The organism is Streptomyces sp. NPDC045431, from assembly GCF_040646655.1.
Classification (GTDB): domain Bacteria; phylum Actinomycetota; class Actinomycetes; order Streptomycetales; family Streptomycetaceae; genus Streptomyces.
In genome coordinates this window covers 1-57671 of record NZ_JBEZAQ010000004.1, presented here as the reverse complement: position 1 = coordinate 57671, position 57671 = coordinate 1, and the positions used below count along the sequence as shown (strand labels likewise).

Here is a 57671-nt window from a genome sequence, read left to right as displayed (position 1 = left end):
AACCGCTGGCGCGAGACGTACCCCCTCGGCTACGACCAGCCCGAGGACGGCACCCTCGCCCCGCAGCAGGTCATCCAGCGCATCGGCCAGCTCGCCCCGGAGGGCACCATCTACGCGGCCGGCGTCGGCCAGCACCAGATGTGGGCCGCCCACTTCATCGACTACGAGAAGCCGGCCACCTGGCTGAACTCCGGCGGCGCCGGAACCATGGGCTACGCCGTCCCGGCCGCCATGGGCGCCAAGGCCGGCATGCCGGACCGCACCGTCTGGGCCATCGACGGCGACGGCTGCTTCCAGATGACCAACCAGGAGCTGGTCACCTGCGCGCTGAACAACATCCCGATCAAGGTCGCCATCATCAACAACGGCGCCCTCGGGATGGTCCGCCAGTGGCAGACCCTGTTCTACAACCAGCGCTACTCCAACACCGTGCTGCACTCCGGCCCGGAGGCCACCGGCAAGGAGCCCAGCGCCGGCACCCGCATCCCGGACTTCGTGAAGCTGTCCGAGGCCATGGGCTGCGTGGCACTGCGCTGCGAGCGCCCGGAGGACCTGGACAAGGTCATCGCCGAGGCCAACGCCATCAACGACCGCCCGGTCGTCATCGACTTCATCGTCCACGAGGACGCCCAGGTCTGGCCCATGGTCGCCGCCGGCACCTCCAACGACGAGGTCATGGCCGCCCGTGGTGTCCGCCCCGACTTCGGCGACAGCGAAGACGACTGAGAGAGAGCTGAGTCAAGAAACATGTCCAAGCACACGCTCTCCGTCCTGGTGGAGAACACCCCCGGCATCCTCGCCCGGATCGCCGCCCTGTTCTCACGCCGCGGCTTCAACATCGACTCGCTCGCCGTCGGTGTCACCGAGCACCCCGACATCTCCCGCATCACCATCGTGGTCAATGTCGAGGACCTGCCGCTGGAGCAGGTGACCAAGCAGCTGAACAAGCTGGTCAACGTCCTGAAGATCGTCGAACTCGAGCCCAGCGCCGCGATCCAGCGCGAGCTCGTCCTGGTGAAGGTCCGCGCCGACAACGAGACCCGCTCCCAGATCGTCGAGATCGTCCAGCTGTTCCGCGCCAAGACCGTGGACGTCTCCCCCGAGGCGGTCACCATCGAGGCCACCGGTTCGAGTGACAAGCTCGACGCCATGCTGAAGATGCTGGAGCAGTTCGGCATCAAGGAGCTGGTCCAGTCCGGCACGATCGCCATAGGGCGTGGTGCCCGGTCCATCACGGACCGCAGCCTGCGGGCCCTGGACCGTTCCGCGTAACCCTGGTTTCTCGCGTAGCGAGACCCCTCAACTTTCACATCCCTCCCCGCCGTACGGTGGGACGCACCATCAGCACACCAAGGAGAAACCCAGTGGCCGAGCTGTTCTACGACGACGACGCCGACCTGTCCATCATCCAGGGCCGCAAGGTCGCGGTGATCGGATACGGCAGCCAGGGCCACGCCCACGCGCTGTCGCTCCGTGACTCGGGTGTCGACGTCCGCGTCGGTCTGCACGAGGGCTCGAAGTCCAAGGCCAAGGCCGAGGAGCAGGGCCTGCGCGTGGTCACGCCGGCCGAGGCCGCCGCCGAGGCCGACGTCATCATGATCCTGATCCCGGACCCGATCCAGGCCCAGGTCTACGAGGAGTCCGTCAAGGACAACCTCAAGGACGGCGACGCCCTGTTCTTCGCCCACGGCTTCAACGTCCGCTTCGGCTTCATCAAGCCCCCGGCCGGCGTCGACGTCGCGCTCGTCGCCCCGAAGGGCCCGGGCCACCTGGTCCGCCGCCAGTACGAGGAGGGCCGCGGCGTCCCGGCGATCGCCGCCGTCGAGCAGGACGCCACCGGCAACGCCTTCGCGCTCGCCCTGTCGTACGCCAAGGCCATCGGCGGCACCCGCGCGGGCGTCATCAAGACGACGTTCACCGAGGAGACCGAGACCGACCTCTTCGGCGAGCAGGCCGTGCTGTGCGGCGGCGCCAGCGCCCTGGTGAAGGCGGGCTTCGAGACCCTGGTCGAGGCCGGCTACCAGCCGGAGATCGCCTACTTCGAGTGCCTCCACGAGCTGAAGCTGATCGTGGACCTGATGTACGAGGGCGGCCTGGAGAAGATGCGCTGGTCGGTCTCCGAGACCGCCGAGTGGGGCGACTACGTCACCGGCCCCCGCATCGTCACCGACGCCACCAAGGCCGAGATGAAGAAGGTCCTCGCCGAGATCCAGGACGGCACGTTCGCCAAGAACTGGATGGACGAGTACCACGGCGGTCTGAAGAAGTACAACGAGTACAAGACCCAGGACTCGCAGCACCTGCTGGAGACCACCGGCAAGGAGCTGCGCAAGCTCATGAGCTGGGTCGACAACGAGGAGGCGTAAGCCTCTTGGCGGCGGGTCCGGAGGGGAGCTCCGGACCCGCCGCCTTCGTGTCGGCCGGTGTCAGCCGGCGTCCGTCAGGGTTGGACGCCGAGGCCAACCACGGATGGGTGATCCTTCCGCAGTGGCGGAAAAGAAACCCCTCATCCGCACTACACTTCTGAACAACAACGCGTCAGGCCCACAGCGTCGTGCGTCTTCCACGCGGCATGCCCCCTCCACCGCCTGCGGCCGTCGGGACGGCCTCCGCACTGGACTTGTGAGGACTCACGTGAGCTCGCACCCCACGAAAAAGCCGGTTGTACTCATCGCTGAAGAGCTGTCGCCCGCCACTGTCGACGCGCTGGGACCGGACTTCGACATCCGGCACTGCAACGGCGCCGACCGGGCCGAACTGCTCCCCGCCATCGCGGACGTGGACGCGATCCTGGTGCGCTCCGCGACCAAGGTCGACTCCGAGGCCATCGCCGCCGCCAAGCGGCTGAAGGTCATCGCCCGCGCCGGCGTCGGCCTCGACAACGTCGACGTCTCCGCCGCCACCAAGGCCGGCGTCATGGTCGTCAACGCGCCGACCTCCAACATCGTCACCGCCGCCGAGCTCGCGTGCGGCCTGCTCATCGCCACCGCGCGGAACATCCCGCAGGCCAACACCGCCCTCAAGAACGGCGAGTGGAAGCGCAGCAAGTACACCGGCGTCGAGCTCAGCGAGAAGACCCTCGGCGTCGTCGGCCTCGGCCGCATCGGCGTCCTGGTCGCCCAGCGCATGTCGGCCTTCGGCATGAAGATCGTCGCGTACGACCCCTACGTCCAGCCCGCGCGCGCCGCGCAGATGGGCGTCAAGCTGCTCTCCCTGGACGAGCTGCTGGAGGTCTCCGACTTCATCACCGTCCACCTGCCGAAGACCCCCGAGACGCTCGGCCTCATCGGCGACGAGGCGCTGCACAAGGTCAAGCCGGCCGTCCGCATCGTCAACGCCGCGCGCGGCGGGATCGTCGACGAGGCGGCGCTGTACGCGGCGCTCAAGGAGGGCCGCGTCGCGGGCGCGGGCCTCGACGTGTACGCGAAGGAGCCGTGCACCGACTCCCCGCTGTTCGAGCTCGACCAGGTCGTGTGCACCCCGCACCTCGGCGCGTCGACGGACGAGGCGCAGGAGAAGGCCGGTATCGCGGTCGCCCGCTCGGTGCGGCTCGCGCTCGCCGGTGAGCTGGTGCCGGACGCGGTCAACGTTCAGGGCGGTGTCATCGCCGAGGACGTCAAGCCGGGCCTGCCGCTCGCCGAGCACCTCGGCCGGATCTTCACCGCGCTGGCGGGCGAGGTCGCCGTACGGCTGGACGTCGAGGTCTACGGCGAGATCACCCAGCACGACGTCAAGGTGCTGGAGCTCTCCGCGCTCAAGGGCGTCTTCGAGGACGTCGTCGACGAGACCGTCTCGTACGTCAACGCCCCGCTGTTCGCGCAGGAGCGCGGCGTCGAGGTCCGCCTCACCACCAGCTCCGAGTCGCCCGACCACCGCAACGTGGTCACCGTGCGCGGCACGCTGTCGGACGGCGAGGAGGTCGCGGTCTCCGGCACCCTGGCCGGCCCGAAGCACCTGCAGAAGATCGTCGCCGTCGGGGACTACGACGTGGACCTCGCGCTCGCCGACCACATGGTCGTCCTGCGCTACGAGGACCGTCCCGGTGTCGTCGGCACCGTGGGCCGCATCCTCGGCGAGGCCGGGCTCAACATCGCCGGCATGCAGGTCGCCCGCGCGGCCGAGGGCGGCGAGGCCCTCGCGGTCCTCACCGTCGACGACACGGTGCCGCAGCAGGTCCTGACCGAGGTCGCGGAGGAGATCGGCGCCACGTCGGCCCGCTCGGTGAACCTGGCCTGACCGTCCCACGCTCGTCCTGAGACCGGCCCGGTGCGTTCAGCGCACCGGGCCGGACTCGTCGATGAGCCGCGCCACTCGTCCATGCGCACGCGATGGGCGAACGGGCCATCGGTGTCACCCGGGAGGGGGGAAACCCGTGGGCAGGGCATTGCGCCGGGCGGCGGCCTCGCCGCCGCGTGAGGTCGTGGTCCACGTGGTGCGGACCCACTGCACGGTGATCGGCCCGGTCACAGCCGGGCCTCCTTGAGCGCCATGTGGAGCAGCAGCCGGTCCTCGCCGTCGTCGAGGTCGAGGCCGGTCAGCTGCTCCACGCGGGAGAGGCGGTAGTAGAGCGTCTGCCGGTGGATGCCCAGGGCCGCCGCCGTACGGCCCGCCTGGCCCGCGCAGTCGAGGAACACCTCGGCGGTGCGGGCCAGTTCCGTGTGCGCGGGGGTGAGCAGGGCACGGACCGCCGGGTCGTGGGGCGCGTCCGCCGGGAGGGCCGTGAGGAGCCGGTACGGCCCGATCGACGCCCATGGGGCCAGCGGCCCGAGCCGGGGCTGGGCCATGGCCGCGCGGGCGGCGGACGCCGCCTCCCGCCACGCCTCCGCGAGGTCGCCCAGCCCGCGCCGCGGGTCGGCCACCCCCGCGACGGCGGCGGTCGCGCCGCGGGTCGCCCACGCGGCCGTGGGCGTGGCGGCCGCCGGGGCCGGCGTGCCGCCGGCCGCGTCCCGGAGGCGGTCGGCCGCGGTGAGCGCGGGGGCCGGGGAGTCGGCGGAGCGGAGCCGGATCAGGGCGGCGAGGCAGCGGGGGCCGGTGGCCGGCGGCTGCGGGGCCTCCCGGCCCGGCCACGGCAGCGTGCACAGGGCCGCCGCGCCCGGTGCGACGCGTACCGACGGGGTGTCCGCGTCCGGCCACGGGGCCACGCACACCAGGGCGTGCAGGCCCTCCGCGTCCGGGCCCAGGGCCGTGCGCAGCGCCGCCAGCGCCATGTCGTACTGCCAGCCCCGCTCGGCCGTGAGCACCGCGCGCAGCTCGCGCGAGAGGTCGGCGCCCGCGCGCTCCTCGTCCGCGAGCAGCGCGCCGATCCGGGAGGCCACCTCCATGGCCGCCGTCAGCCGTTCGGGCGAAGGCCCCGGGGCGGCGTCGAGGAGCCAGACGTACCCGAGGACGACACCCCGATGGCGTACCGGCAGGCAGATCCGGCCCCGGTAGACGCCCGCGTCGGGGGCGGCGGGGATACGGACGGGGCCGGTCGCCCGGGTGATGCCGAAGCCCTCGAACCAGGCGCGCACCGCGGGCGTCGACTTCCGGGTCAGGATCGACCGCGTCCGCACCGGGTCCATCGCGGCGTCGTCGTCGCTGTCGTGCGCGCCGAAGGCGATGAGCCCGAAATCCCGGTTCTCCAGCGTCGCGGGGGCGCCCAGCAGCGCCGAGATCTCGTCGACCAGGTCCTGGTAATCCGCCTTCACTCGGGCATTCTGTCACTCTCCTCTCCCGGCTTCAGACAGATGTATGAGAGGTGGGGCACGGATGCGTGACAGCTGTCGATGGCAGCGAGTGCGCGCGATCCTTAGGTTTCACGGTGGTTCTCCGTGCTGTTCCGGATCTGTACCGGAATGGCCTCCTTCTCTCCGTGTTCCGTGGAGGTGCCCCGTGCTGGGTCCCGTGATCCTTGCCGCGTCGCGCAGTGACAAGATGCGCCGCTTCGTCTCTGCCGCCCCGGGCACCAAGCAGGTCGTCGCCCGCTTCATCGCGGGGGAGAGGGTCGACCAGATCGTCCCGATCGTCCGTGAGATGGCGGACAAGGGCCTGGAGGTCACCCTGGACGTGGTCGGCGAGGACATCACCACGCGCGACCAGGCGCACGCCGCCCGCGACGCCTACATGGAGCTGATCGAGCACCTGGAGGAGCTCGGGCTGGGCGAGAAGGCCGAGATGTCGGTGAAGCTGTCGATGTTCGGCCAGTCCCTGGAGGGCGGCCACGAACTGGCGCTCGCCAACGTCCGCCGCGTCGTCGAGGCCGCCGCCTCCATCGGCACCACGGTCACCCTCGACGCGGAGGACCACACCACCCTCGACTCGATGTTCGCCATCCACGAGGAGCTGCGGAAGGACTTCCCGCAGACGGGCTGCGTCATCCAGGCGTACCTCTTCCGTACCGAGGAGGACGCCCGCCGCCTCGCCGCGAACGGCAGCCGCGTACGGATCGTGAAGGGTGCCTACAAGGAGCCCGCCTCGGTCGCGTACCAGGACAAGCACGAGATCGACAAGGCGTACGTCCGAATCCTGAAGATCCTGATGGAGGGCGACGGCTACCCGATGATCGGGTCCCACGACCCGCGGCTCATCGCCGTCGGCCAGGAGCTCGCGCGCCGCGCCGGGCGCAAACTGGACGAGTACGAGTTCCAGATGCTGTACGGGATCCGCAGCGACGAGCACGTGCGGCTCGCCGCCGAGGGGCACCGGATGCGCGTCTACACCGCGTACGGAACCGACTGGTACGGGTACTTCATGCGCCGCCTCGCGGAGAAGCCGGCCAACCTGCTGTTCTTCGTCCGCTCGATGATCACCAAGAACTGAAGAATCAGAAGGAGATTCGGAACTCATGGACGCTGTGACCCAGGTCCCCGCTCCGGTCAACGAGCCGGTCCACACCTACGCCCCCGGCTCGGCCGAGCGCACCCGCCTCGAGGCCAAGCTCAAGGAGCTCGCCGAGAACCCGATCGACCTGCCGATGACCATCGGCGGCGTCAAGCGGATGGGCGGCGGTGAGCGCGTGAACGTCGTGCAGCCGCACGCCCACGCCAAGGTCCTCGGCACCTTCGCGGGCGCCACGCAGGCGGACGCCCAGGACGCGATCGACGCGGCCCTCGCCGCCGCCCCGGCGTGGCGCGCGATGTCCTTCGACGACCGCGCGGCGATCATCCTGCGCGCCGCCGAGCTGCTGGCCGGCCCGTGGCGCGAGACCATGGCCGCCTCGACCATGCTCGGTCAGTCGAAGACCGCCCAGCAGGCCGAGATCGACACGCCGTGCGAGCTCGTCGACTTCTGGCGCTTCAACGTCAAGTACGCCCGCGACCTGCTCGCCGAGCAGCCGCCGGCCAACTCCCCGGGTGTGTGGAACCGCCTCGACCACCGCCCGCTGGAGGGCTTCGTCTACGCGATCACGCCGTTCAACTTCACGGCCATCGCGGGCAACCTCCCCACCGCCCCGGCGCTCATGGGCAACGTGGTCGTCTGGAAGCCGTCCCCGACGCAGACCCACGCCGCCGTGCTGCTCATGGAGCTGCTGGAGGAGGCCGGACTCCCCAAGGGCGTCATCAACCTGGTGACGGGCGACGGCATCGCCGTCTCCGAGGTGGCCCTGAACCACCCGATGCTCGCCGGCATCCACTTCACCGGTTCGACCAAGACCTTCCAGCACCTGTGGAAGACGGTCGGCAACAACATCGAGAAGTACCGCTCCTACCCGCGCATCGTCGGCGAGACGGGCGGCAAGGACTTCGTCGTCGCGCACCCGAGCGCCGACCGCGCCGTGCTGAAGACCGCGCTGACCCGCGGCGCCTTCGAGTTCCAGGGCCAGAAGTGCTCGGCGACCTCCCGCGCGTACATCCCGGCCTCGATCTGGAACTCCGGCTTCAAGGAGGAGTTCGCCACCGAGGTCGACGGCATCAAGATGGGTGACGTCACCGACCTGACGAACTTCATCGGCGCCGTCATCGACGAGCGGGCCTTCGCCAAGAACAAGGCGGCCATCGACCGCGCCAAGGCCGACCCGTCCTGCACGATCGTCGCGGGCGGCACGTACGACGACTCGGTGGGCTACTTCGTCCGCCCGACCGTCATCGCGTGCACCGACCCCGAGAACGAGGTCTTCACGACCGAGTACTTCGGCCCGATCCTCGCGGTGTACGTGTACGAGGACGACCAGTACGACGCGATGCTGGAGCAGATGGAGTCGGTGTCGGCGTACGCCCTGACGGGCTCCGTGATCGCCAACGACCGCGCCGCCGCCGCGTACACGATGGAGAAGCTGCGGTACGCCGCGGGCAACTTCTACATCAACGACAAGTCGACCGGCGCCGTCGTCGGCCAGCAGCCCTTCGGCGGCGGCCGCGCCTCCGGCACGAACGACAAGGCGGGCGCCCCGCAGAACCTGATGCGCTGGACGCTGACCCGCGCCATCAAGGAGACGCTGGTCCCGCCGACGGACTACACGTACCCGCACATGGGCTGAGGTCCGCCCCGCCCCTCGCAGGGGCCCCGAACGCCGCCCCCGTCCCGGCCCCCACGCCGGACGGGGGCGGCTCGCTGCGCGGCCGCGCGCGCACTCTTGTGCTCATGTGATGCACATGTCAAATTCCCGAGTACCCCACCCGTCATTCACGACGAAGGAGACCCGGGATGAGACGACGCACCATCCGTGCGCGCATCGCCCTGTCCGCCGCACTCGTCTTAGGCTCGCTCGGCTTCGGCGCCACCCCCGCCGGAGCCGCGACCCCCGTCGACGTCCACACCGTCGACGTCCACGCCGTCGACTCCGCCGTCGAGCGCCGGCTCGGCGCCGACAGCGCGGGTACGTACGTCGAGGGCGGCCGGCTGATCGCCACCGTCACCTCCGAAGCCGCCGCCGAGCGGGCCCGCGCCGCCGGGGCCGTGCCGCGGCTGGTGGAGCGCGGCGCCGCCGAACTCGACGCCGCCATGGCCGCCCTGGAGGCCCGGGCGAAGATCCCCGGCACCTCATGGGGCCTGGACCCGCGCACCAACCAGATCGCCGTCGAGGCCGACTCCTCCGTCTCGCCCCGTGCCATGGCCCGGCTGCGGGCGGTCGCCGCCTCGCTCGACGGCGCGGTACGGATCAGCCGCGTCCCGGGTGTCTTCACGCGCGAGGTCGCGGGCGGCGACGCCGTCCACGGCGGCGGCTACCGCTGCTCGGCCGCCTTCAACGTCCAGAAGGGGACCACCAGGTACTTCCTGACGGCCGGGCACTGCACCAACGCCGCCTCCAGCTGGTCGGCGACCTCCGGCGGCGGGCAGATCGGCGTCCGGGAAGGCACCAGCTTCCCCACCAACGACTACGGCCTCGTGCGCTACACCAACACGGCCAACACGCCCGGCAGCGTCAACCTCTACAACGGTTCCTTCCAGGACATCGCCTCCGCGGCGGACGCGGTCGTGGGCCAGGCCATCAAGAAGAGCGGCTCCACGACCAAGGTGACGAGCGGGACGGTCACCGCCGTGAACGTCACCGTCAACTACAGCGACGGCCCGGTCTACGGCATGGTCCGCACCACCGCCTGCTCGGCCGGCGGCGACAGCGGCGGCGCCCACTTCGCCGGCTCGGTCGCGCTCGGCATCCACTCCGGCAGCTCGGGCTGCACGGGCACGAACGGCTCGGCCATCCACCAGCCGGTGCGCGAGGCGCTGAGCGCGTACGGCGTCACCGTCTACTGATGCCCCCCGCGTGACGCAGGCGCGTCAGGCGGCCGCGCCTCGGGCGACCACGCGGCGGGCGAGGAAGTCGTCCATCAGGGCGGCGATGTCCGCCGCGTGGGTCTCCAGCGCGAAGTGGCCGGTCGGCAGGAGGTGCACCTCCGCGTCCGGCGAGTCCCGCCGGAACGCCTCCGCCCCGGCCGGCACGAAGATCTCGTCGTACGCCCCCCAGACCGCGAGCAGCGGCACCCCGCTGTCGCGGAAGTACGCCTGGAAGGCGGGGTAGAGGGCGAAGTTGGAGCCGTAGTCGGCGATCAGGTCGAGCTGGATGCGGTCCTGGCCCTCCCGGGCCATCAGGGCCGCGTCGTGGTGCCAGGCGTCCGGGTTGAGCAGCGTCCGCAGGTCGTCGGGTACGCCGTGGGTGTACTGCCATGCGATGCCGTCGAGCGAGCGGATCGCGCGTACCGGCGCCTCGGTCTCCGGAGTGCGGTCGGCGATCAGCGCCAGGACCGGTGCCCACGCCTCCGCACCGAGCCCCTCCTCGTACGCGTTGCCGTTCTGGGTCACGATGGCGGTGATCCGCTCGGGGTGGGCGAGGGCGAGGCGCAGGCCGATGGGGGCGCCGTAGTCCTGGACGTAGAGCGCGAACCGGGTGAGGCCCAGCCGCTCGGTGAATTCGCCGGTCAGTGCGGCCAGTTCGGCGAACCCGTACGGGAAGGCGTCGGCGGAGGGCGCGGCGGAGTGGCCGAAGCCGAGGTGGTCGGGGGCGATGACGCGGTAGCGGTCGGCGAGCCGGGGGATCAGGTCGCGGAACATGTGCGAGCTGGTGGGGAAGCCGTGCAGCAGGAGCAGGGCGGGGGCGTCCTCGGGTCCGGCCTCCCGGTAGAAGATCTCGTGGCCGCGGACGGTGAGGGTGCGGTGGTGCACAGGCATGCCTACCTCCCTCTGAGTGTGTGAGTGGTTAGGGGTGAGGGAATCACGCCAGCACCCAACCCGTCAACGCCCGCTGAGTGGTTAGGTAATCGGCCAGATGAAGGGCGGTCAGTTTTGGAGCGCGTCAACCGGTTACACGCGCCCCATGGCGCAGACGAAGACGAACCAGAAGCAGGAATCCACCGCGGCCCCGAAGAAGGCCGCCCAGAACGCCACCCAGAACGCCACCGAATCGGCGCGGGGCATCGGCGGGGTGACCGCCGACAAGGCGCTCGCCACGGCACGGACCGTCCAGCGGACCGCCGTGTCCGCCGCGTCGACGGCCGCCGAGCGGGCCGCCGGCACGGCGGGCGTCGTGTGGACAGTGGTCAAGGCCCGCAAGGCCGCCGTGGCCGGGGCGGGCGCGGGTGTCGCCACCGCCGTGGCCGGGTCCTACGTGCTCGGCCGCCGCGCGGGCCTGCGGCAGCGCGGACCGCTGTCGCGTCTCACGGGCGGCCGCCTGTAAGCCCGGGGTCACACGTCGACCAGCACCTGGTCCAGGGACTTCCGTACGAGATCGGGCACCTCGCAGTCGTCCGCCGGGTAACCCACCGGGATGACCGCGAACGCCTTCTCGTTCTCGGGGCGGCCCAGCACCTCGGACAGGAAGCGCATCGGGCTCGGCGTGTGCACCAGGGCCGCCAGGCCCGACAGGTGCAGGGCCGTCAGCAGCATGCCGACGGCGATGCCCACCGACTCGTCCACGTAGTAGTGCTTGTGCTTGGTGCCGTCCGCGCCCAGCCAGTAGCGCTGCTGGAAGACCACGATCAGCGCCGGGGCGTCCGTGAGGTGCGGTTTCACGGCGTCCGTGCCCAACGGGCGCAGCGCCGCCAGCCACTCCTCGCCGAGCCGGCCGTCGTAGGAGACCTGCTCCTCCCGCTCGGCGGCCTCGCGGATGCGCCGGCGGACGTCCGGGTCCTTGACGAGGACGAACGTCCACGGCTGCTGGTGCGCGCCGGACGGAGCGGTCGACGCGCACGCGATGGCGTCGCGCACCACCTGCTCCGGGACCGGATCGGGCGCGAACTGCCGTACCGTGCGCCGCTGGTCCATGCGTGCGCGCAGCTCCGCCGCGCGGGCCAGGGACTCGGCGGCGGACATCCGCTCGGGGCGGTACGGGACGGGGCGGTAGGCGGCGCCGTGGGTGGGCGTCCACCGTCGTTCGGATGCGGGTGACATGAGGCCGAGTGTGCGGCGCGGGTGCGGCCCACGGGAAGGCCGTGGCAGGAGTACGCCGCCACCGCCCCGCACACCTGACCGGATCCCCACCCCGGGCCGTGCCGGGCCTGCCACAGTGGGCCGTATGACCGACGCACCGCGCACCGCCCCTCGGGCCACCGACCTCCTGCGCACCGCGCACACCTCCGCGCTCGCCCCCGCCGTGCTGGACGCCATCCGCGCGATGCTGGTGGCCGCCTTCGACGGGGACTTCGGCGACGAGGACTGGGACCACGGGCTCGGCGGCGTCCACGCGTACGTCGAGGACGAGCACGGCGTCGTCGCGCACGGCAGCGTGATCATGCGCCGGGTGGTGCACGCGGGGCGCGCGCACCGCGTCGGGTACGTCGAGGGCGTCGCCGTACGGGCCGACCGGCGCCGGCAGGGCCTCGGCAGCCGGGTGATGGCCGCCCTGGAGGAGGTCATCGACGGCGCCTACGCGTTCGGGGCGCTGTCGGCGTCCGACGAGGGTGCCGAGCTGTACCGGGCGCGGGGCTGGCAGTTGTGGAACGGCCGGATCGAGGCGTACGGGCCGGGCGGCGTGGTGCATCTGCCGCACGAGGAGGACTCGACCTATCTGGTCCCGTCGGCGGGGCGGCCGCTTCCCGCGGCGGAGAAGGGCGCGCTGATGTTCGACTGGCGCGACGGCGACGTGCTGTAACACCCCGGGCAGCCCCCGGGCAGCCCCCGAGCGACCCCGCGGGGGCCTCGCGAGCCACCCCGCGGGGCGGCCGCGTCTCAGATAGTAGGAAGTCCGAGTAATTGTGGAGACAGAAGCGTGGCCCGCGCGTAGCGTTGTAGAAGCCGAACGTCTCGCTCCATCCAGCGAATGGCGGTCCGCGAGCGCCCGTGCCCCGGCAGGCCACCCCTGCGGCAGCGCTCCCCGCCCCTTCCGGCGCCTTCGATCATCTCGCTGATCCCCCAGTTGACCAGCTGATCTCAAGGAGTCGACCACCATGGCCACTCAAGCCCTCCGCCGCCGCGTCCGCCACACCGCCGCCCGCCCCACCGACGCCGAGCGCAAGAACGCCGCCGCCGCCCTCCAGCGGGCCCTCGACCGCAGGGACAACGGCGGCGCCACCGGGCACTGACCGCCCCGGCCCCGCTCGGCGTTCAGCCGGAACGCCGCACCTCGAAGTGGTCGATCCGCCGCCCGCTCTCCGCGAGCGCCGACACCTTCAGCACCGGCGAAGCACCGCTCACGGCCTCCACCGCGAGGAACGAGAAGCCGGTGTACCGCACGCGTGACCACTCCACGACGTCCGGGTCCGGCAGCCGCGCCTTGGTCCAGTGGAACGTCACGATGTGGTCGTGGTCGTGCACACGCCCCTCGTAGCTGTCCCGCACGCCCGGCCCGAAGCCGTACAGCTCCCTGCCGGCGCCGCCCGCCGTCACGTACACGATCCCGTCCCGCACCGGATCGGTGGTGGCGCCGATCGGCACCGGGCGTCCCACCTCGCCGCTCCTGATCGCGTCGGTGCGCTCGTAGACGTGGTTGTGGCCGTTGATCACCAGGTCCACCTGGTGCTTGGCGAACAGGGGCACCCACGCGTCGCGCACCCCGCCGTCCGAGGCGTGGGTCGACGTCGAGTACGCGCAGTGGTGGAAGAAGGCCACGACGAAGTCCACCGCCGGGTCGCGCCGCAGCGCGCCGAGCCGCCGGTCGAGCCAGGCCGTCTGGGCGCCGCCGGTGTAGCCCAGGTTGGCCGGGATCTCGTACGACACATCGTTCGCGTCCAGCGCGACGACGCCGACGTTGCCGTAGACGAACGAGTAGACACCGGGCGCCCGCGCCGGGTCCGGGCCGTTGTCCGGCAGCGAGAAGCGGGCCGACTGGCCGCCGTAGCCATGGGGCGAGTACCACGCCTCCATGTCGTGGTTGCCGGTCGTCACCATCCACGGCACGCTCGCCGCCACGCTCTCCGTCTGCGCCAGGAACTGATCCCACACGCGCGCGTCGTACGTGTCGGACTCCTTGCCGTGCCCGCTGTCGTCCGCGTAGCAGATGTCGCCCGCGTGGAGGTGGAACGCCGGGCCCTGCCCCAGGATCAGCTGGTCGTTCGCCAGCGCGTGGTAGCTCACCCCCTGGTCGCCGAAGGCCGTGAAGACGAACCGCTCGGGCGGTGTCGCCGGGGCCGTACGGAACGAGCCGATCGTGCCCAGCCGGGCGGGGGCGGCCGGGTCGAAGCCGTCGTGCCCGACGCCGTAGTAGTACGTCGTCCCCGGCCGCAGCCCGTCCAGGCCGGCGTGCAGGTAGTACTGGTCGACCGCCGGGAGCCTGCGCGACAGCGACGGCGTGTGCAGCGGCCGCACCTCGGCCTCGATCTTCCGGCTCAGCTCCCAGGGCGTGAGCCCGATCCGTACGTACGGCCGGGTCACCGCGAGCGGCACCTGCCAGGAGATCCGCATCTGCGTGCGAGGGTCGGCGCCGAAGGCGAGATGGCGCCCGAAGGGGGCCACGAGCGAGCCGTCGACCCCCGCGGTCGCGGGCGCCGTGACGAGGGTGGGGGAGGAGGGGGAGGTGGCCGAAGCGGCAGTCGCCGGCAGGCCGGCCACCGCCGCGCCGGCCGCCGTGCCCGCGAGCACCCGCCGACGGGAGAGCTTCGCCCGCAGGTACGCGTGCTGCTCGGGCATGGACATGCGGCGGGCGAGGGAGTCGGGGATGCCGAAGCGTGGGGTGTCTTCAGTCATGGCAGGCAACTTGCCAGTAACTTCCAACACGCCGCCAGACTCCGGATGAACGAAATCCGACGAACACGGGTGCGGTCACCCGGACGCGCGACGTCCACATCTTGGACTCCACATGTCCGGGCAGTGGACCCGGGAGTAGGGTGCCGTCATGTCTCGCAGCATCAATCTCGCAGTGATCCCCGGTGACGGCATCGGCCAGGAGGTCGTGGCCCAGGGCCTCAAGGTCCTCCGCTCCGTCCTTCCGCAGGATGTGAAGCTGGAGACCAAGGAGTACGACCTCGGCGCCCAGCGCTGGCACCGCACCGGTGAGACCCTCCCCGACGCGGAGCTGGACGCGCTCAAGAACCACGACGCGATCCTGCTCGGCGCGATCGGCGACCCGTCCGTGCCGTCCGGCGTCCTGGAGCGCGGGCTGCTGCTGAAGCTGCGCTTCGCCTTCGACCACTACGTGAACCTGCGTCCGTCGAAGCTCTTCCCGAACACCGCGACCCCGCTGGCCGGCCGCCCCGACATCGACTTCGTCGTCGTCCGCGAGGGCACCGAGGGCCCGTACACGGGCAACGGCGGCTCGCTCCGCACGGGTACGGAGCACGAGGTCGCCACCGAGGTCAGCCTCAACACGGCGTACGGCGTCGAGCGCGTCGTCCGCGACGCGTACGAGCGGGCCAACGCCCGCCCGCGCAAGAAGCTGACGCTGGTCCACAAGAACAACGTGCTCGTCTACGCCGGCCACATGTGGAAGAAGATCTTCGACAAGGTCGGCGCGGAGTACCCGGACGTCACCACGGACTACCTGCACGTCGACGCCGCGACGATCTTCTTCGTCACGCAGCCGGAGCGCTTCGACGTCATCGTCACCGACAACCTCTTCGGCGACATCCTCACCGACCTCGCCGCCGCCGTGACCGGCGGCATCGGCCTGGCGGCCTCCGGCAACATCAACCCGACGGGCGCGTTCCCGTCGATGTTCGAGCCCGTCCACGGCTCCGCGCCCGACATCGCGGGCCAGGGCAAGGCCGACCCCACCGCGACGATCCTCTCCGTCGCGCTGCTCCTGCGCCACCTCGGGTACGAGGCCGAGGCCGTCCGCATCGAGGACGCCGTGGCCGCGGACCTGGCCGCCCGGGACGGCTCGACGCCGCGTACGACGGACGAGATCGGCGACGCGCTCGCGGTACGCGTAGCGAGCTGACCCGCCGACTGGAGAAACCCCAGACACAGCCGCCGGGTCGCATTCCGCACCCGGCGGCTTCTCCTGTGCGGCCCCGGGTGCCACCATCAACCCCTGGACCGCACTCAACCGCTCCCCACCCACGCGTTTCGTTCACGGGGCCACCCGGGCGATAATCGAACGCGGGGCCGCGGCATGCGGGAAAGCTCGGACGTCCTAGCAAGTCGTAGCGGCGTGAGCGCGGTCCGTCACAACCCACCGGTGAAGGACACAGCACTCATGACGACGACGCCCACGATCGAGCTCAAGCCCTCCTCGAACCCGCTGTCCGACGCGGAGCGCGAGGCGATCCTGGCCAACCCCGGCTTCGGCCGCCACTTCACCGACCACATGGTGACGATCAAGTGGACGGAAGGGCGCGGCTGGCACGACGCCCAGCTCACGCCGTACGCGCCGCTGTCGATCGACCCGGCCAACATGACCCTGCACTACGCGCAGGAGATCTTCGAGGGCCTCAAGGCGTACCGCCGCCCCGACGGCTCGGTCTCGCTCTTCCGCCCGGAGGCCAACGCCGAGCGGTTCCAGCGCTCCGCCCGCCGCCTGGCCATGCCGGAGCTGCCCGTCGAGACGTTCGTCGCCGCCTGTGACGCGCTGGTCCGCCAGGACGAGGCGTGGGTGCCGCCGCACGGCGGCGAGGAGTCGCTGTACCTGCGCCCGTTCATGATCGCCAACGAGGTCGGGCTCGGCGTCCGCCCGGCCAACGAGTACCTCTTCATCGTCATCGCCTCGCCCGCCGGCGCGTACTTCCCCGGCGGCGTGAAGCCCGTCTCGGTCTGGCTGTCGGAGAACTACGTCCGCGCCGTCCCCGGCGGCATGGGCTTCGCCAAGACCGGCGGCAACTACGCCGCCTCGCTGCTCGCGCAGGCCGAGGCGGCCGCCAAGGGCTGCGACCAGGTCGTCTGGCTCGACGCGCTGGAGCACAAGTGGGTCGAGGAGATGGGCGGCATGAACCTGTACTTCGTGTACGGGAACAAGATCATCACCCCCGAGCTCACCGGCTCCCTCCTCGCCGGCATCACCCGTGACTCGCTCCTCCGCCTCGCCCACGACCTCGGGTACGAGTCCGAGGAGGGCCGCATCTCCACCGAGCAGTGGCAGCGGGACACCGAGAACGGCACCCTCACCGAGGTGTTCGCCTGCGGCACCGCCGCCGTCATCACGCCGGTCGGCCTGGTCAAGTCGGAGCGGGGCGAGTGGACCCAGTCGGGCGGCGAGCCGGGCGAGGTCACGCTGAAGCTGCGCAAGGCGCTGCTGGACATCCAGACCGGCGCCGCGGAGGACCCGCACGGCTGGACGCACCGGATCGGCTGAGCCGATCCCGGACGCCGGTCCCGGACAGCACGAAACGCCCGCACCCCCCGCTCGAGGGTGCGGGCGTTCCGCTTCGCCGCGGGTCAGGACGCGGCGGTCTCGGGGGCGGGCGCCTCGGGAGCCGGCGTCCCGGGCGCGGGCGTCTCCGGGGCGGGTGACGCGGCGGCCTCGTCGGGCCTCGGGAACGCCGCCCGGCTGTTGAGGGTCAGCGCCGTGTACACGCCGCCGCCCACCAGGCCCGACAGGATGAAGCTGCAGTCCACGCCGCCCGTCACGAGCAGCAGCGGGCCCTCGTAGAGCGGGGTCGACACGGCCGCCAGGCCCACCGCCGCGCCCACCGCCCACGCCAGGGTGGCGCGCGGCTCCCAGCCGGCCCGGTACCAGTAGATGCCGCCCTTGGCGCGGCGGTTGTAGACCTGGAGCGCCTCACGGTCGTACGCGCCGCCGCAGCCGATGTGGCCCATCAGCGTGATGACCGCCCACGGCGTGCCGATCGCGGTCAGCAGCAGAACGAACGACGTCATCGCCGACTGCGCGTCCCACGCGAAGTGCCCCGCGAAGACGAACGCCGTCGCGACGGCCGCCACCACGAGCGTGGACGTGGCGCGCGTGGCGCGCGGGATGATCGCGTCCAGGTCGAGGCCCATCGAGTAGAGCATCAGCCCCGCGTTGCCGACCGATCCCGCGCTCGCCGCGATCAGCAGCGGCACCAGGTACCAGGGCGCGGCGGTCTCCACCAGCGGCCCCGCGTAGTCCAGCCCGGCGCGGGCGGCGAGGGCCGTGAACGTACCGAAGAGCTGCGGCACCAGCAGGCCCGCGAACAGGCCGACGCAGGTGGCCCGCCACACGGTGCGCGGGCTGTGCCGCTCGGGCGAGACGTACCGCGTGTAGTCGCCGAGCAGGGTGATGAAGGCGATCGGCCCGCTCAGGCCCGCCGCCACGGCGGACAGCAGCCAGGTCGGCCAGAAGGAGCCCAGCAGGTACGGCGTGTCCGGCGGCGGGGCGGCCGTGAAGTCGCCCGCGTACGCGACGATGCCGAGAGCGAGCAGCAGCGTCATGCCGATGGCGAGGGCCCTGCTGAGGCGCAGCAGCAGCCGGTAGCCGAAGACGGCGGCGACCACCGTACAGCCGGCGAGCAGCACGTACACGAGCGTGTGCGCGAAGGCGCCGGTCGGTACGCCGAAGAGGCGCGACAGCGTGCCGAGCATCACGTCGCCGCCGATCCACAGCGTGAGCGCGGTGTACCCGAGCGACAGCAGGAGGCCGACGATCGAGCCGACGAGCCGGCCGCGTACGCCGAAGAAGGCGCCGCTGGAGGTGGAGAGGTTGGTCGCGGTGCGCAGCGATATGAGCGCCAGCGGCGCGGTGGCGATCACGCCGACGACCGTTCCGGCCAGCACCGACGTGACGGCGGGCCACAGGCCGAGGCCGAACGAGACCGGCAGCCAGCCGAAGACGATCACGCCCAGGCACAGGTTCGATCCCAGCAGGATCGAGACGAGGTCACGCGGCCCGCTGGTGCGTTCCGCCTCGGGGATGGTGTCGACTCCGCGCTGTTCGATCTGCATGCGCTGCTCCCTGCTCTCAGCTCCGTCAGCTGGTGGGGGTTCTGGTTTGAGTGTCGCTCTAATTGGAGCGGCGCTCAATGTGACCTACGCCGCGCGCCCGCGTCAATGCTTCTCGGAAAGAAATCTTGTGGTTAGAGTGGTGCTCAAACAGGAAGGTGTGGTGACGTGCGACTGACCCCCACGGAACGCGACCGGCTGCTGCTCTTCGGCGCCGCCGAGCTCGCCCGGGCCCGCCGGGCCCGTGGCCTCAAGCTCAATGTCCCCGAGGCGACCGCCCTCATCGCGGACACCGTCTGCGAGGCCGCCCGGGACGGCAAGCGCCTCGCCGAGGCGATCGAGGCCGCCCGCTCGGTGCTGGGACCCGACGACGTCCTGCCGGGCGTCGCGGACGTCGTGACCGAGGTCCATGTCGAGGCCGTCTTCGACGACGGCTCCCGGCTCGCCGTGGTCAGCGACCCCATCGGTGGCGGCGGTCTGGGCGAGCACGCCCCGGGCGCGCTGCTGCCGGGGCCGGAGCACACCGACCCCGAGCCCGTGGTGCGCCTGCGGGTCACCAACACCGCGAGGGTGCCGGTCTCCGTCACCTCGCACTTCCACTTCTTCGAGGCCAACCCGCGGCTCGACTTCGACCGTGCCCGGGCCTACGGCATGCGGCTCGCCGTCCCCGCCGGATCGTCCGTGCGCTTCGGCCCGGGCGAGAGCGAGGAGGTCGGCCTGGTGCCGATCGGCGGCGACCGGATCGCGATCGGCTTCGCCGGCCTGGTCGACGGGCCGCTGGACGCGCCCGGCGCCCGCGAGGAAGCACTGCGCCGCGCCGCCGCCTGCGGCTACCTCGGCGTACCGGACACCACTGAGCAGGAGGTCGAGCGATGAGCCGCCCCGGAGGCCACCCCGCCGAAGCGCGCCGCCTCACCCCGTACGAGTACGCCGCCACCCACGGCCCCCGCGCCGGCGACCGCGTCCGCCTCGGCGACTCGGGCCTGACCGTCCGCGTCGAGTCCGACTCGCAGGCGTACGGCGAGGAGTTCCTCGCCGGCTTCGGCAAGACGGCCCGCGACGGCCTGCACCTGAAGGCCGCGGCCGTCCGCGAGACCTGCGACGTCGTGATCAGCAACGTGCTCGTCATCGACGCCGTCCAGGGCATCCGCAAGGTGTCCATCGGCATCCGCGAGGGCCGCATCCACGCCATCGGCCGCGCCGGCAACCCCGACACCCTCGACGGCGTCGACGTCGTCATCGGCACCGGCACGTCGATCGTCTCCGGCGAGGGCCTCATCGCCACCGCGGGCGCCGTCGACACCCACGTCCACCTGCTGTCGCCGCGGATCATGGAGGCGTCGCTCGCCTCCGGCGTGACCACGATCATCGGCCAGGAGTTCGGCCCGGTGTGGGGCGTCGGCGTCAACTCGCCGTGGGCGCTGCGCCACGCCTTCAACGCCTTCGACGCCTGGCCCGTCAACATCGGCTTCCTCGGCCGCGGCTCGTCCTCCCACGAGGCCCCGCTGGTCGAGGCGCTCGCCGAGGGCGGCGCCTCCGGCTTCAAGGTCCACGAGGACATGGGCGCGCACACGCGGGCGCTGGACACGGCGCTGCGCGTGGCGGAGGAGTACGACGTCCAGGTCGCGCTGCACAGCGACGGCCTCAACGAGTGCCTCTCGGTGGAGGACACCCTCAAGGTCCTCGAAGGCCGCACCATCCACGCCTTCCACATCGAGGGCTGCGGCGGCGGCCACGTCCCCAACGTGCTGAAGATGGCGGGCGTGCCGAACGTCATCGGCTCGTCCACCAACCCCACGCTGCCCTTCGGGCGGGACGCGGTCGCCGAGCACTACGGCATGATCGTCTCCGTCCACGACCTGAAGACCGACCTGCCCGGCGACGCGGCCATGGCCCGCGACCGGATCCGGGCCGGGACGATGGGCGCGGAGGACGTGCTGCACGACCTGGGCGCGATCGGCATCACGTCGTCGGACGCACAGGGCATGGGAAGGGCCGGCGAGACCGTACGCCGGACCTTCGCCATGGCCGGGAAGATGAAGGGCGAGCTCGGCCCGCTGGACGGCGACGGGGACGGCGACGACAACGCCCGCGTCCTGCGCTACATGGCCAAGCTCACCATCAACCCGGCGATCGCCCACGGCCTCGCGCACGAGGTCGGCTCGATCGAGGTCGGCAAGCTCGCCGACATCGTGCTGTGGCGGCCGGAGTTCTTCGGCGCCAAGCCGCAGCTCGTCCTGAAGTCGGGCTTCCCCGCGTACGGGGTCGTGGGCGATCCGAACGCCGCCACCGACACCTGCGAACCGCTCGTGCTCGGCCCGCAGTTCGGCGCGCACGGCGCCACCGCCGCCGACATCTCCGTCGCCTTCGTGTCGGGCGCGGCCGCCCAGCTCGGCGCCGACACGATGCCGACGCGCCGGCGCCGGGTCGCGGTGCGCGGCACGCGCGGCATCGGCCCCGGGAACCTGCTCCTCAACTCCCGTATCGGAGAGGTGGCCGTCGACGAGCGCACCGGGCTCGTCACGCTCGACGGCGACCCGGTCCGCTCGGACCCCGCCGACTCCGTCTCCCTCAACCGCCTCTACTTCCTCTGAAGTACCTCCCGTGAAGGACCACACGATGTTCCGCATGCCCGCCGAATGGGCCCCGCACGAGCGCACCTGGATGGCCTGGCCCGGCCCCAACCCGACCTTCACCAACGACGAGGAGCTGGCGGAGGCGCGCCGCGCCTGGGCGTCGGTCGCCCGCGCCGTACGCCGCTTCGAGCCGGTCACCGTGGTGCACGGCCCCGGCCAGGAGGAGTCCGCCCGCGCGCTCCTCGGCCCGGACATCGACCTCGTCGAGCGCGACCTGGACGACGCCTGGATGCGCGACATCGGCCCCACCTTCGTCACCGACGGCGAGCAGCTCGCCGCCGTGGACTGGGTCTTCAACGGCTGGGGCGCCGCCGACTGGGCGCGCTGGGAGCACGACTCCAAGATCGCCCGCCATGTCGCGGACATCGCCGGCGTACCGGTGCACAGCAGCCCGCTCGTCAACGAGGGCGGAGCCATCCACGTCGACGGCGAGGGCACCGTCCTCCTCACCGACACCGTGCAGCTCGGCCCCGAGCGCAACCCCGAGTGGACCCGCGAGCAGGTCGAGGCGGAGATCCACGCCAAGCTCGGCACCACCAAGGCGATCTGGCTGCCGCGCGGCCTGACCGGCGACTACGGCATGTACGGCACCCGCGGCCACGTCGACATCGTCGCCGCCTTCGCCCGCCCCGGCACGGTCGTCGTCCACACCCAGCCCGACCCGGCCCACCCGGACCACGAGCTGTGCAAGGCCAACGTCGAGCTGCTGCGCAACCAGACCGACGCCAAGGGCCGCCGCCTGGAGGTCGTCGAGATCCCCGCGCCGACCGTCCTCCAGGAGGACGGCGAGTGGGTCGACTACTCCTACATCAACCACTACATCTGCAACGGCGGCGTGGTGCTGTGCGCCTTCGACGACCCGCGCGACGAGATAGCGGCCGGCATCTTCCGCCGCCTCTTCCCGGACCGCACGGTCACGCTGGTCGACGCCCGCGCGATCTTCGCGGGCGGCGGCGGCATCCACTGCATCACCCAGCAGCAGCCCAAGGTCTGAGCGGGATCGGGTACAACGTACGAGTGAACGAACCCCAGGCGCCCCAGGTCACCCCCGGCACGCGGCGGCGAGGCCGCAACGCCGCGCCGCCGCGTGAAGAGGTGCTCGCCGCCGCCATGGAGACCATCGCCGAGCGCGGGCTCGAAGGGCTCACCATGGCGGGGCTGGGGCGCGAAGTCGGGATGAGCAGCGGGCACCTGCTCTACTACTTCCGCACCAAGGACGAGCTGCTGCTCCAGACCCTGGAGTGGAGCGAAGGCCGGCTCGGCGCCGAGCGCAGCGCGCTGCTCTCGCGCCAGTCGGCGCCGGTGCGGGAGCGGCTCACGGCGTACGTCGACCTGTACGTGCCCGACGGGCCGCGCGACCCGCACTGGACGCTGTGGCTGGAGGTGTGGAACCGGTCGCAGAACGCCGACGACGACGCCCGCGCGCGCCAGGCCGCCATCGAGGGGGCCTGGCACCGCGACCTGGTGGCGCTGCTCGCCGAAGGCGTCTCGCGCGGCGAGCTGCGGCCCGTCGACCCGGACCGGTACGCGGCGCGGCTGCGCGCGCTGCTGGACGGGTTCAGCGTGCACGTCGCCGTGGGCATCCCGGGCACGGGGCGGGCGCAGGTGCTCGACCACGTCCGGGAGTTCATCGAGGACAGCCTCATACCGTGACCGCGAGAGGCGGGGCGGGTCGACCGCATCGTGAGACCCGCACCCACCGGTCGTGCCATCTGTGGCAAACTGCCCGGGTGCTTGCTACCACCATGATTATGGGCAGCAGCGCGCCGGTCCGCAGTGACCGCTGAATCGCGGAAGAATCCCCGCGGCAGTGGACACCATGCCCCAGACCCGCGCGCAGACCTCTCGCACCCGCGAGAGGTTTTTTCGTTTTCCGGCACCTACCCCCGGCGGAAGCGAGCGGCGCGCGACGATGGGGGCAGTGGAGCTAAACGTCCGGAGCCGTATCCAACAGGAGCCATCACCGTCATGACCACGGAGACCGACAGCCATTCCGCCGACGCGAGCCCGGTCGACGACAGTTTCCATGTCTTCGACACCACGCTGCGCGACGGCGCCCAGCGTGAGGGGATCAACCTCACCGTCGCCGACAAGCTGACCATCGCCCGGCACCTGGACGACTTCGGCGTGGGCTTCATCGAGGGCGGCTGGCCCGGCGCCAACCCCCGCGACACCGAGTTCTTCGCCCGCGCCGCGAGCGAGCTGCGCCTCAAGCACGCGCAGCTCGTCGCCTTCGGCGCCACCCGCCGCGCCGGCACCACCGCCGCCGAGGACCCGCAGGTCAAGGCGCTCCTGGAGTCCGGCGCCCCCGTGATCACGCTGGTCGCCAAGTCGCACGACCGCCACGTCGAGCTGGCTCTGCGCACCACGCTGGACGAGAACCTCGCGATGGTCGCCGACACCGTCTCCCACCTGCGCGAGCAGGGCCGCCGCGTCTTCGTCGACTGCGAGCACTTCTTCGACGGCTACCGCGAGAACCCCGCCTACGCCAAGGCCGTCGTCCGCGCCGCGTACGAGGCCGGCGCCGACGTCGTCGTCCTCTGCGACACCAACGGCGGCATGCTCCCCGCCCAGATCCAGGCCGTCGTCTCCACCGTCCACGCCGACACCGGCGCCCGCCTCGGCATCCACGCCCAGGACGACACCGGCTGCGCCGTCGCCAACACCCTCGCCGCCGTCGACGCGGGCGCCACCCACGTCCAGTGCACCGCCAACGGCTACGGCGAGCGCGTCGGCAACGCCAACCTCTTCCCGGTCGTCGCCGCGCTGGAGCTGAAGTACGGCCGCAAGGTCCTCCCCGAGGGCTCCCTGCGCGAGATGACCCGCATCTCGCACGCCATCGCCGAGGTGGTCAACCTGACCCCCTCCACCCACCAGCCGTACGTCGGTCTCTCCGCCTTCGCCCACAAGGCCGGCCTCCATGCCTCCGCCATCAAGGTCGACCCGGACCTCTACCAGCACATCGACCCCGAGCTGGTCGGCAACACCATGCGGATGCTCGTCTCCGACATGGCCGGCCGCGCCTCCATCGAGCTCAAGGGCAAGGAGCTCGGCATCGACCTCGGCGGCGACCGCGAGCTGGTCGGCCGGGTCGTCGAGCGCGTCAAGGAGCGCGAGCTCAAGGGCTACACGTACGAGGCCGCCGACGCCTCCTTCGAGCTGCTGCTGCGCGCGGAGGTCGAGGGCAGGTCCCGGCGCTACTTCCGTACGGAGTCGTGGCGCGCGATCGTCGAGGACCGCCCCGACGGCACCCATGCCAACGAGGCCACCGTGAAGCTCTGGGCCAAGGGCGAGCGCATCGTCACCACCGCCGAGGGCAATGGCCCGGTCAACGCCCTCGACCTGGCCATGCGCGCCGGGCTGGAGCGGATCTACCCGCAGCTCGCGAAGCTGGAGCTGGTGGACTACAAGGTCCGCATCCTGGAGGGCGTGCACGGTACGCAGTCGACGACCCGCGTCCTGATCACCACGAGTGACGGCGCGGGTGAGTGGTCGACGGTCGGCGTCGGCGAGAACGTCATCGCCGCGTCCTGGCAGGCGCTGGAGGACGCGTACACGTACGGCCTGCTGCGGGCGGGCGTCGAGCCCACGGACTGACGGGCTGACGGACTGACGGACTGACTAGAGGGGCTCCTCGATCGCGAGGACCTGGTCGAGACCGACGACGCGCAGGATGCGCGCCGTGTTGCCCGGTACGGCGGTGAGGGCCACGTCCGCCCCCGCCGCCGCGGCGTGGTGGCGCGCGGCGAGGAAGGCGGTGATGCCGCTGGAGTCGCAGAACCGCAGCCCGGCCAGGTCCAGCACGAGCCGCTGCCCGTGGTCGAGGGCCACGTCCCCCAGGGCGTCACGGAACTGCGGGGTCGTGCGGAAGTCCAGGTCGCCGTCGATGTGGAGCACGGTCGCGGCGGGCGTGCGCGTGGTGGTGATCGTCAGCATGGTGTCGTCGTGGTGAGGGGGTCGGGGGAGGGGCTGCCGAGGGCGGGGGCACCGAGCGCGAGGACGGCGGTGTCGTCGTCCAGGCCCTCGCCGAAGCCGTCGAGGAGGTCGGCGAGCGCCTTGACGGTCGCTTCGGCGCCACAGGGTGCCAGACGGGCGGCGAAGCCGAGGAGGGCGTCATCACCGTAGCGTCCCGTGCCGGTCCGCGCCTCGGTGAGTCCGTCGGTGTAGAGGACCAGGGTGTCGCCCGGCGCGAGGGTCGCGCGGGCCACGGAGATGGGGGCGTCGGGCAGGATGCCGATGAGGAGCCCGCCCGGCGTCGGCAGGTACGCGGCCCCGCCCTCGCCGCGCAGCACCAGGGCCGACGGGTGTCCGCCACTGGCGAGCGTGACCTCGAAGCCGTGCGCGCCGTCCGCGCCGGTCGCGTCGCCGTCCGGCCCCCGGGGGTCGAGGACGCCGAATATGGCGGTGCAGTAGCGCGGGTCGCCCCCCGTGTACTGGTCGGCCAGCACGGTGTTGAGGGTCCGCAGCACCGCCTGCGGGTCCGGGTCGTTCATCGCGGCGGCCCGCAGGGTGTAGCGCGCCAGCGAGGTCACGGCCGCGGCCTCGGGGCCCTTGCCGCACACGTCGCCGAGGAAGAAGCCCCACCGCCCGCCGCCGAGGGCGAACAGGTCGTAGAAGTCGCCGCCCAGGTGGTCCGGCGAGGCGGTGTGGTAGTGCGCGGCGGATTCGAGGCCGGGCACCGGGGGCAGGGCGGGCGGCAGCAGGCTGCGCTGGAGTGTGGCGAGGACGTCCTGGAGGCGCTTGCGGTCCTGCTCGGCCTGGCGGCGGGCCTCCTCGGCCACCTGGCGGCCGCGCAGGAGCTCCTCCTCGTACGAGCGCCGGTCGCGGGCGTCGATCACGGTGGTGCGGATCAGCAGCGGCTCGCCCGCGGCGTCCCGCTTCACGGTGGAGGTCACCAGCACGGGCAGCCGTCCGCCGTCCGCGGTCCGCATCTCCAGCGCGATGCCGCGCACCTCGCCCTGGAGGTGCAGCAGCGGGGCGAAGTGCGTCTCGTGGTAGAGCTTGCCGCCGACCGTGAGCAGGTCGGAGAAGGTCCGCCGCCCCACCAGGTCCTGGCGCCGGTGGCCCAGCCAGTCCAGCAGCGTGGCGTTGATCTTCGCGACGGTGCCGTCCATGAGCGTGGAGAGGTAGCCGCACGGAGCGTTCTCGTACAGGTCCTCGACGCTGTCCTCCAGCAGCGCGGCGAAGACCGGCGCGTCCGTCTCGTGCCGTTTGCCCGAGGGCCGGGGGCCGTGCGCGGCATCGGCCGTCACAGGTCGTCCCCGAGGAAGGCGAGGATGGCGTGGGCGGTGGCCTGCGGGGCGCTCAGCTGCGGGCAGTGCCCGGTGGCGTCCAGCGTGACGAGCCGGCTGCCCGGGATCGCGGCGTGGACGTACGCGCCCACTTCCCGCGGGGCGATCACGTCCTGGGCGCACTCCAGGATCAGGGTCGGCACCCGCACGGTGGCGAGGTCGGCCCGGCTGTCGGTCAGGAAGGTGGTGCGGGCGAAGACGCGGGCGATCTCCGGGGCCGTGCGGCAGAAGCTGTTGGTGAGCTCCTCGCCCAGCTCGGGGCGGTCGGGGTTGCCCATGATCACCGGGGCCATGGTGGTCGACCAGCCGAGGTAGTTGGCCTCCAGGGCCTCCAGCAGCTCGTCGATGTCCTGCCGACTGAAGCCGCCGCGGTAGCCCTCGTCGTCGACGTAGCAGGGCGACGGCGTCACCAGGACGAGCCGGGAGAACCGCTCCGGCTCCTTGGCGGCCGCCAGGACGCCGACCATGGCGCTGACCGAGTGGCCGACGAAGACCGCGTCGCGCAGGTCCAGCTCCCGGCACACGTCCAGGACGTCCTCGGCGTAGCCGTCGAGCGTTCCGTACCGCTCCGGGCTCCAGGCCGACAGGTCGGACTCACCGGAGCCGACGTAGTCGAAGAGCACGACGCGGAAACGTTCCTCCAGGGCGGGCGTCAGCAGCCGCCACATGTTCTGGTCGCAGCCGAAGCCGTGTGCCAGCACCACCACCCGCCCGTCGGCGGGCCCGGTGATCGACACGTTGTTCCTGCTGCGGATGTCCATGGTGAGCCATCCTGCCACCCCGGCCACCCGCGCCTCGAAGTCGTGAAGGCGGACCTTTCTCACACGAACCTATGTCCCATTTGTGTGCGTTCGGGTAGCGTCGATGGTATGAGGACCAGGCCGTTCCCCTTCTTGTCGGCCCTGGCCGGGCTGGCACTGATACTGCTCATGGCCTTCGCCCCTTCGGTGGGCGCGGCCACGGGCCTGGAGGACGCCGCGGCCGCCTTGAAGAAGGGGCCGGTGTACGTCCACCCCGCAGCGTCCGACCAGCTCCCGCCCGCCGAGGCGGATGCGCTGGCGGAGCGCATCGAGAACGCCGACAAACCGATTTTCGTGGCCGTGCTGCCCGCGAGCGCCGAGTTCCCGCGCGAGAACCTGCTGCGCAACCTGCGCGCCGAGACCGGCATCACCGGTGTGTACGCGGTACGCCTCGGTGACGCGTTCGCCGCCGGGGCCGACCGGGCCGTGATGTCGAACCAGGCCGTGGGCAACATCGTGAGCGCGGTGCGCCAGCCCGGCGCGGACGCCGCGACCCAGCTGAACAACTTCGTCGACCAGGCCCTCCCACTGGCCCGGGGCTCCGCTCCCGGCGCCTGGGAAGGCGTCCCCGGTGACGGCGCGCCCGTCGGCGGGCTGATCACCCTCGGCGCGGTCGCCGCGGCCGGCGGCGCCACCGCCTTCACGGTCGTACGGCGCAGGCGGCTCCGGCGCGAGGCCGAGGAGCGCGAGGCGCTGGAGCGGATGCGGGTCGTCGTGGACGAGGACATCACCGCCTTCGGCGAGGAGCTGGACCGGCTCGACTTCCACCCGGCCGAGCCCGGCGCCGACGACGCCATGCGCGCCGACTACGAGCACGCCCTCGACGCGTACGACAAGGCCAAGTCCCAGATGGGCCAGGCCCGGCACCCCCATGACGTCCGGGGCGTGACCGAGGCCCTGGAGGACGGCCGCTTCGCGCTGGCCGTCCTCGCCGCCCGCCGCGAGGGCCGCCCGCTTCCCGAGCGGCGGGCACCCTGCTTCTTCGACCCGCGCCACGGCCCGGCGGCCACCGAGGCCCCGTGGGCCCCGGCCGGCGGCGCGGTCCGCGAGGTGCCGGTCTGCGCGGCGGACGCGGCACGCATCGCGGAGGGCGAGGAGCCGATGGCCCGCACCGTCGACACCGGTTACGGCCGCCGCCCCTACTGGGAGGCCGGCCCGGCCTACGGCCCCTGGGCGGGCGGCTACTTCGGCGGCGGCCTGCTGCCCGGCCTGCTGATGGGCACCATGCTCGGCTCGATGCTGTCCACCCCGGCGTACGCGTCGGAGTACGGCGGCGGCGAGTTCAGCGGGTACGAGGGCGGCGACTTCTCCGGCGGCGACTTCAGCGCCGGAGACTTCGGCGGCGGTGACTGGGGCGGCGGCGGAGGCGGCTTCGGCGGTGGGGACTTCGGCGGGGGAGGGTTCTGACGCCGCCCGTTGACGCCGCGCACCTTGTGACCGGTACCCCCGCCCCCGATACTCGGCCTGACCCGGCGCGGCGCCGGGGAAGGCGGGGGCAGGGGGGCCGGTATGAGCGAAGGCGTAAGGGTCGCACTTCTCTGGCTGGGACTCTTCGGTCTGGTCCATGCCGGCTTTCTCGTGTGCCGGCTCGTACGCTTGCACACCGACCGGCAGGTCGTGGACGAGGTCATCGCCTCCCGCCCCAACCTGGTGCAGGCCGCCCACCTCGCCGACCCGAGAGAAGCCGACGCCCTCGCGGTACGCCTCCTGCTCGCGGGCGGCGCGGTGCGGGTGGACGCCGACGGGCTGATCCTGCCGACGGGTGAGCCGGCGCCCGCCCTCGACAGCGGTTCGGGCCGGGCGGCCCTGGAAGCGCTGCGGGACGCGATCGGCGCTCGGCCCTCCGGTACCAAGCTGTACGAGGTGCGCGAGCCAGACCCGGAGTTCGCCGGTTACCGGCGGCTGCGGGACGAGGCGGTACGGCGAATCCCCCATGAGGCGCGGATCGGCCGGATGACGGACAGCAGCCGTATCCCCGTGGGCGTGGCGGCCTTCGTCCTGATGCTCGGCATGGGATTGCACGCCTTGACGGTAAGTGCCCCGGTGCCGTGGCTCGGCGACGGCGGGTGGTGGATCTTCGCCTGGATTCCGCTGTGGGGGCTGGCCACCCTGACGGCCTTCGCCTGGCCGGACGGCGACCCCCGTCCCGGGCTGCTACGGCTGCGGGCGTACTGCGGCGACCTGCTGCGCGCGGCGCTCGGGGAGGAGGACCCCGCCTCGCTGGCCGCCCTGCGGTCGCACGCGTACCGCTCCAGCCGTTCCGAAAGCTGGTGGGAGCGCGGCGGCGCGGACGGCGACGCCGGTAGCTCCTGCGCGAGCAGTTGCGGAAGCGGCTGCGGAGGCGACTGACCGCACCGCGGTGGGTCGGGCAACCGGACGCCGGTGTTCCCTGGTCGGGCGCGGGGTAGGACCCGGGGACACGTGGGTGCCACCGACTCGGGGGGTTCGGTATGCGACGGCGGCGGATAGTCGGTGCCTCGGTCATCACCGCCACGGCGGTGGCCACCATCGTCGCGGCCTTCGCGGTCCCATGGGCGCCGCTCTCCGGGTTCGCGATGGTCATGGCGGGTGTCGCGTTCTGCTCGTGGCTCTATGTGGGCATCCTCGGCACCTCGGACTTCCGGGATTCCTCGTCCTCCTCGTCCGGCGATGGAGGGCACGGCCCAGGCGGTGGGTGCGGCGGAGCTGCCGGGTGTGGAGGCGGCGGCTGCGGCGGTCTGTGAGCGCTGCTCGCGGCTCTCCCCGTACTGTCGGCGACCATGGTCGAACACGATGCTCTCAGCGCCACCCGCGCGGCCTACGACACCGCTGCCGCCACGTACGCGGAGCTTTTCCGCGACTCGCTGCGCGACAGGCCCCTGGACCGCGCGATCCTGGGTGCCTTCGCCGAGGTCGTCGCGGCGGGCGAAGCCGGTGAAGTCGCGGACCTCGGGTGTGGACCCGGCCATGTCACCGCGTATCTGGCCGATCTGGGGCTGGCGGCGTTCGGCGTGGACGCCTCACCGGCGATGATCGAGCTGGCGCGGCAGGCCCATCCGGACCTGCGGTTCGAGGTGGGCTCGATGGCCGCGCTGGACATCGCCGACGGCGAGCTGGGCGGCGTCCTCTCCCGCTGGTCCATCATCCACACGCCGCCGCGGGAACTCCCCGCGATCCTGAGGGAGTTCCATCGCGTGCTGGCGCCCGGCGGCCACCTTCTGATCGGCTTCTCGGCGACCGAAGACCCGTCTCTCCCGACACAGGTCTTCGATCACGCGGTGGCGCCGGCCTATCGGTGGTCGCCGGATCACCTCGCCGGGCTGCTGCGCAAGGCGGGGCTGACGGAGGTGGCGCGGATGGTGTGCGAGCCACAGCCCACCGACCGACGGCAGTTCCAGGAGGTGCAGCTCCTGGCCCGCAGGGCCTAGGCGGTCGCCAGGAAGGCGGACCAGGTGGCGGGGGAGACCGTGAGGACCGGGCCGTCCTGGACTTTGGAGTCCCGCACGTGGACGGCGGCGGGGTGGGCCGCCACCTCGACACAGTTGCCGCCCTCGCTGCCGCTGTAGCTGGACTTGCGCCAGTCGTAGGCGACTTCGACGCAGGCGCCGCCCTCGGGGCCGCTGTAGCTTGACTTGAACCAGGTCAGTGCTGCTGCGGATGTCATGACTCTCCTGCCAGATCGTCCAGCAGGCCCATGGTCTCCTCGGGGCTCAGGGCCTGTGACCGCAGCATCCCATACATCTGGTGCAGCACACTGACCTCGTCCGGATCATCAACCAGGAAGCTGACGCGCTGACCTTCGATGTAGGCCAGTTGGTCATGATCGGGGGTCTCCAGCAGCACGATGGGGCCGTTGAGCCCCGCGTGCTTCTCGCGTGAGGTCAGCATGATCTGGATGCCCATGAAGGGCAGTTCGGCGCACCGGCGTAGATGGCGGATCTGCTCGCGCAGGACGTGGGGGCCACCGAGCGGCTGCTCCAGTACGGATTGTTCGATGACGAAGTTCATCATCGGCGGCCAGGGCTTGCGGTCGAAGAGCTTCTGCCGGTCCAGCCGGGCCGAGAGCCGCTCCTCGGCGTCCTCCGGGCTGATGGGCGGGAAGAGGGAGGCGAACACGGCCTCCGCGTACCCCTCCGTCTGAAGCAGGCCGGGGATCAACTTCTGCTCGTACCAGAGCAGCGTCAGCGCCTGCTGCTCGTGCTCCACGAAGTCCTGCGCGAACGCCGGATACCGCTCCCGCTCCGGTACGCGCGACACCCCCGCCGCCAGCACGCCCCCGGTGTTGAGCTCCTGGTCGATCTCCACGGCCAGGTCGTACTTGAGCGGCCTGCGGCCCTGCTCGATGGAGGCGAGCGTGTCCACGTGGATGCAGAGTCTCTCGGCCAGTTGGGGCTGCTTGAGGCCCGCCCTTCTGCGCAGCTGGCCGAGTTGGGCACCGATCACGTGCCATGTGGCGTTTTTCCTGGGCTTGTTCGCTGGGTGCATGGTCGCCCTCTTCCCACCCGCTGGAGTACCTGACCGTTCACGAGCCGTACAAACGATTTGTACGGCGTCACACTGTGGTCGATCGTAGTGACCGACAGTGACAGTGACTCCATGAACAACGAACTGGAACTGCCGTACCTCTGCGAGGCGTTCTTCCGGCGCGAGCGCAAGTCCGTCCGTGCCGCCCGGCGCTTCACCGCCGAGGCGCTCGCCCGGTGGGGGATCAAGGAGCGCGCGGACGACGTGGTGCTCTGCGTGAGCGAGCTCGCCACCAACGCGCTCCTGCACGGCGTGCCCCCGGGGCGCGGCTACCGGCTGCGCCTGCTGCGCCCCGCGGAGGACGGGCCGCTCCGGGTGGAGGTGCACGACAGCGGCGACGGCACCGTACGCGCGCGGCAGCCCGACGCCGGGGCGGAGTCCGGGCGCGGACTTCCGCTGGTGGCGGCGCTCGCGGACACCTGGGGCGTGGGGGAGCGGAACCCCGGCAAGCTCGTGTGGTGCGAGTTCCGGTCTAAAGTGCTCCCGTCCCCTACACGTACCCGCGAGGAGCAACCGTGACCGACCTGGCGTCCATATCCCAGCAGCAGCGGATCGCCCAGGACCTCCAGGTGAGCGCGTCCTTCGACGCCCAGCAGGAGATCGAGCGGCGGGTGGCCTTCCTCGCCGACCGGCTGACCTCCACGGGCCTGCGCTCCCTGGTGCTGGGCATCAGTGGCGGAGTGGACTCCACGACCGCGGGCCGCCTGTGCCAGCTCGCGGTCGAGCGGGTCCGGGCCACCGGGCAGGACGCCACCTTCTACGCGATGCGCCTGCCGTACGGCGTCCAGGCCGACGAGCAGGACGCGCAGGTGGCGCTCGACTTCATCCGCGCCGACCGGGTCCTGACCGTCGACGTCAAGCCCGCCAGCGACGCCGCGCTGGAGGCCTCGCTGGCCGGGGGCACGGTCTTCCGTGACGCGCACCACCAGGACTTCGTCCACGGCAACATCAAGGCTCGGCAGCGCATGATCGCCCAGTACGCGGTCGCGGGCGCGCACGACGGCCTGGTGGTCGGCACGGACCACGCCGCCGAGGCGGTCTCCGGGTTCTTCACCAAGTTCGGCGACGGCGCGGCCGACGTGGTCCCGCTCACGGGCCTCACCAAGCGCCGCGTCCGGGCCATCGCTGACGCCCTGGGCGCCCCGGCCTCGCTGGTGTGGAAGACCCCCACGGCGGACCTGGAGACCCTGAGCCCGGGCAAGCCCGATGAGGAGGCGCTCGGCGTCACGTACGACGACATCGACGACTTCCTGGAGGGCAAGCCGGTCTCCGAGGACGCCTTCGCGGCCATCGTCCGCCGCTACGAGCTCACCGAGCACAAGCGGCAGCTGCCGATCGCTCCCTGAGTCACCGCCCGGTCAACTCGCCGCCTCGCGCGACGCACCGATCCGGTGAACTTTCGTCACCGCCCCGGGTGGTTCGGCGTTACCCCACCCGGTGGCTGTGACCTGCGATGATCACCACCGTACCGCGAGGATCGGGGGGTTTTCGGCTTCTTGATCAGGTGGGGGGTGCTTTCTAGGGTCCGCGCCATGAGCATCCCCACCGAGCCCATCGGCAGCATCCCCCGTCCGGCCGCCCTTCAGCAGGCCCTCGCCGAGCACGCGGCAGGGCGGCTGAGCGACGAGGACCTGGCGAAACTCCAGAAGCAGGCCACCGCCGACACCCTCGCCCGGCTGGAGCAGCTCGGCTGCCCCGTCCTCGTCGACGGCGAGCAGTCGAAACCGAGCTTCGTCACGTACCCGATCGCGGGGCTCGCCGACCTCGCCCCGGACGGCGCGGTCATCCCCTTCGCCGACGGCCACACCCGTCAGCTGCCCCGCCTGACCGCCGGGCCCTTTCGCTACCGGGTCCACGCGGACGGCTACCTGCGCAACGCCCAGAACCACACCGACCACCCGATCAAGCAGGCGGTCATCGCGCCGTCCGCCCTCAGCCTGCTCTACCCGGGCGGCGGCATCGACGGCTACTCCCGCGAGGCGTTCCTGTCCGACCTCGCCGACGAGGCGGAGGCCGACATCCGGGGCTGCCTGGAGGCGGGCGCCCACTGCGTACAGCTCGACTTCACCGAAGGGCGGCTGTCGCTCAAACTGGACCCGAGCGGCGGGGTGCTGGACCAGTTCATCGAGCTCAACAACCTGGTCCTCAGCCGGTTCTCGGACGACGAGCGGGCGCGCATCGGCGTCCACACCTGCCCCGGAGGCGACCAGGACTCCACGCACAGCGCGGACGTCGACTACGCCGAGCTGCTGCCCAAGCTCTTCCAGCTGAAGGCCGGAAACTTCTACGTCCAACTGGCGAGCGAGCCCGACCCCGAGCGCGTACTCCGGATCATCGCCGAGCAACTGCGCCCAAGCATCCGGGTGTTCGTCGGCGTGACGGATCCCATCGACCCGAGGGTCGAGACGCCGGAGGAGGTACGCGACCGGGTGCTGCTCGCGGCCCGCCACATCCCGGTCGACCAGCTGGGCACGTGCGACGACTGCGGCTTCGCGCCCTTCGCGGACGACACGTCCACGTCACGCGAGGTCGCCTTCGCCAAGATCGACGCCCGTGTACGTGGAACGGAACTGGCGGCGCAGGCGCTGGGCCTCTGATACCGGCGTGTTCTCCTCAGCGTGGTTCAGGAAGCCGCGGCGGCCTTCTGGATCCGGGGGACGAACATCCGGGCCATGGAGTGGGCGGTGGCCGGGTCCAGGGAGCTGCCCTCCCCTTCCAGCCTTACCTGGGCGATGACCGTGCCCAGGCACATGGTCAGGTTGAGACCGTCCAGGCCGCCGGCATTGCGGTAGTACGCGTGGCTCTCGATCCCGGGGACGGGAGCCACCTCCGCCTTGGCGTACTTGGCCGACCAGGTCTTCTCCTTTCGGCACGCGTCCTGGGCGGCCTTCTTGTCGGCGTACGCCACGAGGTCGAAGAGGGCCTCCTCGCCGAACGCCTCGAAGTTGGCATCGCCGCGCGCGACGCTGGTGCAGTCCCAGTGCGTGTCCGCGCCGCACTCCGCCGCGGGCTTGGGCGACTCCTTGATGTCCGCGCCCGCGTTCTTCGGCGTCCACCCGGCCATCGACGCCGGATCGGGCAGCGCCTGCTTGAACCTTTCCTCCGTCTTGAAGACGGTGTCGAAGTCCACTTTGCCATCCGTCGGCTTGCCCGGAGTCGATCCCGCTCCCGTGCCCGCTTCGGCTCCGGAGCTGTCCGCCGCGGGCGGCTTCGCCGCGACCGTGTCGGAGCCGCCGCCTCCGCAGCCGGTGGCGAAGGCCGCCAGCGCCACGACCACAGCCGCACCCGAACCCATGCTGCCCCTCACAACCGCGCCCCCTGCTCCGTTGCTCGACAAGCGGCCGCTGCGGCGGCCTGTCACTCCGTCAGACGATCCTGGCAGTCGACCGCGAAGGTGATCAACCGTCAGTCGGACGTCGGGACAGGCGAGAAGTGTGGTTCCGTGATCGCGCGTCCGGCCAGGCAGCCTATGCTGCCGTGAGCATTTCAAGATCGCCTGCTGAAACTCACGGGGACATGAACAAGTACACAGTGATGGCCACCGGCCTCCTCCTGTCGCTCGGGCTCGTCACGGGCTGCAGCTCCTCCGACGGCGAGGAGACCGCCACCGCCAAGCCGAAGAGCGGCAGCTCGGCGGCTCCGGGCGCCAGTGCCGCGCCCAAGGGGCCCGCCTACAGCGGCCCGGCGATACCCGGCCTCGCCGCGAAGCCGGCGTGGAGCCTGCCGCGTGCCGAAGCGATCGACCTCGGCGACACCTTGCTGTTCGTCAAGGACGCCCAGGGCGCGTACGCCCGGGGCGGTGGGTACAAGGACGATCCCGTCGACGGCACGGTCGGCACCCTGCACTCCGCCGACGACCAGGAGTCGGCCACCCTCGAGTTCCGGGACCTGAAGACCGGCGAGGTGCGCAAGACCCTCACGGTTCCGGGCGCGCGCGTGGCCGCCACGACCTGGCACGACGGCGTCCCGGCGGTCGCGGTGTTCACCCGCGCCACCACCGAGTCCGACGGGCTGAGCGCGGAGAAGACCACCACCACGGTCACGGTCTACGGCAGCGACGGCAAGGAGCTGGGCAAGGCCCAGCGCGAAGGCGAGGAGTTCCACGTCCACGAGGGCCACATCATCGAGCAGGACGGCGGTGAGAGCCTGAAGCTCACGCCCCTCGACGGCGGGGCGGCCCGCACGGTCACCTGCCCCGGGAAGCAGGCGAGCTGCTCCTTCGACCCGCGCACCAAGGAGATCGACGGCGGGCAGGCCCACGCCCCCCTGATCACCGGCAGGTACGTCTTCCACGTGGAGAACGCGACGACCTACGAGACCGATCCGGAACAGATCGTCATGTCCGACCTCGCCACCGGCAAGAAGGTGTGGAGCACCGCGGACGTCACCCCGCCCGCGGGCGTGAAGCTGGACGACGACGGGAAGCGGAGCAGCGGCGCGGTGCGGGTGCTCGATGTGCGCGACGGCCGCGTTCTCACCGCCTGGGGCGCGAGCGCCTTCACGCTGGACACGATGGTGACGGCGACGTACGACATCGCGAGCGGCAAGCAGATCGGCGGCTCCACGACGTACGCGTACGACGACTACCCCGGCGACACCATCAACACCAAGGGGACGTCCGTCTTCTCCCCCGACCACACCCTGGCCGCCGCCACCACGGAGCAGGGCACCGCCGTGTGGCAGCCCGCCGACGGCAAGGAGGTGTGGAAGCAGCAGGAGGGCGAGAAGTCGATGACCCCGCTGCGCTTCTCGCCCAGCGGGGTGCTGTACGGCAGCACGCTTCAGGAAGGCGGAGGAGGTGAGGTCTTCCTCGCCGTCGACGGCCGCACGAAGAAGGTGCTCGCCAAGAGCCTGCCCGAGGAGAACGTCCCGCTGTTCACCCAGCAGTCCGGGTACGGCTACATCAGCACGGACGAGGGCTTCTTCGTGTTCCCGGCGCAGGGCTGAGGCCCGGCACTTGGATTAACCGGGGGCGTTGTTGGACTGGCGTCGCCGCACGGAGTCCGTTTCGTTGACGGTGCCGTGAGGCGACCGTTACGCCAGTGGCCATGTCGCCACGATTCCGTGCGGTGTGCGCCCTTGCCGCCGCCTCCTCCGTCGTGTTCGCCCTGGCGGGACCGGCCACCGCCGGACCGCCCACCGCCGGACCGCCCGCCGCCGCTGCCGGGGAGCCGTTCCTCATCGGCTCCCCGCAGCTCACCGTCGCCGTCGCCCGCGACTTCCCGCGCGTCCTGTCGTACACCGACCGCGCGGGCGGGGCGCGGCTGCTCGGCAGTACGAGCCCGGTCACGCACGTCACCCTGAACGGCACGGCGTACGCGGTGCGGCTCGCGGCCGACCCCGTCGCCACCGCCACCGGCGTTCGCTACACCCTCGGTTTCGCCGGGCTGCCGGGGGTCGAGGTCGACGCCGCGCTCACCGTCGCCGGGCGCGTCACCACCTTCAAGGTGACCGCCGTCCGCGACACCGACGCCTTCCGGGTCGGGACCATCGAGATACCCGGGCACGACCTGGTGTCGGTCGGCGCGGCCGAGCCGGGCGCCGCCACCGCGTTCACCCGCCTCGACCCCGACTCGACGCGTACGGCCGATGTGTTCGCGCCCGTGCCGGAACGGGCGGAAGCGGCACCCCAAGGGGCGTCGTACGCCCTCGTCAACACCGGCTCCCTCGCCGCCGCCGTCGAGTCCAACTCCAGCTACGACAAGCCGTCCGGCCCCACCAACGGCGACGACGCCCGCTTCTGGCACCAGGCCCGCGAGGCGGCGGGCGACGGCGGCGTACGCGTCGGCGTGTGGTCCGGGCAGTGGACCTACCGGGGCGACGGCGCGCCCCGGCCCGAGAGTGGCGACGACCTCCCCTGGGCCAAGGTCGTCGTCACGCCGGACGCCAACGGCGACGGCCGGACCGACTGGCAGGACGGCGCCATCGCCTTCCGCACGATCGGGATCAAGGCGCCCGGAAGCGAGCGGACGCCCGACCGGGTGGTCACCCACATCCCGTTCAACTTCGCCAGCCAGGCCACCCACCCCTTCGCCCGCACCCTCGACGACGTCAAGCGGATCTCGCTCGCCACGGACGGCCTCGGCCAGCTCGCGGTTCTCAAGGGGTACGGCTCCGAGGGCCACGACTCGGCCCACCCCGACTACGGCGGCAACTACAACAAGCGCGCCGGCGGCCTCGACGACCTCAACACGCTGCTGCGCAAGGGCGAGAAGTGGGGCGCCACCTTCGGCGTCCACGTCAACGCCACCGAGTCCTACCCGGAGGCCCGCCACTTCAGCGAGACCCTCGTCGACAAGACCAGGCCCGGCTGGAACTGGCTCAACCAGAGCTACTCCATCAACCAGCGCCGCGACGTCACCAGCGGCGACCTGGCCCGCCGCTTCCAGCAGCTGCGCGACGAGACCGACCGCAACCTCAGCTTCCTCTACATCGACGTGTACTACACGCACGGCTGGATCGCCGACAAGACCCTCCAGGCCGTGCAGGCGCAGGGCTGGCACGTCGGCACCGAGTGGTCGGACAAGTTCGAGCGGGCCTCGCTCTGGTCGCACTGGGCCAACGACCTCGACTACGGGGGCGCGACCAACAAGGGCCTCAACTCGCGGATCATCCGCTTCATCCGCAACGGCGAGAAGGACGTCTGGAACGACCACCCCGTCCTCGGCCAGACGGCCCTGGAGGACTTCGAGGGCTGGACCGGCGAGACCGACTTCACCGCCTTCACCGCGAACGTCTGGCAGAAGAACCTGCCCGCCAAGTACCTCCAGCGGCAGAAGATCCTCCGCTGGAACGGTGACGACATCACCTTCACCGGCGGCGTACGCGGCACCGTCGAGAACGGCCGCCGCACCTTCTACGAGCACGGCCGCAAGGTCCTGGACGGGGACCGGTACCTGCTGCCGTGGCAGGGCAAGCTGTACCACTACAACAAGGCCGGAGGCACCAGCAGTTGGGCCGTGTCGCCGGGTGCGTACACGATCTACAAGCTGACCGACAACGGGCGCGTGAAGACCGGCACCGTACGCCCCGCCCCGGACGGCCGGATCACCCTCACGGCCACCGCCGGGCAGGCGTACGTCCTCTACCCCGACCGGACACCCGCTCCGCCGCTCCCCGAGCCGCGCTGGGGCGAGGGCACCCCCGTCGCCGACCCCGGCTTCAACGACGCCCGGCTGGGCGCTTGGACCCGTACCGGGGCGGTCTCCCGCCACACCGACGAGCAGGGCCGCACCAGCGCCGCGCTGACCGGGGCGGCGGCCGCCGGGCTGGCCCAGCGGATCGAGGGACTCGCACCCGGCAAGCGGTACAGCGCCTCCGCCTGGATCGAGGTCCAGCCGGGCGCCACGCGCCGTACGACCCTGTCCATCGGCGGCGCGTCCGTCGCCGTCGACCGCTCGGCCGTCCCGAACCGGATCGCCGCCTCCGACTGGCACGGGACACGCATGCAGCGCGCCAAGGTCCACTTCACGGCGCCCGCCGACGGCCGCGCCACGCTCGCGATCCGCGCCGAGGGCGGCAGCGCGGCGACCGTACGCGTCGACGACGTACGGATCGTCGCCAACGACCCCGCTGCCCGGCCGGACGCGGTGGTGTACGAGGACTTCGAGGCCGTCGACCAGGGGTGGGGACCGTTCCTGAAGGGCGACGCGGGCGGGGCCAACGACCCCCGTACGCACGTGAGCCAACTGCACGCGCCCTACACGCAGGCGGGCTGGAACGGGAAGGCGATCGACGACGTCCTGGAGGGCCGCGAGGCCCTCAAGTCCCACGACGAGAACACCGGCCTCGTCTACCGCACCGCCCCGTGGACCGTGCCGATGAAGGACGGGCACAGCTACCGGGTGGAGTACGACTACCAGTCCAGTCACGCGGGCGCGTACGAGTGGGTGACCGGGTACGACCGGGCCGACGGCACCTCGGCGGAGACCCGCCGCACGCCGATCCCGGGGCAGCGGACCACCGGGCGGTTCGGCGAGACCGTGACCGCCGGGTGCGGCGACACCTGGACGGGGCTGCGCAAGCGCGCCGACGCCCCGGACGGCGCCGACGTCGTCATCGACCGGTTCACCGTCACGGACCTGGGCCCGGCCGCCCGGCCCGCCGCCTGCGGCACGCTCGCGCTCACGGCCGGCGAAACCCTGGAGCCGGGGCGGGGGAACGACGTCACGGCGACCTTCGCCAACGACGAGGCGACCGCCGTGACGCCGTCCGTCACGCTCGCCCTGCCGGAGGGCTGGACCGCCGAACCGTCCGGTCCCGTCACGCTGGACGCGGTCGCGCCCGGCGCCAAGGCCACCGCCACCTGGAAGGTCACGCCCCCGGTGGACGCGCCGTACCGCGCGTACGCGCTCACGTCCTCGGCCGCGTACGCGCTCGGCGGCACAGAGCGGAGCCTCACCGCCGCCACGTCCGTCCGCACCCTGCCGCCCCCGCCGACCGCCGACGCCTGGGCGAGCGACCTGGACTGGGCGTCGGCCCGCAGCGGCTGGGGGCCCGTCGAGCGGGACATGTCCAACGGCGGGACGGCGTCGGGCGACGGCGGCCCGCTGCGGATCGGGGGAGCGGCGTACGCGAAGGGGCTGGGCACCCACGCTCCGGCGACCGTGCGCTACTACCTGGGCGGAAAGTGCACCGCCTTCACCGCCGAAGTGGGGGTGGACGACGCACAGGCGACGCGGGGGAGCGTGCGGTTCACCGTCTCGGCGGACGGAGCGGAGAAGGCGACGTCACCGGTGCTGAGGGCGACCGACGCCGCCTGGCCGCTTACGGCCGACGTCACGGGCGCGTCCTACGTCGACCTGGTCGTCGGCGACGGCGGCGACGGCAACGGCAACGACCACGCGGACTGGGGGAACGCCCGCTTCCACTGCGGCGGCTGACACCCCGGCACTCGGGTGGACGGTTGAACGTTCGATCGCTTTTGAACGATCGTGCGCGATTCATTGACCACTTGTTCGTACGTGTGGGAAAAACCGTTCACCCGAGTGGTCCCGGGTTCAACGACATACCGCCCCTCCCCGGAGGTTCCCCCGTGCCCTCCCGCCGCGCCCTCCTGCTCGCCGCCGCCACCGCCCCGCTCACCGCCCCCCTCACCGCGTCGGTCCCCTCGGCTTTCGCCGCCGACGCCTACGACACGCTCCGCCTCACCTGGCGCGACCTCATCCTCGGCACCGGCTTCACCCCCACCGCCGAGCCGTACGCCACCAAGCTCGCCGACCTCGGCACCACCGCCCGGGGCCTGCGCGCCGCCATGGCCCCGGCGGCCGGGTCCCTGTGGCCCGACCTGCCCTACGCCGACCCCGAACCGGACACCGACGCCGAGTCGTACACGTACTCCGGCAACCTGGGCACCAGCTACCACCGCCTGCGCACCATGGCCGAGGCGTACGCCCAGCCCGGCACCGGACTCACCGGTGACACCACCCTGCGCGCCGAGATCCTCACCGGGCTCGACCACCTCCACGACCAGGCGTACCACGCCTCCCAGGCCCGCTACGGCAACTGGTACAACTGGCAGATCGGCATCCCGCAGGCACTGCTGGACATCGATGTCCTGCTGTACGACCACCTCGGCGCGGCGCGCATCGCCGCGCACTGCGCCGCCGTCGACCACTTCGTCCCCGACAGCACGGTCGCCGCGTACTCCGGCACCTCCACCGGCGCCAACCGCGTCGACCTGTGCCGCGTCCTCGCCCTGCGCGGCGTCCTCGGCAAGACCCCCGCCAAGCTCGCCCTCGCGCGCGACGCGCTCTCACCCGTCTTCCCGTACGTCACCTCCGGCGACGGGCTCTACGCCGACGGCAGCTTCATCCAGCACCTGTACGTGCCGTACGCCGGGTCGTACGGCGCCGTGATGCTCGGCGGGCTCTCCCATCTCTTCGCCCTGCTGAAGGGGTCGGCGTGGGAGGTCACCGACCCCGGCCGGCAGGTCGTCCTGGACTCGGTCGAGAAGGCGTACGCGCCCTTCCTCTACAACGGCCTCGCGATGGACGGCGTCTCCGGGCGGGCCGTCAGCCGGGGCGTCCAGCTGGCCGACACCCGCCGGGTCCGCCAGGACGACCACCTGCGCGGGCACTCCGTCATCGCCTGCATCGCGCTGCTCGCGCGCACCGCCTCCGCCACCGAGAAGGCGCGCTGGGAGTCCATGGTCAAGGGCTGGATCGCCCGCGAGTACTTCAGCCCCCTCCTCTCCAGCCCGGCCCTCGGCGTCGCCGCCCTCTCCCGCCTCAAGGCCGTCGCCGACGGCCCGGCCGCCCCCAGCCCCGAACCGGTCGGCCACCGGCTCTTCCCCGCCATGGACCGCGCCGTCCACCGCCGCCCCGGCTGGGCCGCCGCCCTGTCCATGGCGTCACACCGCATCACGTACTACGAGAACGGCAACGGCGAGAACCTGCGCGGCTGGCACAGCGGCTCCGGAATGCTCTACTGGTGGGGCGACACCTACGCCAACGGCCAGTACAGCGACGACTTCTGGCCCACCGTCAACCCCTACCGGCTGCCCGGCACCACCGCCTCCCGCAAGGCCCTGGCCGACGGCGAGGGCGGGGCGTGGGGCGTGGCGCGGCCCGACGTGCGCTGGGTCGGCGGGGCCACGGACGGCACGTACGCCGCCGTCGGCCAGTACCTGAAGGGCCTGTCCTCCACGCTCCTCGCCAAGAAGTCCTGGTTCTTCCTCGACGACGCCGTCGTCTGCCTCGGCGCCGGCATCCACGGCCGCGACGGAGCCCGCGTCGAGTCGACCGTCGACAACCGCAACCTGGGCGCCACCGGAGTCCACGGCTTCACCGTCGACGGCTCGGCCCAGTCCACCACCCCCGGCTGGAGCGCCGGCCTCACCGGCGCCCGCTGGGCGCACCTCGCCGGGCACGGCGGGTATGTCTTCCCCGGGGGCGCGCCCAGCGGCCTCAAGGCGCTGCGCGAGGCACGCACGGGCGCCTGGTCCACCATCAACAAGGGGGCGAGCACGGACCCTGTCACCCGCCGCTATCTGACGCTCTGGTTCGACCACGGGACCGATCCCACGTGGGCGACGTACGCCTACGTCCTCATGCCGGGCGCCACGGCCGCGCAGACCTCGGCCCGCGCCGCCGACGTCTCCTGGTCGGCGGTGCTCGCCAACACCAACGACCAGCAGGGAGTCCGCGTTCCCGCGCTCGGTTTCACGGGCGTCACCTTCTGGCTGGCCGGGACGGTGGGCCCTGTCACGGTCTCCGCGCCCGCGAGCGTCCTCGTCCGCGAGACCGGCGACACCGCCACCGTGTGCGTCTCGGGGCCCCTGCGCGACGGCGCCCTGATCGACCTGACCTGGCGCCGGGCGGTGACGTCCGTGGCGTCCAAGGACCCCTCCGTTCAGGTGCTGTCGACCGGCTCCGCGCTGACGCTGCGGATCACGCCCGGCACACTGGGCGCCGTCCACAAGGCGGTGGTGCGACTGGCGTGAACCGCGCTCAACCGGTCCACACCACTTCCCCCGGGAGGCTCCCGTGCCGCCGAACGTGCCCGACTGGACTCGCCGCACCTTTCTCGCCGCCGCCACCTGCGCCACCGCTCTGGGATGGAACGTGACAGCCGCAGCCCCCGACGCCCGCGCCGACGACGCCGACGCCGACTTCGAGGGGCTGCGCCGGCGCTGGCTCGGCCTCCAGCTCGGCACCGGCTACGACCCGGCGGCCGAACCGTACGCCTCCCGCCTCGCCGAGACCGGCGACCTCGCCGCCCGCTTCCGCGCCTCCATGGCCCCCACCGCCACCACCCTCTGGCCCGGCTACCCCTTCAACCCGCCCTCCGGCATCACCCAGAGCTACCACCGCCTGTGGGCCATGACCCAGGCGTACGCCCAGCCGGGCACCGGCCACACCGGCGACCCCGGCCTCCTCGCCGACGTCCTGCGCGGCCTCGACCACCTCTCCGAGCGCGTCTACCACCCCTCCACCACCCGCTACGGCAACTGGTGGGAATGGCAGATCGGCAGCCCCCGCCTCCTCATGGACATCACCGCCACCCTGTACGAGGCGCTCGGCCCGGCCCGGGTCGAGGCCGCCTGCGCCGCCGTCGACCACTTCATCCCGGACGCGATGCTCACCGACTACAGCGGCACCTCCACCGGCGCCAACCGCGTCGACCTGTGCCGCTCCGTCGCCCTGCGCGGCGTCCTCGGCCGCCGCCCCGACAAGATCGCCCTCGCGCGCGACGCACTCTCACCCGTCTTCCCGTACGTCACCTCCGGCGACGGCCTCTACGCCGACGGCGGCTTCGTCCAGCACACGTGGGTGGCGTACTCGGGCACGTACGGACAGGTCATGCTGGACGGCCTCGGCCGCCTCTTCGCCCTGCTCGCCGGCTCCCCGTGGGAGGTCACCGACCCCGCCCGCCAGATCGTCCTGGACTCGGTCGAGAAGGCGTACGCGCCCCTCCTCTACAACGGCCTGATGATGGACAGCGTCAACGGACGCGCCATCAGCCGCGGACTGCTCCGCAACGACGTCCGCGGCATCATGCGCAGCGACCACTACCACGGGCAGGGCGTCATGGCCGCCATCGCGCTGCTCGCGGACGCCGCGAGCCCCGCCGAGCGCGCCCGGTGGCACGCGCGCGTGAAGGGCTGGATCGAACGCGACACCGTCTCCCCGGTCCTCACCGCCGGTCAGTTCGGCGTCGCCGACCTCGCCCGGCTGCACGCGGTCGCCGCCTCGCCCGTCCCCGCCGCGCCCGAACCCGTCGGCCACACCCTCTTCGCGTCCATGGCGAGAGCCGTGCACCGCCGCCCCGGCTGGGCCGTCAACATCGCCATGGCCTCCGACCGCATCGCGTACTACGAGTGCGGCAACGGCGAGAACCCGCGCGGCTGGCACACCGGCGCCGGAATGCTCTCCTGGTGGACCGACTCGACCGGCGGGCAGTACACCGACTGGTTCTGGCCCACCGTGGACTGGTACCGGCTCCCCGGCACCACCGTGTCGACGAAGCGGCTCCCCGACCGCGCGGGCGGCGAATGGGGCGTGCCCAAGCCCGACGTGCGCTGGGTCGGCGGAGTGACGGACGGCGAGTACGCCGCCGTCGGCCAGCACCTGCGCGGCCTCGGCTCGACCCTGGACGCCCGCAAGTCCTGGTTCTGCGCCGCCGACGCCGTGGTCTGCCTCGGCGCCGGCATCACCGCCGCCGACGGCGTCCCCGTCGAGACCATCGTCGACAACCGCTGCCTCGGCGAAGCCGGTGAACAGCGCCTCACCACCGGCACCCACTGGGCCCACCTCGAAGGCCACGGCGGCTGGATCCTCCCGGAGGGCACGGCGGCGCTCCACGCCCTGCGGGAGGACCGCACCGGCGCCTGGCGCGACATCAACACCACCTCCACCACCGAGCGCCGCACCCGCCGCTACCAGACCCTCTGGCTGGACCACGGCACCGACCCGGCCGACGCCTCGTACGCGTACGTCCTGATGCCCGGCGCCGCCGTGCGCACCGTCGCCGCCCGCGCGCACGACCCCCACTGGCTGGAGGTCCTCGCCAACACCGCCGCCCAGCAGGCCGTCGCCGTACGCTCCCTCGGCCTGACCGCCGCGAACTTCTGGCAGCCCGGTACGGTGGGGCCGCTCAGCGCGACCGCCCCGGCGAGCGTCCTCGTCCGCCGGCGGGGCCGGACCGCCACCCTCCACATCAGCGAGCCGCCGCGCACCGGCGCACCCCTGGAGATCACCTGGCACCATCCCGCCCACCGCGTCCTCGGCCGTGATCCGGCCGTCGAGGTCCTGGCGACCGGCCGTACGCTGCGGCTGCGCGTCACCCCGGGCACGGCCGGGGCGGGCCACCGCTGCGAGGTGTCCATCGGCTGAAGCACGGACGGGCCTTGTCGGACCCCCACAAGGGTGAGCGGCCGGGGGCTGGTACTTCCACCGCTCGGCCGAATGGTTCTGTTCAAGGCTCACAGCAGATCAGTCCGGAGACTGTACGGAGTCGACGGCGGGATTTTCTTGGTCGGCTTCGTAGGGTCGGTACATGACCGTTGTCGACGAAACCCAGAGCGAGCCGACCGACGCCCGGGGGCGTGTGGCCGAGCTGCACGCCCTGCGCGAGGAGGCCCGCCGTGGCCCGAGTGACCGTGCGACGGAAGCGCAGCACGCCAAGGGCAAGCTGACCGCGCGTGAGCGCATCGAGCTGCTCCTGGACCCGGACTCGTTCCACGAGGTCGAGCAGCTGCGCCGGCACCGTGCCACCGGTTTCGGTCTGGAGAACAAGAAGCCCTACACGGACGGTGTGATCACCGGCTGGGGCACGGTCGAGGGCCGCACGGTCTTCGTCTACGCGCACGACTTCCGGATCTTCGGCGGCGCGCTGGGCGAGGCCCACGCCACCAAGATCCACAAGATCATGGACATGGCCATCGCGGCCGGCGCCCCGCTGGTCTCCCTGAACGACGGCGCCGGAGCCCGTATCCAGGAGGGCGTCTCCGCGCTCGCCGGCTACGGCGGCATCTTCCAGCGCAACACGCGCGCCTCCGGTGTCATCCCGCAGATCAGCGTGATGCTCGGCCCGTGCGCGGGCGGTGCGGCCTACAGCCCGGCGCTGACGGACTTCGTCTTCATGGTCCGCGACACCTCGCAGATGTTCATCACCGGCCCAGACGTGGTCAAGGCGGTGACGGGCGAGGAGATCACCCAGAACGGCCTGGGCGGTGCCGACGTCCACGCCGAGACCAGCGGCGTCGCGCACTTCGCGTACGACGACGAGGAGACCTGCATCGCCGAGGTGCGGTACCTGCTGTCGATGCTGCCGTCCAACAACCGCGAGAACCCGCCGACGCACACGAGCGACGACCCGGCGGACCGCCGCTCGGACGTCCTGCTCGACCTGGTCCCGGCCGACGGCAACCGGCCGTACGACATGGCCAAGGTCATCGAGGAGCTCGTCGACGACGGCGACTACCTGGAGATCCACGAGCGCTGGGCGCGCAACATCATCTGCGCCCTGGCCCGCCTCGACGGCCAGGTCGTCGGCATCGTCGCCAACCAGCCGCAGACGCTGGCCGGTGTGCTGGACATCGAGGCGTCCGAAAAGGCCGCCCGCTTCGTCCAGATGTGCGACGCCTTCAACATCCCGATCATCACGCTGCTGGACGTCCCCGGCTTCCTGCCGGGCGTCGACCAGGAGCACGGCGGCATCATCCGCCACGGCGCCAAGCTGCTGTACGCGTACTGCAACGCCACCGTGCCGCGCATCTCCCTGATCCTGCGCAAGGCCTACGGCGGCGCGTACATCGTCATGGACTCCCAGTCCATCGGCGCCGACCTCACCTACGCCTGGCCGACGAACGAGATCGCGGTCATGGGCGCGGAGGGCGCGGCCAACGTCATCTTCCGCCGCCAGATCGCCGACGCCGAGGACCCCGAGGCCATGCGCGCGCGCATGGTCAAGGAGTACAAGGCCGAGCTCATGCACCCGTACTACGCCGCCGAGCGCGGTCTCGTGGACGACGTCATCGACCCCGCCGAGACCCGCTCCGTGCTCATCGCCTCGCTGGCGATGCTCCGCACGAAGCACGCCGACCTGCCGTCCCGCAAGCACGGCAACCCGCCCCAGTAAGACCCCGTAGGAGACCTTCGTGACCAACGCTTCCCTCCTCCGCGTCGAGAAGGGCCACGCCGACCCCGAGGAACTGGCCGCCATCACCGCCATCCTCATGGCCCGCGCGGGCGCCCGGCCCGCCGACACGGCCACCGAGCCCCGCCGCTCCACGGCCGGCTGGCGCCGCCTGGAGCGCCAGTCCGGCTTCCGCGCCCCGCACAGCTGGCAGGGCTGACACCCCGGCACCGACGAAGGGCCCCGCGTTCCGTGAGGAACGCGGGGCCCTTCGCCATGCCCACAGGGGCGTACGGCCGACACGGAAAGGCCCGCGCACCTTTCGGTGCGCGGGCCTTTCCGTGAACTCCCGGAGACCTACCGCAGGCGTGCCATCAGCGCGTGTTCCACGAGCGTGATGAGGGCGCTCTTGGCGTCGGCGCGGTGGCGGGCGTCGGTGGTGATGATGGGGGTGTCGGGGCCGATCTGGAGGGCTTCGCGGACCTCGTCGGGGGTGTACGGCTGGTGGCCGTCGAAGCCGTTGAGGGCGATGACGAAGGGGAGCCCGCTGTTCTCGAAGTAGTCGACGGCGGGGAAGCAGTCGGCGAGGCGGCGGGTGTCCACCAGGACGACGGCGCCGATGGCGCCGCGGACGAGGTCGTCCCACATGAACCAGAAGCGGTCCTGTCCGGGGGTACCGAAGAGGTACAGGATCAGGTCCTGGTCCAGGGTGATGCGGCCGAAGTCCATGGCCACGGTCGTGGTGGTCTTGTCGCCGGTGTGGGTGAGGTCGTCGATTCCGGCGGACGCGGACGTCATGACGGCCTCGGTACGCAGCGGGTTGATCTCCGAGACGGCACCGACGAACGTGGTCTTGCCCACGCCGAAGCCGCCCGCCACCACGATCTTCGCGCTGGTGGTTGAGCGGGCTGCACCGCCGCTAGAGCTTGCGAAGTCCACTGAGCACCCTTTCGAGCAGTGTCACGTCTGGCTGGCCGCCGGCGGACTCGTCGCCGCCGGGCTGGTGGATGGCGACAAGTCCGGCCTCCGCCAGGTCGGCGACGAGGATCCGGGCAACGCCGAGGGGGATGGAGAGAAGCGCCGAGATCTCAGCCACCGACTTGATCTCGATGCACAGCCGGCAGATCCGCTGGTGCTCGGGCAACTGCCCTTGCAGCCGCGACGGATCGGCCGTGGTCGACACCAGCGCCTCGATGGCGAGCTGGTATCGCGGCCGCGTCCGGCCGCCGGTCATGGCGTACGGACGGACCAACGGATTGTGGGTGTTCCCCGCGGAGCCCGACGACGAGGCCGAACCCGACTGCGGGCCCCTGCGCCGCTGCTGCTCCGGCTGGATGCGCGGAGCCTGCGGCTGTACGTACGACGGAGGTCCCTGGTAGGGCTGCTGGGTGCCGTGCCCGCTCGGCGCCGAAGGGAAGTTGAAGCGGTTCTGGCCTGCCTCACCCTGTGACTGATGCGCACCGTCGTATGGGTGGTGTCCGCCCGGGGGTGTTGCCACGTTTCTTCCTCCTCCGACTACCGTTCGCCGGTCCATGTCCCTGTGGACCCGCGCCACCGCACCTTATGGCGCGGTGGCGATAAACGCACGGTCCGTCTGCTAGTTGAGAAGACTTCCCTGGAGTTCCGCCCGCAGATCCGGGGTAAGGACAGTGCCCGCACGGTCGACCAGAAGCGCCATCTCGTAGCCGACGAGACCGATGTCGGCGTCCGGGTGGGCGAGGACGGCCAGCGAGGAGCCGTCCGAGATCGACATGATGAAGAGGAAGCCGCGCTCCATCTCCACCACGGTCTGGTTGACCGCACCGCCTTCGAAGATCCGGGACGCCCCCGCGGTCAGCGAGGTCAGTCCGGAGGCGACGGCGGCGAGCTGGTCGGCACGGTCACGGGGAAAACCCTCGGACATCGCCAGCAGGAGTCCGTCGGCGGAGACCACCACCGTGTGGGACACCCCAGGGGTGTTGTCCACGAAGTTGGTGATCAACCAGTTCAGATTCTGCGCCGCCTGGCTCATCGGGCTCACACTAACGCTCCTGGTTGTAGGTGCTACCCGGGCCGAGGCCCGGTCCGTTCGTGTCCGTTCCCGCGTTGCGTCCCTGCTGGACACCGCGGCGCAGGTTGCTCAACCTGCCTCGCACGTCCTCAGGGGCGCGGGAGACCTGTGGGCCGCCCTGCGGGGTCTGCTCTGCCTTGCCCTCGACCAGATTGGCCTTGGGGACCCGCCGCGGCAGTCCGGAGGGGGTGACCCCGCCGGCCGCGGGCTTGCGGAGCTTCTCGGCCCGCTGCCAGCGCTCGTCGTTCGTCGAACGCCAGCCCTCGGAACCGTCCTCGCTCTGCGAAGCCTGCTGCTGCGAACCCTGCTGCTGCGGAGTCTGCTGCGCCTGCTCCTGCGACCGCTCCTGCGGCCGGTCCTGCTGCTGCGGAGCCTGCTGCCGCGTGGGCTGCTGCTGGCCGCTGCTGCCACGGCGCGGCAGACCGGCGTCGGTCAGGTCGTGTCCGGTGCTCGGGGCGGGACCCGAGGAGAAGCCTACGCGCTCAGGGCCGTTCGTGTGACCGTCCTGCGCAGATTCCGATTCCGTACCGAACGCTTCCTCGTAGCCGCCCGCGTACGCACCCTGATCCGGCCAGTCGCCCTGGTGGGCATCGGTGTCGAAGGAGCCGTCGTACTGCTGCTGCCGATCGTCCCGGTCCGGGAACGCCGATTCCGCATAGCCGGGTTCGGGGTACTCGCCGGTGGCGTATTCACCGGTCGCGTACTCACCCGTGGCGTACTCGCCGGTCGGGTACTCCTGACCGCCGAACTGGTCGTAGCCGTTCTGCGGGTACGCGGCCTGCGGCTCGTACGACTGCTGCTGGTCGTACTGCTGGTCGTACGACTGCTGCTGCTCGCGCTGCGCCTCGTAGGGGTCGCGCTGCGGCTCGTACGCCTCCTGGGGCTGCCCGTAGGCGCCCTGGGGCTGCTGGTCGGACTCGTCGCGGAACAGCTGCGCGCCCAGCGCCGCACGGCGCTCCTCGCGCATCAGCGAGCGGCCCACCGGGTCCAGCGCCGACTCCTGGCCCGAGCCCTGCTCGTAGCGCGAGTCGTCGAAGCCCAGCTCCGCCGCCGTACGCAGCGGGGCGGCCTCGTACGCCTGCTGCTCCGGGATGATCTGGGAGACGGTGAAGTCGTCCTCCATCGCCGGGTCGCCGCCACCACCGTGGGTGATCGCGTCCGGGAGCATGACCAGCGACGTCGTACCGGCCTGCTCGCCCGAGGGGCGCAGCTGGACGCGGATGCCGTGCCGGTCGGCGAGGCGGCCGACCACGAAGAGGCCCATGCGCTGCGAGATCGCGGCGTCGACGGTCGGCGGGTTCGCCAGCTTGTGGTTGATGTCCGCGAAGTCCTCGGCGGTCAGGCCGATGCCCTTGTCGTGGATCTCGATCATCACGCGGCCGTCGGGCAGGCGGGTCGCGGTGACGCGGACCTTGGTCTGCGGCGAGGAGAACGTGGTGGCGTTCTCCAGCAGCTCGGCGAGCAGGTGCACGAGGTCGGTCACGGCCTGGCCGTGGATCTCCGACTCCGGTACGCCGGTGAGCTCGATGCGCTCGTACTGCTCCACCTCCGAGGAGGCGGCACGCAGGACGTCCACCAGCGGAACCGGCTGGTTCCAGCGGCGGCCGGGCTCCTCGCCCGCGAGGATGAGGAGGTTCTCGCCGTTGCGGCGCATACGGGTCGCCAGGTGGTCCAGCTTGAAGAGGTTCTCCAGCTGGTCCGGGTCGGCCTCGTTGTTCTCCAGGTCGGTGATCAGGGTCAGCTGGCCCTCGATCAGCGACTGGTTGCGCTGCGACAGGTTGGTGAAGATCGCGTTGACGTTGCCCCGCAGGAGGGCCTGCTCGGCGGCGAGCCGGACGGCCTCGCGGTGGACCTGGTCGAAGGCGCGGGCGACCTCGCCGATCTCGTCCTGGGAGTTGATCGGGATGGGCTGCACGCGGGTGTCCACGCGGCCCGGGTCGGTGCGCGAGAGCTGGTCGACCAGCATCGGCAGGCGCTGCTCGGCGACGTCGAAGGCGGCGGTACGCAGCCGGCGCATCGAGGTGCTCATCTGGCGGGCCATCATCCCGGCGAGGATGAACGCGGCGAGGAGGGCGATCACGACGATGCCACCGGTGACGAACGCGTCCGTCTGGGCGTCGGCGGAGATGTTCTCGGCCTCTTCCACGGCCTTGGTGACGAGGTCGGCCTCGATCTCGCTGTAGCCCTCGAACTTCGCCGTCGCGGCGCCCATCCAGGTCTCGGGAGTGATGTGCTTCTCCCGCAGGTCACGGATGGCGTCGGCGTCCTTGGCCTTGCCGATCTCGGCGGCCATGCCGCCGAAGACGGAGCCCTGCTTGTCCTGGGGCGGGTCGAGGCCCGCCTCCTTGAGCCGCTTGGCGCCCTCGGTCGCCTTGCCCGTCATGACCTGGACGAGCTTCTCCTGGTCCTCGGCGGTGCCGCCGGAGACGTACTCGCCGAGGGCGATCTGCTCCAGGTAGTTGTACGAGTTGAAGGCGACGGACTGCTCGGCGAAGGTGGCGTCGTCCTTGCTCGGCCGGGTCAGCAGGTGCATGCCGATGGAGCGCTGCAGCGACTCGGCGGCCTTGGCGAGCTGGATGGCGTAGACCGTACGGCCGTAGGCGGTGACGTTGCCGGTGCCGAGGCCCAGCTCGTTGGCGAACTCCATCAGCGAGTGCTGGACCTTGACGTAGCCCTCTTCGGTCTTCGTCGGGTCCATGGCCCTGGTGTACGCGGTCTCGCGCAGCTGCTCCAGGGTGGGCTCCTCCGCGCGGAAGAGCTTCAGACGACGCTGGAGGCCCGGGTCGTCGGGCATGTTCTGGACGGCGGCGTCGAACTTCGCCTTGGCGGCGTCGGTCTTGGCGTACGCCTCCTTGACCGGGGCGGCCTCGCGGTCCTCGGCGCTCTTCGCGGTCAGCAGGGGCGCGGCGGTGAGGTCACGCTCGTTGAGGAGGGCCCCGCCGTACTCGGAGGCGGCGCGCACGAGGAGGGCCGTCTTCTCGGCGTCCTGGGCTTCGTTCCAGGTGTCGATGGACGACTTCACCTGGAAGCCGCCCATGACGAGGCCGACCAGCACGGGTATGAGGAGGATCGCGTTCAGCCTGGTCGGCACCCGCCAGTTGCGCGGGGACAACTTGCTTGTGCTGCCGGTGCCGGCGGCGGGGCCGTCCGACGGTGTTCCGGGCGCATCGGCAGGCGGCACCGCAGTGCGCGCGGGCGGGGTGAAGTTTCCCCGCGCCTGCTGCTCCGCGGCGCTGTTCTTGCTTCGCCTCACTCGACCAACAACCTCTCGGCGCCGGCACCTACGTTGTGCCGTTTTTCTGTTCAGGGCCGTACTACTCGGGAGTTCGTCGCATTGCAGCACGTAAAGCCGCCGCGTTCCAAACAGCGGGATTCAGCCGCCGTCACTGGTCCAGACCCCCGATAAAACGGGCATAAAGAGCGAGCCCCGCCAAAAGGCGGGGCTCGCGTGAGCACAGCGGTACCGCGCGAACGCGGGTCGTGTCCGGCGCGCCCCAATTCTCTGTCGAAACGTTATGTTTGCGCGGGCCGACCGTGTCCCAGGACACATGCCGGCCCGCTCTCCATTCACTGGATGTCTACGACAACTACCGTATATCCACGCCTACTTGAGCCGTGCCATCAGTGCGTGTTCGACGAGCGTGATGAGGGCGCTCTTGGCGTCGGCGCGGTGGCGGGCGTCGGTGGTGATGATGGGGGTGTCGGGGCCGATCTGGAGGGCTTCGCGGACCTCTTCCGGCGTATACGGCTGGTGCCCCTCGAAACCGTTCAGGGCCACGACGAAGGGCAGGCCGCTGTTCTCGAAGTAGTCGACGGCGGGGAAGCAGTCGGCCAGTCTTCTCGTGTCGACCAGCACGATGGCGCCGATGGCGCCGCGGACGAGGTCGTCCCACATGAACCAGAAGCGGTCCTGTCCGGGGGTACCGAAGAGGTACAGGATCAGGTCCTGGTCCAGGGTGATGCGGCCGAAGTCCATGGCCACGGTCGTGGTGGTCTTGTCGCCGGTGTGGGTGAGGTCGTCGATTCCGGCGGACGCGGACGTCATGACGGCCTCGGTACGCAGCGGGTTGATCTCCGAGACGGCACCGACGAACGTGGTCTTGCCCACGCCGAAGCCGCCCGCCACCACGATCTTCGCGCTGGTGGTCGAACGGCCGCCGCCTCCGGCGCCGCCGCTAGAGCTTGCGAAGTCCACTGAGCACCCTTTCCAGCAGCGTCACGTCCGGCGTACCGCCGGCCTCTCCATTGCCCGGCTGGTGGATCGCCACCATGCCCGCCTCCGCCAGGTCGGCGACGAGGATCCGCGCCACACCCAGCGGCATCGACAGCAGCGCCGACACCTCCGCCACCGACTTCACCTCACGGCACAGGTGGCAGATCCGCTGGTGCTCGGGAAGCAGGCTTCCCAGGTGCGCCGGGTCGGCGGTCGTGCTGACCAGCGCCTCGATGGCGAGCTGGTAGCGCGGCCGGGTCCGTCCGCCGGTCATGGCGTACGGCCGGACCAGCGGCTGATCGCCTTCGTGTCCGTACGCGGCGTCCAAGGACGCGCCGTACGGATCGTGAGAGGCGGTGGGCGGGGTCATGGATCCTCCGGGTCGTGACAGCAGGTCCACTGCGTGCCGTCGTGACGGGGCCGGTGGGGGGCCGGATGGGGCGGCCGACAAATGAACAAGAACGAGAGGCGGTACGTACACGAGGGGGGAGGGAGTACGTACCGCCCCGGGGTTGAGCTAACGGAGCAGGCTGCCCTGGAGCTCGGCTCTGAGGTCCGGGGTCAGAACGCTGCCGGCCCGGTCGACCAGCAGCGTCATCTCGTAGCCGACGAGGCCGATGTCGCAGTCGGGGTGCGCGAGCACCGCCATGGAGGAGCCGTCCGAGATCGACATGATGAAGAGGAAACCGCGTTCCATCTCCACCACGGTCTGCGCGACCGGCCCGCCTTCGAAGATCCGGGACGCCCCCGCGGTCAGCGAGGTCAGTCCGGACGCCACGGCCGCGAGCTGGTCCGCGCGGTCGCGGGGGAATCCCTCCGACATGGCCAGCAGCAGGCCGTCGGCGGAGACCACCACGGTGTGGGACACCCCGGGGGTGTTGTCCACGAAGCTGGTGATCAACCAGTTCAGATTCTGCGCCGCCTGGCTCATCGGGCTCAACTAACGCTCCTGCGGGTGAGTGGGGCCGATATTGAAGCTGCCAGTCGTCGAGCCGCCTGCCTGGCGGCCCTGCTGGATGCCCCGTCGGAGGTTGGTCAGCCGACCGCGCACGTCGTCGGGTGCGCGCGAGACCTGCGGACCGGACTGGTGCTGCTGCTCCTGCGCGGTGCCCGGCACCAGGTTGGCACGCGGCACCCGCTTGGGCAGGCCGGACGTGGTGACGCCGCCGGCCGCGGGCTTGCGGACCCGCTCGGCCTGGCGCACCAGTTCGTCGTTGGGGGACGAACGCCAGGCGGCCGTGGTGGCCGCGTCCGGCCGGGCGGCCGCGCGCTGCTGCTGGGCCGGCTGCTGCGGTACGACGGGGACGGGAACCGTCTGGTCGTGCGCGGCGAACCGGTCCTGCTGGTGCTGCTGCTGCGGCTGGGCCTGCTGGTGCTGGGCCTGCTGGTTCGGCTGCTGGGCCTGCTGACCGCCCGGCTGGGCCTGGCGGCCGTCCTGCTGCGCGGAACCGTGGAACCAGTTGGTCTCCAGCGTGTCGTACAGCGGCGTCCGACCGTCCCCCGACTGCGGAGCGGCCGGCAGCGCGTACTGACCGGTGGCGTCGGGCTCCTCGTGGCCGCGCGGCGCGTCCAGCGGCGTGGTCCGCTGCTGCGGGGGCACGGGGGCCTGGTCGCTGCCCCAGCTGGTGGTCTGCGGGCGCGAAGGGCGCTGCGGCTGCTGCTGCTGGGCCGGCTGCTGGGGCTGGCGTGCCTGCTGCGGCTGCTGCTGCTGCGGGGAGCCTCCGGGCAGTTCGGCACGCGGACCGCCGGCGGCCCCGGGCAGCTGCTGCTGCCGGCGCCGGGCCGGCTGCTGGCCCTGCTGCCGGCCCCGCTGGGGTCCGGCCTGCGGGGCGTTCGCCTGCGGGGCGCCCGTCTGTGGGGCCTGGGTGTTCTGCCAGATGTCCGAGCGGGTCGGGATGCCCCCGGTCGCGGGGTCACCGGCGCCGTTGAAGGAGCCCGCGAGGCCCGCGTCCTGACGCTGCGGTTCCTGCGGCTGCTGCTGCGGGGACTGGGGCTGCTGGGTCTGCTGCGGCTGGTTCGGCCGGGCGTGCTGGCCCTGCCGCGCAGGCTGCTGACCGCCGGGCTGACCGGGCTGACCGGCCTGCGCCGTCCGGCCCGCGGAGCCCGCGCCCACCTGACCGCGCGCCGCACCGGCACCGACACCGGCTCCGGCGCCGAGGCCCGCACCGGGGCCGCCCTGGCCGCCGGGACCACCGGTCAGGCCGGGCCGACCGCCACCGGCCGCACCCGGGCCGCCGGTCAGCCCCGCCCGGCCACCGGCCGGGCCCTGCGGCATCGCGCCCTGGCCACCGGGGCCACCGGGGCCGCCCGGACCGCCCTGGCCCGGCTTGCCCGGGAGCTTGCCGCCCTGGGCGACGTCCACGGGGAGCATGACCAGTGCCGTCGTACCGCCCGAGTCGGACGGCCGCAGCTGGATGCGGATGCCGTGTCGCAGGGACAGGCGGCCGACCACGAACAGGCCCATGCGGCGGGAGACCGACACGTCCACGGTGGGCGGCGACGCCAGCCGCTCGTTGATCGCGGCGAGGTCCTCGGGGGAGAGGCCGATGCCGGTGTCGTGGATCTCGACGAGCACGCGCCCGTCGGGCAGGGCGTGACCGGTGACGCGCACCTTGGTCTGCGGCGAGGAGAACGACGTGGCGTTCTCCAGCAGCTCGGCGAGGAGGTGCACGAGGTCGTTGACGACGCGGCCGGCGACCTCGGTCGCCGGGACCGAGGCGAGCTCGATGCGCTCGTACTGCTCCACCTCGGACGCGGCGGCGCGGAGCACGTCGACGAGCGGGACGGGCCGGGTCCACCGGCGCCCCGGCTCCTCACCGGCGAGGACGAGCAGGTTCTCACCGTTACGGCGCATACGCGTCGCGAGGTGGTCGAGCTTGAAGAGCGAGGACAGCTGGTCCGGATCGGCCTCGCGCGACTCCAGCTCGGAGATGAGCGACAGCTGACGCTGGATCAGACCCTGGGAGCGGCGCGAGAGGTTGGTGAACATCGCGTTGACGTTGCCCCGCAGCAGGGCCTGTTCGGCGGCGAGGCGGACCGCCTCGCGGTGCACGTCGTCGAAGGCCGCGGCCACCTGGCCGATCTCGTCCCGGGAGTGCACACCGACCGACTCCACGGACGTGTCCACGTCCTGCGGGTCGGACTCGGACAGCTGCTTGACCAGCTCGGGCAGGCGCTCCTGGGCCACCTTGGTCGCGGTGTCCTGGAGGCGGCGCAGCGAGCGGATCATGGAGCGGGCCACCACGAAGGCGCCGATCAGCGAGACGCCGAGGACGAGCAGGATGAGCGCACCGTTGATGATGGCGTCGCGCTGCTCCTCCTGGCGCAGCTCACGGGCCTTGGTGTCCATCTCGCCGAGGAGCTGGAACTCGATGCGCTTCATGGCCTGGATCTTGGAGTCGTACTCGTCGGTCCAGTCCAGGTAACCGCGCGGCGGCTGGGTCTCCATGCCGCTGGCGTCGTTCAGCACGCGGTCCGCGTACTTGTCGGCCTCGACGATGTTGGGGTTGCCGGTGTTGAGCGGGGCCAGCAGGTCCGTGGCGTCGCCGCCGGAGGACGAGTAGATCGCCTGGAAGGACTGCAGGGCCGCGCGCTCGTTGCTGCGGGCGGCCTGGCCGTAGAGGCGGTCGTTCGGGTTGAGGTCGCCCTTCTCCCGGTCGCTCTTCGGCAGCGCGGCGGCGATGATCGCGCGCTGGATGGACGCGTACTCCTTGGCGGACGAGAACGCCGCCAGCGCACGCGTGCGCTTGATCATGTCGGGGTTGCTGGTCGCCTGGGCCATGTCCTGGGAGAGGCTCAGCAGCGACTCGATCAGCCGGCTGTAGCGCTCGACCGTCTGCGAGTGCTGCACGCCCTCCTTGTAGGCGTCCTTGCGGATGTCCCCGAGGGTGATCACCTGGGTGGCGATCTGGTTCACGTTCGACCGGATCGACTGCAGGGCCTCGTCGTCCTGGGTGTCAC

Annotated in this window: 48 protein-coding genes (1 of these 48 running past the window's edge); 29 read left to right on the top strand and 19 right to left on the bottom strand. The window is 71.7% G+C overall.

Annotation, left to right across the window (positions count from 1 at the left end):
* The 4 genes from AB0A69_RS11420 to serA all read left to right on the top strand — a co-directional run.
* Positions 1-726: the 3' end of an acetolactate synthase large subunit gene (locus tag AB0A69_RS11420; protein WP_361418608.1), read on the top strand. It extends 1140 nt beyond the left edge of the window; the window shows 726 of its 1866 coding nt (coding positions 1141-1866); the start codon falls outside the window, past its left edge; it ends in the stop codon at positions 724-726.
* A gap of 21 nt (positions 727-747) precedes the next feature.
* On the top strand, positions 748-1272 hold the full coding sequence (ilvN, locus tag AB0A69_RS11415) for an acetolactate synthase small subunit (protein ID WP_019889675.1): 525 nt from the start codon (positions 748-750) through the stop codon (positions 1270-1272).
* Positions 1273-1364: 92 nt separating this feature from the next.
* Entirely contained in the window at positions 1365-2366 is a 1002-nt protein-coding gene (ilvC, locus tag AB0A69_RS11410) for a ketol-acid reductoisomerase (protein ID WP_361418605.1), read from the top strand.
* A gap of 268 nt (positions 2367-2634) precedes the next feature.
* On the top strand, positions 2635-4236 hold the full coding sequence (gene serA / locus AB0A69_RS11405) for a phosphoglycerate dehydrogenase (protein ID WP_361418602.1): 1602 nt from the start codon (positions 2635-2637) through the stop codon (positions 4234-4236).
* A gap of 227 nt (positions 4237-4463) precedes the next feature.
* Here serA and AB0A69_RS11400 read toward each other — a convergent pair whose 3' ends face one another.
* Positions 4464-5687 carry a helix-turn-helix domain-containing protein gene (locus tag AB0A69_RS11400; RefSeq protein WP_361418599.1) on the bottom strand — a complete coding sequence of 408 codons (1224 nt, stop codon included), beginning with the start codon at positions 5685-5687 and terminating at the stop codon, positions 4464-4466.
* A 184-nt stretch (positions 5688-5871) separates the two neighbouring features.
* Between AB0A69_RS11400 and AB0A69_RS11395 the strand changes: the two genes are divergently transcribed.
* The 3 genes from AB0A69_RS11395 (at position 5872) to AB0A69_RS11385 (ending at position 9672) form a co-directional block, all read left to right on the top strand.
* Positions 5872-6798 (top strand): proline dehydrogenase family protein, encoded by a 927-nt coding sequence (locus AB0A69_RS11395; RefSeq protein WP_361418596.1) that lies wholly within the window; start codon positions 5872-5874, stop codon positions 6796-6798.
* A 25-nt stretch (positions 6799-6823) separates the two neighbouring features.
* Entirely contained in the window at positions 6824-8455 is a 1632-nt protein-coding gene (pruA, locus tag AB0A69_RS11390) for an L-glutamate gamma-semialdehyde dehydrogenase (RefSeq protein ID WP_361418593.1), read from the top strand.
* 167 nt (positions 8456-8622) lie between these two features.
* Positions 8623-9672 (top strand): S1 family peptidase, encoded by a 1050-nt coding sequence (locus AB0A69_RS11385; protein ID WP_361418590.1) that lies wholly within the window; start codon positions 8623-8625, stop codon positions 9670-9672.
* Positions 9673-9696: 24 nt separating this feature from the next.
* Here AB0A69_RS11385 and AB0A69_RS11380 read toward each other — a convergent pair whose 3' ends face one another.
* The gene (locus tag AB0A69_RS11380) at positions 9697-10584 is read right to left on the bottom strand and encodes an alpha/beta hydrolase (protein WP_361418587.1); all 888 of its coding nucleotides are present in this window, start codon (positions 10582-10584) and stop codon (positions 9697-9699) included.
* 145 nt (positions 10585-10729) lie between these two features.
* Here AB0A69_RS11380 and AB0A69_RS11375 point away from each other — a divergent pair, with 145 nt between their 5' ends.
* Positions 10730-11089: a hypothetical protein gene (locus AB0A69_RS11375; protein WP_361418584.1), complete on the top strand. Its 360-nt coding sequence runs from the start codon at positions 10730-10732 to the stop codon at positions 11087-11089.
* 8 nt (positions 11090-11097) lie between these two features.
* On the opposite strand, the gene AB0A69_RS11370 is transcribed toward AB0A69_RS11375, so the two are convergent.
* A complete protein-coding gene (locus AB0A69_RS11370) occupies positions 11098-11802 on the bottom strand; it encodes a nitroreductase family protein (RefSeq protein WP_361418582.1) in 705 nt (234 codons plus the stop codon).
* Positions 11803-11926: 124 nt separating this feature from the next.
* Here AB0A69_RS11370 and AB0A69_RS11365 point away from each other — a divergent pair, with 124 nt between their 5' ends.
* Positions 11927-12502, top strand: coding sequence for a GNAT family N-acetyltransferase (locus AB0A69_RS11365; RefSeq protein WP_361418578.1), 576 nt, complete (start codon positions 11927-11929; stop codon positions 12500-12502).
* Between the two features lie 295 nt (positions 12503-12797).
* Positions 12798-12932 (top strand): hypothetical protein, encoded by a 135-nt coding sequence (locus tag AB0A69_RS11360; protein ID WP_361418575.1) that lies wholly within the window; start codon positions 12798-12800, stop codon positions 12930-12932.
* A 22-nt stretch (positions 12933-12954) separates the two neighbouring features.
* Here AB0A69_RS11360 and AB0A69_RS11355 read toward each other — a convergent pair whose 3' ends face one another.
* Positions 12955-14532: a metallophosphoesterase family protein gene (locus AB0A69_RS11355; RefSeq protein WP_361418572.1), complete on the bottom strand. Its 1578-nt coding sequence runs from the start codon at positions 14530-14532 to the stop codon at positions 12955-12957.
* Positions 14533-14680: 148 nt separating this feature from the next.
* Here AB0A69_RS11355 and AB0A69_RS11350 point away from each other — a divergent pair, with 148 nt between their 5' ends.
* Together AB0A69_RS11350 and AB0A69_RS11345 are read left to right on the top strand one after the other, a co-directional pair.
* On the top strand, positions 14681-15724 hold the full coding sequence (locus tag AB0A69_RS11350) for a 3-isopropylmalate dehydrogenase (RefSeq protein ID WP_361418569.1): 1044 nt from the start codon (positions 14681-14683) through the stop codon (positions 15722-15724).
* Positions 15725-15982: 258 nt separating this feature from the next.
* Complete coding sequence (locus tag AB0A69_RS11345; RefSeq protein WP_361418566.1) at positions 15983-17074, top strand: branched-chain amino acid aminotransferase; 1092 nt, start codon at positions 15983-15985, stop codon at positions 17072-17074.
* 83 nt (positions 17075-17157) lie between these two features.
* On the opposite strand, the gene AB0A69_RS11340 is transcribed toward AB0A69_RS11345, so the two are convergent.
* Positions 17158-18642 carry a cytosine permease gene (locus AB0A69_RS11340; RefSeq protein ID WP_361418563.1) on the bottom strand — a complete coding sequence of 495 codons (1485 nt, stop codon included), beginning with the start codon at positions 18640-18642 and terminating at the stop codon, positions 17158-17160.
* 165 nt (positions 18643-18807) lie between these two features.
* On the opposite strand from AB0A69_RS11340, the gene ureA reads away from it, so the two are divergent.
* The 5 genes from ureA (at position 18808) to cimA (ending at position 24872) form a co-directional block, all read left to right on the top strand.
* A complete protein-coding gene (gene ureA / locus AB0A69_RS11335; protein ID WP_361418560.1) occupies positions 18808-19515 on the top strand; it encodes an urease subunit gamma in 708 nt (235 codons plus the stop codon).
* Positions 19512-21233, top strand: coding sequence for an urease subunit alpha (locus AB0A69_RS11330; RefSeq protein WP_361418557.1), 1722 nt, complete (start codon positions 19512-19514; stop codon positions 21231-21233). The genes ureA and AB0A69_RS11330 overlap by 4 nt, the downstream gene beginning before the upstream one ends.
* A gap of 25 nt (positions 21234-21258) precedes the next feature.
* On the top strand, positions 21259-22269 hold the full coding sequence (locus AB0A69_RS11325; RefSeq protein ID WP_361418554.1) for an agmatine deiminase family protein: 1011 nt from the start codon (positions 21259-21261) through the stop codon (positions 22267-22269).
* Positions 22270-22385: 116 nt separating this feature from the next.
* Positions 22386-22928: a TetR/AcrR family transcriptional regulator gene (locus AB0A69_RS11320; RefSeq protein WP_361419749.1), complete on the top strand. Its 543-nt coding sequence runs from the start codon at positions 22386-22388 to the stop codon at positions 22926-22928.
* 315 nt (positions 22929-23243) lie between these two features.
* Positions 23244-24872: a citramalate synthase gene (gene cimA / locus AB0A69_RS11315; protein WP_361418551.1), complete on the top strand. Its 1629-nt coding sequence runs from the start codon at positions 23244-23246 to the stop codon at positions 24870-24872.
* A gap of 24 nt (positions 24873-24896) precedes the next feature.
* Here cimA and AB0A69_RS11310 read toward each other — a convergent pair whose 3' ends face one another.
* Genes AB0A69_RS11310 through AB0A69_RS11300 form a run of 3 tightly spaced genes read right to left on the bottom strand, consistent with a single transcriptional unit; the run spans position 24897 to position 27327 of the window.
* The gene (locus AB0A69_RS11310) at positions 24897-25211 is read right to left on the bottom strand and encodes an STAS domain-containing protein (protein WP_361418548.1); all 315 of its coding nucleotides are present in this window, start codon (positions 25209-25211) and stop codon (positions 24897-24899) included.
* Positions 25205-26527, bottom strand: a complete 1323-nt coding sequence (locus AB0A69_RS11305) for a SpoIIE family protein phosphatase (RefSeq protein WP_361418545.1) — start codon at positions 26525-26527, stop codon at positions 25205-25207. The genes AB0A69_RS11310 and AB0A69_RS11305 overlap by 7 nt, the downstream gene beginning before the upstream one ends.
* Positions 26524-27327: an alpha/beta hydrolase gene (locus AB0A69_RS11300; RefSeq protein WP_361419746.1), complete on the bottom strand. Its 804-nt coding sequence runs from the start codon at positions 27325-27327 to the stop codon at positions 26524-26526. Before AB0A69_RS11300 ends, AB0A69_RS11305 begins: the two co-directional genes overlap by 4 nt.
* Before the next feature lie 108 nt (positions 27328-27435).
* Between AB0A69_RS11300 and AB0A69_RS11295 the strand changes: the two genes are divergently transcribed.
* The 3 genes from AB0A69_RS11295 (at position 27436) to AB0A69_RS11285 (ending at position 30773) form a co-directional block, all read left to right on the top strand.
* Positions 27436-28773 (top strand): hypothetical protein, encoded by a 1338-nt coding sequence (locus AB0A69_RS11295; RefSeq protein ID WP_361418542.1) that lies wholly within the window; start codon positions 27436-27438, stop codon positions 28771-28773.
* Between the two features lie 102 nt (positions 28774-28875).
* Positions 28876-29715, top strand: coding sequence for a hypothetical protein (locus tag AB0A69_RS11290; RefSeq protein ID WP_361418539.1), 840 nt, complete (start codon positions 28876-28878; stop codon positions 29713-29715).
* 410 nt (positions 29716-30125) lie between these two features.
* Positions 30126-30773 carry a class I SAM-dependent methyltransferase gene (locus AB0A69_RS11285; protein ID WP_361418536.1) on the top strand — a complete coding sequence of 216 codons (648 nt, stop codon included), beginning with the start codon at positions 30126-30128 and terminating at the stop codon, positions 30771-30773.
* Here AB0A69_RS11285 and AB0A69_RS11280 read toward each other — a convergent pair.
* Positions 30770-31009, bottom strand: coding sequence for a DUF397 domain-containing protein (locus AB0A69_RS11280; protein WP_361418533.1), 240 nt, complete (start codon positions 31007-31009; stop codon positions 30770-30772). The genes AB0A69_RS11285 and AB0A69_RS11280 overlap by 4 nt on opposite strands.
* A complete protein-coding gene (locus AB0A69_RS11275) occupies positions 31006-31830 on the bottom strand; it encodes a helix-turn-helix transcriptional regulator (RefSeq protein ID WP_361418530.1) in 825 nt (274 codons plus the stop codon). The genes AB0A69_RS11280 and AB0A69_RS11275 overlap by 4 nt, the downstream gene beginning before the upstream one ends.
* Positions 31831-31941: 111 nt before the next feature.
* Between AB0A69_RS11275 and AB0A69_RS11270 the strand changes: the two genes are divergently transcribed.
* The 3 genes from AB0A69_RS11270 to AB0A69_RS11260 all read left to right on the top strand — a co-directional run bounded on the left by AB0A69_RS11270 (position 31942) and on the right by AB0A69_RS11260 (position 34466).
* Positions 31942-32388, top strand: a complete 447-nt coding sequence (locus tag AB0A69_RS11270; protein ID WP_361418527.1) for an ATP-binding protein — start codon at positions 31942-31944, stop codon at positions 32386-32388.
* A complete protein-coding gene (gene nadE / locus AB0A69_RS11265) occupies positions 32385-33215 on the top strand; it encodes an ammonia-dependent NAD(+) synthetase (RefSeq protein ID WP_361418524.1) in 831 nt (276 codons plus the stop codon). The genes AB0A69_RS11270 and nadE overlap by 4 nt, the downstream gene beginning before the upstream one ends.
* A 186-nt stretch (positions 33216-33401) precedes the next feature.
* Entirely contained in the window at positions 33402-34466 is a 1065-nt protein-coding gene (locus AB0A69_RS11260) for a cobalamin-independent methionine synthase II family protein (RefSeq protein WP_361418521.1), read from the top strand.
* Positions 34467-34492: 26 nt separating this feature from the next.
* On the opposite strand, the gene AB0A69_RS11255 is transcribed toward AB0A69_RS11260, so the two are convergent.
* Positions 34493-35164 (bottom strand): hypothetical protein, encoded by a 672-nt coding sequence (locus AB0A69_RS11255; protein WP_361418518.1) that lies wholly within the window; start codon positions 35162-35164, stop codon positions 34493-34495.
* Between the two features lie 221 nt (positions 35165-35385).
* Between AB0A69_RS11255 and AB0A69_RS11250 the strand changes: the two genes are divergently transcribed.
* From AB0A69_RS11250 to AB0A69_RS11225, 6 genes are all read left to right on the top strand, one after another.
* The gene (locus AB0A69_RS11250) at positions 35386-36816 is read left to right on the top strand and encodes a hypothetical protein (protein WP_361418515.1); all 1431 of its coding nucleotides are present in this window, start codon (positions 35386-35388) and stop codon (positions 36814-36816) included.
* Between the two features lie 101 nt (positions 36817-36917).
* On the top strand, positions 36918-40751 hold the full coding sequence (locus tag AB0A69_RS11245; protein ID WP_361418512.1) for an endo-alpha-N-acetylgalactosaminidase family protein: 3834 nt from the start codon (positions 36918-36920) through the stop codon (positions 40749-40751).
* 152 nt (positions 40752-40903) lie between these two features.
* Complete coding sequence (locus AB0A69_RS11240) at positions 40904-43312, top strand: polysaccharide lyase 8 family protein (protein ID WP_361418509.1); 2409 nt, start codon at positions 40904-40906, stop codon at positions 43310-43312.
* A gap of 43 nt (positions 43313-43355) precedes the next feature.
* Positions 43356-45704: a polysaccharide lyase 8 family protein gene (locus AB0A69_RS11235; protein ID WP_361418506.1), complete on the top strand. Its 2349-nt coding sequence runs from the start codon at positions 43356-43358 to the stop codon at positions 45702-45704.
* Between the two features lie 163 nt (positions 45705-45867).
* Complete coding sequence (locus AB0A69_RS11230) at positions 45868-47451, top strand: acyl-CoA carboxylase subunit beta (protein ID WP_361418503.1); 1584 nt, start codon at positions 45868-45870, stop codon at positions 47449-47451.
* A gap of 19 nt (positions 47452-47470) precedes the next feature.
* On the top strand, positions 47471-47668 hold the full coding sequence (locus AB0A69_RS11225) for an acyl-CoA carboxylase subunit epsilon (protein WP_361418500.1): 198 nt from the start codon (positions 47471-47473) through the stop codon (positions 47666-47668).
* A 137-nt stretch (positions 47669-47805) separates the two neighbouring features.
* On the opposite strand, the gene AB0A69_RS11220 is transcribed toward AB0A69_RS11225, so the two are convergent.
* The 8 genes from AB0A69_RS11220 to AB0A69_RS11185 all read right to left on the bottom strand — a co-directional run.
* Positions 47806-48387 (bottom strand): ATP/GTP-binding protein, encoded by a 582-nt coding sequence (locus AB0A69_RS11220; protein WP_069978110.1) that lies wholly within the window; start codon positions 48385-48387, stop codon positions 47806-47808.
* Positions 48368-48946 (bottom strand): DUF742 domain-containing protein, encoded by a 579-nt coding sequence (locus AB0A69_RS11215; RefSeq protein ID WP_361418497.1) that lies wholly within the window; start codon positions 48944-48946, stop codon positions 48368-48370. The genes AB0A69_RS11220 and AB0A69_RS11215 overlap by 20 nt, the downstream gene beginning before the upstream one ends.
* Positions 48947-49045: 99 nt before the next feature.
* Complete coding sequence (locus AB0A69_RS11210) at positions 49046-49459, bottom strand: roadblock/LC7 domain-containing protein (RefSeq protein WP_030980891.1); 414 nt, start codon at positions 49457-49459, stop codon at positions 49046-49048.
* 10 nt (positions 49460-49469) lie between these two features.
* Entirely contained in the window at positions 49470-52751 is a 3282-nt protein-coding gene (locus AB0A69_RS11205; RefSeq protein ID WP_361418494.1) for a nitrate- and nitrite sensing domain-containing protein, read from the bottom strand.
* Between the two features lie 351 nt (positions 52752-53102).
* Entirely contained in the window at positions 53103-53693 is a 591-nt protein-coding gene (locus tag AB0A69_RS11200; RefSeq protein ID WP_361418491.1) for an ATP/GTP-binding protein, read from the bottom strand.
* On the bottom strand, positions 53674-54081 hold the full coding sequence (locus AB0A69_RS11195; protein WP_355356342.1) for a DUF742 domain-containing protein: 408 nt from the start codon (positions 54079-54081) through the stop codon (positions 53674-53676). Before AB0A69_RS11195 ends, AB0A69_RS11200 begins: the two co-directional genes overlap by 20 nt.
* A gap of 147 nt (positions 54082-54228) precedes the next feature.
* A complete protein-coding gene (locus AB0A69_RS11190) occupies positions 54229-54642 on the bottom strand; it encodes a roadblock/LC7 domain-containing protein (protein ID WP_361419743.1) in 414 nt (137 codons plus the stop codon).
* Between the two features lie 9 nt (positions 54643-54651).
* Positions 54652-57671: nitrate- and nitrite sensing domain-containing protein (locus tag AB0A69_RS11185; RefSeq protein ID WP_361418488.1), on the bottom strand; the 3020-nt coding region annotated here is incomplete at its 5' end.

What these genes read in the sequence shown, in the direction of transcription:
- ilvN (WP_019889675.1), top strand. Translation starts at nt 748, where the DNA reads ATGTCCAAGCACACGCTCTCCGTCCTGGTGGAGAACACCCCCGGCATC.
- pruA (WP_361418593.1), top strand. Translation starts at nt 6,824, where the DNA reads ATGGACGCTGTGACCCAGGTCCCCGCTCCGGTCAACGAGCCGGTCCAC.
- AB0A69_RS11385 (WP_361418590.1), top strand. Translation starts at nt 8,623, where the DNA reads ATGAGACGACGCACCATCCGTGCGCGCATCGCCCTGTCCGCCGCACTC.
- AB0A69_RS11380 (WP_361418587.1), bottom strand. Translation starts at nt 10,584, where the DNA reads ATGCCTGTGCACCACCGCACCCTCACCGTCCGCGGCCACGAGATCTTC.
- AB0A69_RS11375 (WP_361418584.1), top strand. Translation starts at nt 10,730, where the DNA reads ATGGCGCAGACGAAGACGAACCAGAAGCAGGAATCCACCGCGGCCCCG.
- AB0A69_RS11370 (WP_361418582.1), bottom strand. Translation starts at nt 11,802, where the DNA reads ATGTCACCCGCATCCGAACGACGGTGGACGCCCACCCACGGCGCCGCC.
- AB0A69_RS11365 (WP_361418578.1), top strand. Translation starts at nt 11,927, where the DNA reads ATGACCGACGCACCGCGCACCGCCCCTCGGGCCACCGACCTCCTGCGC.
- AB0A69_RS11360 (WP_361418575.1), top strand. Translation starts at nt 12,798, where the DNA reads ATGGCCACTCAAGCCCTCCGCCGCCGCGTCCGCCACACCGCCGCCCGC.
- AB0A69_RS11355 (WP_361418572.1), bottom strand. Translation starts at nt 14,532, where the DNA reads ATGACTGAAGACACCCCACGCTTCGGCATCCCCGACTCCCTCGCCCGC.
- AB0A69_RS11350 (WP_361418569.1), top strand. Translation starts at nt 14,681, where the DNA reads ATGTCTCGCAGCATCAATCTCGCAGTGATCCCCGGTGACGGCATCGGC.
- AB0A69_RS11345 (WP_361418566.1), top strand. Translation starts at nt 15,983, where the DNA reads ATGACGACGACGCCCACGATCGAGCTCAAGCCCTCCTCGAACCCGCTG.
- AB0A69_RS11340 (WP_361418563.1), bottom strand. Translation starts at nt 18,642, where the DNA reads ATGCAGATCGAACAGCGCGGAGTCGACACCATCCCCGAGGCGGAACGC.
- AB0A69_RS11330 (WP_361418557.1), top strand. Translation starts at nt 19,512, where the DNA reads ATGAGCCGCCCCGGAGGCCACCCCGCCGAAGCGCGCCGCCTCACCCCG.
- AB0A69_RS11325 (WP_361418554.1), top strand. Translation starts at nt 21,259, where the DNA reads ATGTTCCGCATGCCCGCCGAATGGGCCCCGCACGAGCGCACCTGGATG.
- AB0A69_RS11320 (WP_361419749.1), top strand. Translation starts at nt 22,386, where the DNA reads ATGGAGACCATCGCCGAGCGCGGGCTCGAAGGGCTCACCATGGCGGGG.
- cimA (WP_361418551.1), top strand. Translation starts at nt 23,244, where the DNA reads ATGACCACGGAGACCGACAGCCATTCCGCCGACGCGAGCCCGGTCGAC.
- AB0A69_RS11310 (WP_361418548.1), bottom strand. Translation starts at nt 25,211, where the DNA reads ATGCTGACGATCACCACCACGCGCACGCCCGCCGCGACCGTGCTCCAC.
- AB0A69_RS11300 (WP_361419746.1), bottom strand. Translation starts at nt 27,327, where the DNA reads ATGGACATCCGCAGCAGGAACAACGTGTCGATCACCGGGCCCGCCGAC.
- AB0A69_RS11295 (WP_361418542.1), top strand. Translation starts at nt 27,436, where the DNA reads ATGAGGACCAGGCCGTTCCCCTTCTTGTCGGCCCTGGCCGGGCTGGCA.
- AB0A69_RS11290 (WP_361418539.1), top strand. Translation starts at nt 28,876, where the DNA reads ATGAGCGAAGGCGTAAGGGTCGCACTTCTCTGGCTGGGACTCTTCGGT.
- AB0A69_RS11285 (WP_361418536.1), top strand. Translation starts at nt 30,126, where the DNA reads ATGGTCGAACACGATGCTCTCAGCGCCACCCGCGCGGCCTACGACACC.
- AB0A69_RS11280 (WP_361418533.1), bottom strand. Translation starts at nt 31,009, where the DNA reads ATGACATCCGCAGCAGCACTGACCTGGTTCAAGTCAAGCTACAGCGGC.
- AB0A69_RS11275 (WP_361418530.1), bottom strand. Translation starts at nt 31,830, where the DNA reads ATGCACCCAGCGAACAAGCCCAGGAAAAACGCCACATGGCACGTGATC.
- AB0A69_RS11270 (WP_361418527.1), top strand. Translation starts at nt 31,942, where the DNA reads ATGAACAACGAACTGGAACTGCCGTACCTCTGCGAGGCGTTCTTCCGG.
- AB0A69_RS11260 (WP_361418521.1), top strand. Translation starts at nt 33,402, where the DNA reads ATGAGCATCCCCACCGAGCCCATCGGCAGCATCCCCCGTCCGGCCGCC.
- AB0A69_RS11255 (WP_361418518.1), bottom strand. Translation starts at nt 35,164, where the DNA reads ATGGGTTCGGGTGCGGCTGTGGTCGTGGCGCTGGCGGCCTTCGCCACC.
- AB0A69_RS11250 (WP_361418515.1), top strand. Translation starts at nt 35,386, where the DNA reads ATGAACAAGTACACAGTGATGGCCACCGGCCTCCTCCTGTCGCTCGGG.
- AB0A69_RS11245 (WP_361418512.1), top strand. Translation starts at nt 36,918, where the DNA reads ATGTCGCCACGATTCCGTGCGGTGTGCGCCCTTGCCGCCGCCTCCTCC.
- AB0A69_RS11230 (WP_361418503.1), top strand. Translation starts at nt 45,868, where the DNA reads ATGACCGTTGTCGACGAAACCCAGAGCGAGCCGACCGACGCCCGGGGG.
- AB0A69_RS11210 (WP_030980891.1), bottom strand. Translation starts at nt 49,459, where the DNA reads ATGAGCCAGGCGGCGCAGAATCTGAACTGGTTGATCACCAACTTCGTG.
- AB0A69_RS11195 (WP_355356342.1), bottom strand. Translation starts at nt 54,081, where the DNA reads ATGACCCCGCCCACCGCCTCTCACGATCCGTACGGCGCGTCCTTGGAC.
- AB0A69_RS11190 (WP_361419743.1), bottom strand. Translation starts at nt 54,642, where the DNA reads ATGAGCCAGGCGGCGCAGAATCTGAACTGGTTGATCACCAGCTTCGTG.